General features: G+C 71.7%; 45 protein-coding genes and 1 pseudogene (1 of these 46 cut by a window edge). 38 read left to right on the top strand and 8 right to left on the bottom strand.

Annotated features, from left to right (window positions below; all coding sequences use genetic code 11):
* Positions 1-194, top strand: the 3' portion of a protein-coding gene (locus KUM44_RS36915) for an EF-hand domain-containing protein (RefSeq protein ID WP_107902603.1). The gene continues 25 nt to the left of window position 1, outside the view; 194 of the gene's 219 nt are visible here — the last part of the coding sequence; its start codon lies off the left edge, out of view; it ends in the stop codon at positions 192-194.
* Positions 195-349: 155 nt separating this feature from the next.
* Here KUM44_RS36915 and KUM44_RS36910 read toward each other — a convergent pair whose 3' ends face one another.
* On the bottom strand, positions 350-907 hold the full coding sequence (locus KUM44_RS36910) for a glycoside hydrolase family 25 protein (RefSeq protein ID WP_217214134.1): 558 nt from the start codon (positions 905-907) through the stop codon (positions 350-352).
* Between the two features lie 298 nt (positions 908-1,205).
* On the opposite strand from KUM44_RS36910, the gene KUM44_RS36905 reads away from it, so the two are divergent.
* Together KUM44_RS36905 and KUM44_RS36900 are read left to right on the top strand one after the other, a co-directional pair.
* On the top strand, positions 1,206-1,565 hold the full coding sequence (locus KUM44_RS36905) for a hypothetical protein (RefSeq protein ID WP_217214133.1): 360 nt from the start codon (positions 1,206-1,208) through the stop codon (positions 1,563-1,565).
* Positions 1,547-2,374 carry a hypothetical protein gene (locus KUM44_RS36900; RefSeq protein ID WP_217214132.1) on the top strand — a complete coding sequence of 276 codons (828 nt, stop codon included), beginning with the start codon at positions 1,547-1,549 and terminating at the stop codon, positions 2,372-2,374. Before KUM44_RS36905 ends, KUM44_RS36900 begins: the two co-directional genes overlap by 19 nt.
* Before the next feature lie 44 nt (positions 2,375-2,418).
* Here KUM44_RS36900 and KUM44_RS36895 read toward each other — a convergent pair whose 3' ends face one another.
* Positions 2,419-5,133: a CHAT domain-containing protein gene (locus KUM44_RS36895; RefSeq protein WP_217214131.1), complete on the bottom strand. Its 2,715-nt coding sequence runs from the start codon at positions 5,131-5,133 to the stop codon at positions 2,419-2,421.
* Between the two features lie 650 nt (positions 5,134-5,783).
* Between KUM44_RS36895 and KUM44_RS36890 the strand changes: the two genes are divergently transcribed.
* The 8 genes from KUM44_RS36890 (at position 5,784) to KUM44_RS36855 (ending at position 19,526) form a co-directional block, all read left to right on the top strand.
* Positions 5,784-7,778, top strand: coding sequence for a hypothetical protein (locus KUM44_RS36890; protein WP_217214130.1), 1,995 nt, complete (start codon positions 5,784-5,786; stop codon positions 7,776-7,778).
* Between the two features lie 8 nt (positions 7,779-7,786).
* The gene (locus KUM44_RS36885) at positions 7,787-9,028 is read left to right on the top strand and encodes a hypothetical protein (protein ID WP_217214129.1); all 1,242 of its coding nucleotides are present in this window, start codon (positions 7,787-7,789) and stop codon (positions 9,026-9,028) included.
* Complete coding sequence (locus tag KUM44_RS36880) at positions 9,025-11,664, top strand: hypothetical protein (protein ID WP_217214128.1); 2,640 nt, start codon at positions 9,025-9,027, stop codon at positions 11,662-11,664. The genes KUM44_RS36885 and KUM44_RS36880 overlap by 4 nt, the downstream gene beginning before the upstream one ends.
* Before the next feature lie 14 nt (positions 11,665-11,678).
* Positions 11,679-13,025, top strand: coding sequence for a hypothetical protein (locus tag KUM44_RS36875; protein ID WP_217214127.1), 1,347 nt, complete (start codon positions 11,679-11,681; stop codon positions 13,023-13,025).
* Positions 13,026-13,094: 69 nt separating this feature from the next.
* The gene (locus tag KUM44_RS36870) at positions 13,095-14,846 is read left to right on the top strand and encodes a VWA domain-containing protein (protein ID WP_217214126.1); all 1,752 of its coding nucleotides are present in this window, start codon (positions 13,095-13,097) and stop codon (positions 14,844-14,846) included.
* Positions 14,843-15,544 carry a 4Fe-4S single cluster domain-containing protein gene (locus KUM44_RS36865; protein ID WP_217214125.1) on the top strand — a complete coding sequence of 234 codons (702 nt, stop codon included), beginning with the start codon at positions 14,843-14,845 and terminating at the stop codon, positions 15,542-15,544. Before KUM44_RS36870 ends, KUM44_RS36865 begins: the two co-directional genes overlap by 4 nt.
* Before the next feature lie 2 nt (positions 15,545-15,546).
* Positions 15,547-16,905 carry a hypothetical protein gene (locus tag KUM44_RS36860; protein ID WP_217214124.1) on the top strand — a complete coding sequence of 453 codons (1,359 nt, stop codon included), beginning with the start codon at positions 15,547-15,549 and terminating at the stop codon, positions 16,903-16,905.
* Positions 16,902-19,526 (top strand): AAA family ATPase, encoded by a 2,625-nt coding sequence (locus KUM44_RS36855; RefSeq protein WP_217214123.1) that lies wholly within the window; start codon positions 16,902-16,904, stop codon positions 19,524-19,526. The genes KUM44_RS36860 and KUM44_RS36855 overlap by 4 nt, the downstream gene beginning before the upstream one ends.
* Before the next feature lie 11 nt (positions 19,527-19,537).
* Here KUM44_RS36855 and KUM44_RS36850 read toward each other — a convergent pair whose 3' ends face one another.
* On the bottom strand, positions 19,538-20,491 hold the full coding sequence (locus KUM44_RS36850) for a hypothetical protein (RefSeq protein ID WP_217214122.1): 954 nt from the start codon (positions 20,489-20,491) through the stop codon (positions 19,538-19,540).
* A gap of 229 nt (positions 20,492-20,720) precedes the next feature.
* Here KUM44_RS36850 and KUM44_RS36845 point away from each other — a divergent pair, with 229 nt between their 5' ends.
* Both KUM44_RS36845 and KUM44_RS36840 read left to right on the top strand, forming a co-directional pair.
* Entirely contained in the window at positions 20,721-21,068 is a 348-nt protein-coding gene (locus KUM44_RS36845) for a CU044_2847 family protein (RefSeq protein WP_308402812.1), read from the top strand.
* A gap of 6 nt (positions 21,069-21,074) precedes the next feature.
* A complete protein-coding gene (locus KUM44_RS36840; RefSeq protein ID WP_217214121.1) occupies positions 21,075-25,601 on the top strand; it encodes a tetratricopeptide repeat-containing serine protease family protein in 4,527 nt (1,508 codons plus the stop codon).
* A gap of 477 nt (positions 25,602-26,078) precedes the next feature.
* Here the strand turns inward: KUM44_RS36840 and KUM44_RS36835 are convergent.
* A pseudogene (locus KUM44_RS36835) lies at positions 26,079-26,427 on the bottom strand (transposase); the annotation flags it as partial.
* A 327-nt stretch (positions 26,428-26,754) separates the two neighbouring features.
* On the opposite strand from KUM44_RS36835, the gene KUM44_RS36830 reads away from it, so the two are divergent.
* Entirely contained in the window at positions 26,755-27,204 is a 450-nt protein-coding gene (locus KUM44_RS36830) for a MarR family transcriptional regulator (protein ID WP_308402813.1), read from the top strand.
* Here the strand turns inward: KUM44_RS36830 and KUM44_RS36825 are convergent.
* Genes KUM44_RS36825 through KUM44_RS36815 form a run of 3 tightly spaced genes read right to left on the bottom strand, consistent with a single transcriptional unit; the run spans position 27,188 to position 30,788 of the window.
* Entirely contained in the window at positions 27,188-28,270 is a 1,083-nt protein-coding gene (locus KUM44_RS36825) for a substrate-binding domain-containing protein (protein ID WP_217214120.1), read from the bottom strand. The genes KUM44_RS36830 and KUM44_RS36825 overlap by 17 nt on opposite strands.
* 38 nt (positions 28,271-28,308) lie before the next feature.
* Complete coding sequence (locus tag KUM44_RS36820) at positions 28,309-29,526, bottom strand: MFS transporter (protein WP_217214119.1); 1,218 nt, start codon at positions 29,524-29,526, stop codon at positions 28,309-28,311.
* Positions 29,527-29,549: 23 nt separating this feature from the next.
* Positions 29,550-30,788 (bottom strand): ATP-grasp domain-containing protein, encoded by a 1,239-nt coding sequence (locus tag KUM44_RS36815; protein WP_217214118.1) that lies wholly within the window; start codon positions 30,786-30,788, stop codon positions 29,550-29,552.
* Positions 30,789-30,995: 207 nt separating this feature from the next.
* Here KUM44_RS36815 and KUM44_RS36810 point away from each other — a divergent pair, with 207 nt between their 5' ends.
* From KUM44_RS36810 to KUM44_RS36720, 19 genes are all read left to right on the top strand, one after another.
* Positions 30,996-31,298 carry an urease subunit gamma gene (locus KUM44_RS36810; RefSeq protein ID WP_217214117.1) on the top strand — a complete coding sequence of 101 codons (303 nt, stop codon included), beginning with the start codon at positions 30,996-30,998 and terminating at the stop codon, positions 31,296-31,298.
* Complete coding sequence (locus KUM44_RS36805) at positions 31,295-31,681, top strand: urease subunit beta (protein WP_217214116.1); 387 nt, start codon at positions 31,295-31,297, stop codon at positions 31,679-31,681. The genes KUM44_RS36810 and KUM44_RS36805 overlap by 4 nt, the downstream gene beginning before the upstream one ends.
* Positions 31,674-33,428, top strand: coding sequence for an urease subunit alpha (locus tag KUM44_RS36800; RefSeq protein ID WP_217214115.1), 1,755 nt, complete (start codon positions 31,674-31,676; stop codon positions 33,426-33,428). The genes KUM44_RS36805 and KUM44_RS36800 overlap by 8 nt, the downstream gene beginning before the upstream one ends.
* A gap of 81 nt (positions 33,429-33,509) precedes the next feature.
* Positions 33,510-35,975: a PEP/pyruvate-binding domain-containing protein gene (locus KUM44_RS36795; RefSeq protein WP_217214114.1), complete on the top strand. Its 2,466-nt coding sequence runs from the start codon at positions 33,510-33,512 to the stop codon at positions 35,973-35,975.
* Entirely contained in the window at positions 35,965-37,164 is a 1,200-nt protein-coding gene (locus KUM44_RS36790; RefSeq protein ID WP_217214113.1) for a hypothetical protein, read from the top strand. The genes KUM44_RS36795 and KUM44_RS36790 overlap by 11 nt, the downstream gene beginning before the upstream one ends.
* Positions 37,161-38,843 (top strand): alkaline phosphatase family protein, encoded by a 1,683-nt coding sequence (locus tag KUM44_RS36785; protein ID WP_217214112.1) that lies wholly within the window; start codon positions 37,161-37,163, stop codon positions 38,841-38,843. The genes KUM44_RS36790 and KUM44_RS36785 overlap by 4 nt, the downstream gene beginning before the upstream one ends.
* Positions 38,828-39,871 (top strand): hypothetical protein, encoded by a 1,044-nt coding sequence (locus KUM44_RS36780; RefSeq protein ID WP_217214111.1) that lies wholly within the window; start codon positions 38,828-38,830, stop codon positions 39,869-39,871. Before KUM44_RS36785 ends, KUM44_RS36780 begins: the two co-directional genes overlap by 16 nt.
* The gene (locus tag KUM44_RS36775; RefSeq protein ID WP_217214110.1) at positions 39,868-40,434 is read left to right on the top strand and encodes a hypothetical protein; all 567 of its coding nucleotides are present in this window, start codon (positions 39,868-39,870) and stop codon (positions 40,432-40,434) included. The genes KUM44_RS36780 and KUM44_RS36775 overlap by 4 nt, the downstream gene beginning before the upstream one ends.
* Entirely contained in the window at positions 40,431-40,973 is a 543-nt protein-coding gene (locus KUM44_RS36770; protein ID WP_217214109.1) for a deoxycytidine triphosphate deaminase, read from the top strand. Before KUM44_RS36775 ends, KUM44_RS36770 begins: the two co-directional genes overlap by 4 nt.
* 1 nt (position 40,974) lies before the next feature.
* Positions 40,975-41,976, top strand: coding sequence for a fatty acid desaturase family protein (locus tag KUM44_RS36765; RefSeq protein ID WP_217214108.1), 1,002 nt, complete (start codon positions 40,975-40,977; stop codon positions 41,974-41,976).
* On the top strand, positions 41,960-42,982 hold the full coding sequence (locus tag KUM44_RS36760) for a DUF6001 family protein (protein ID WP_217214107.1): 1,023 nt from the start codon (positions 41,960-41,962) through the stop codon (positions 42,980-42,982). The genes KUM44_RS36765 and KUM44_RS36760 overlap by 17 nt, the downstream gene beginning before the upstream one ends.
* Before the next feature lie 33 nt (positions 42,983-43,015).
* Positions 43,016-43,546, top strand: a complete 531-nt coding sequence (locus KUM44_RS36755) for a DUF6031 family protein (RefSeq protein WP_217214106.1) — start codon at positions 43,016-43,018, stop codon at positions 43,544-43,546.
* 1 nt (position 43,547) lies between these two features.
* The gene (locus KUM44_RS36750; RefSeq protein ID WP_217214105.1) at positions 43,548-44,777 is read left to right on the top strand and encodes an aspartate aminotransferase family protein; all 1,230 of its coding nucleotides are present in this window, start codon (positions 43,548-43,550) and stop codon (positions 44,775-44,777) included.
* A gap of 31 nt (positions 44,778-44,808) precedes the next feature.
* Positions 44,809-45,255, top strand: a complete 447-nt coding sequence (locus tag KUM44_RS36745) for a type II toxin-antitoxin system RatA family toxin (protein WP_217214104.1) — start codon at positions 44,809-44,811, stop codon at positions 45,253-45,255.
* Positions 45,252-46,346, top strand: a complete 1,095-nt coding sequence (locus tag KUM44_RS36740) for an SDR family oxidoreductase (RefSeq protein WP_217214103.1) — start codon at positions 45,252-45,254, stop codon at positions 46,344-46,346. Before KUM44_RS36745 ends, KUM44_RS36740 begins: the two co-directional genes overlap by 4 nt.
* Complete coding sequence (locus tag KUM44_RS46265) at positions 46,343-48,637, top strand: O-acetylhomoserine aminocarboxypropyltransferase/cysteine synthase family protein (protein WP_254390651.1); 2,295 nt, start codon at positions 46,343-46,345, stop codon at positions 48,635-48,637. The genes KUM44_RS36740 and KUM44_RS46265 overlap by 4 nt, the downstream gene beginning before the upstream one ends.
* Positions 48,634-49,404, top strand: a complete 771-nt coding sequence (locus tag KUM44_RS36730; RefSeq protein WP_217214102.1) for a gamma-glutamyl-gamma-aminobutyrate hydrolase family protein — start codon at positions 48,634-48,636, stop codon at positions 49,402-49,404. Before KUM44_RS46265 ends, KUM44_RS36730 begins: the two co-directional genes overlap by 4 nt.
* On the top strand, positions 49,401-50,552 hold the full coding sequence (locus tag KUM44_RS36725; RefSeq protein ID WP_217214101.1) for a homoserine O-acetyltransferase: 1,152 nt from the start codon (positions 49,401-49,403) through the stop codon (positions 50,550-50,552). The genes KUM44_RS36730 and KUM44_RS36725 overlap by 4 nt, the downstream gene beginning before the upstream one ends.
* 145 nt (positions 50,553-50,697) lie before the next feature.
* Positions 50,698-51,816 carry a substrate-binding domain-containing protein gene (locus tag KUM44_RS36720; protein ID WP_217214100.1) on the top strand — a complete coding sequence of 373 codons (1,119 nt, stop codon included), beginning with the start codon at positions 50,698-50,700 and terminating at the stop codon, positions 51,814-51,816.
* On the opposite strand, the gene KUM44_RS36715 is transcribed toward KUM44_RS36720, so the two are convergent.
* Positions 51,773-52,243 (bottom strand): MarR family winged helix-turn-helix transcriptional regulator, encoded by a 471-nt coding sequence (locus KUM44_RS36715; RefSeq protein WP_217214099.1) that lies wholly within the window; start codon positions 52,241-52,243, stop codon positions 51,773-51,775. The two genes, KUM44_RS36720 and KUM44_RS36715, sit on opposite strands and share 44 nt — an antisense overlap.
* Positions 52,244-52,647: 404 nt before the next feature.
* Between KUM44_RS36715 and urtA the strand changes: the two genes are divergently transcribed.
* From urtA to urtE, 5 genes are all read left to right on the top strand, one after another.
* On the top strand, positions 52,648-53,904 hold the full coding sequence (gene urtA / locus KUM44_RS36710) for an urea ABC transporter substrate-binding protein (RefSeq protein ID WP_217214098.1): 1,257 nt from the start codon (positions 52,648-52,650) through the stop codon (positions 53,902-53,904).
* A 99-nt stretch (positions 53,905-54,003) separates the two neighbouring features.
* Positions 54,004-54,891: an urea ABC transporter permease subunit UrtB gene (urtB, locus tag KUM44_RS36705; RefSeq protein ID WP_217214097.1), complete on the top strand. Its 888-nt coding sequence runs from the start codon at positions 54,004-54,006 to the stop codon at positions 54,889-54,891.
* Positions 54,888-56,024 carry an urea ABC transporter permease subunit UrtC gene (urtC, locus tag KUM44_RS36700; protein WP_217214096.1) on the top strand — a complete coding sequence of 379 codons (1,137 nt, stop codon included), beginning with the start codon at positions 54,888-54,890 and terminating at the stop codon, positions 56,022-56,024. The genes urtB and urtC overlap by 4 nt, the downstream gene beginning before the upstream one ends.
* Positions 56,021-56,806, top strand: coding sequence for an urea ABC transporter ATP-binding protein UrtD (urtD, locus tag KUM44_RS36695; RefSeq protein WP_217214095.1), 786 nt, complete (start codon positions 56,021-56,023; stop codon positions 56,804-56,806). The genes urtC and urtD overlap by 4 nt, the downstream gene beginning before the upstream one ends.
* A gap of 5 nt (positions 56,807-56,811) precedes the next feature.
* Positions 56,812-57,504 (top strand): urea ABC transporter ATP-binding subunit UrtE, encoded by a 693-nt coding sequence (gene urtE, locus KUM44_RS36690; RefSeq protein ID WP_217214094.1) that lies wholly within the window; start codon positions 56,812-56,814, stop codon positions 57,502-57,504.
* Positions 57,505-57,671: the final 167 nt, after the last annotated feature.

The following is a 57,671-nucleotide window of genomic DNA, read 5'->3' as shown; positions in this document are numbered from 1 at the left end:
CACGCAAGCAGTTCGAGCGCATCGATGCGGACGGTGACGGCACCATCACCGCCGCCGAGTTCAAGTCCGCCCTCGCGCAGGGCGGCGACTGGAACGTGACCGAGGCGGTCGCCGAGGCGATCATCAGGAGCCGCGACCTGAACGGCGACAAGCTGCTGTCGTTCGACGAGTTCTGGGCCTTCCTGAACAAGTGACGTACGGCAGGGGCGTCCGTCGGCCCGCGTGGCGGACGGGCGCCCCTTCGTCATGTCCGGCGCCGGATCGACACCGTCCAGGACCGCGGTACCGCCCGAGTGCCAGCGGCAGGTCGAAGCACTCGCCGACCCCGTTCGCCGGTGGCACTGGATCGTCAGGCGTTCTCGGCCCACTCCCGCAGCGCGGCCTTGCTCGCGAAGTTCGCCACGTTCTTGTCCAACGGGTCGTCCGTGTACTGGTGGAAGCGCCACTTGGCCTTGATGCGGGGTTTGCCTGCCGTCACGTAGTCGGCGATCCAGAGGCCGTCGCCGGCGTAGGACGTCGTGTCCACGTTCAGCCAATAGTGGCGGTTGGCGTACAGGATCACCGGGTTGTTCGGCCGCTTCTCCTTCACCTTCCGGATGAACAGGTCCTTCTCCGCGTTGCTCGCATGCGTCCCCGAGCTCGTCGTCTCCCAGTCGACGGCGAGGATGTCGCCCGCCCTCTCGGGGGCCTTGCTCACGAAGTAGTCCGCCTGGGCTGAGAGGTTGCCGGGCCAGAGGAAGTGGTAGAAGCCGACGACCAGGCCGGCGTCGCGGGCGCGTTTGGTCTGGGCGGCGAGTTTGGGGTTGACGTAGGAGCGGCCCTCGGTCGCCTTGACGAAGACGAAGGAGATGCCGTCGGTGTCGTAGGACGAGGACTGGTAAGCGCTGACATCGATGCCACGGATCATGGGGGGACTCCCTGAAGTGCTGGTGGGGGGAGAGGAGTTGGATGTGGATGGGGTGTATGCCCCACGGTGGCACGGCTGACGCGTACCTGACGGGGAGTTGTCAACATTCGCTCGTGCGGGGGAGGAAGATCGAAGTCACCCGTCACCGGACCGCCTGACTCAGGCATTCGACTTTCGTGTCAGAGTCGCTCAGCGGCCAGTGCGTCGGATCCTCAACTTCCCTATGCTTCTTGCAGATTGACCGGGAATCGAAGAGGACGGCCGTGACTGCACGGTCGGTACGGGGAGAGAAACACAAGTGGCCGGATCCGACCTCATCGCGTGGTGCTGCACCTATCTGGACGAGCTGCGAGACGTTGCGGAGACGGAGGCCCAGCGGACCGAACTCGAGGCGTGCGTGGCTGCCGCGGCCCGGGGTGAGGACTGTACGGACCGGCTTGGTGCCGTCCTGCGGTCCATGGGCCAGGAGGTGGAGACCTCCCGCGGCGGGGGCTACGTCATGATCCCCGGACTGCGGGGCGGCATGGGCGCGGTCCTCCGGGCCGTCTGTCCGAACGGGATCTGCTCGCGCGACGCAGACGCGGACGCGCCTGAGGAGCAACGGCGCTGCTCGATCCAGGGGGCTGTGATGCCCGAGAAGTGGACATCGCCGTCGTGACGGGGTTCCTCGCCGGGCTCGGCGGCAAAGTCGTCGAGCGCTGGCTCTCCCTGCTCACCCTCCCCGGCTGCCTGTTCGTCACCACCGCTTGGGTGGCCTCCGCTCTGGGCCAGAGCCATGCCACGGACCGGAATCACCTGGCCGACACCGTCTCCGGCTGGTACGAGGGCGCGCAGGACACCCGCCCCGGCACCCTGGGGGCGATCGCGGCCGGGCTGATCGTGCTGGCGGCACTGGCCGGACTGACGGCGAGGATGACCGGACGGGTGGTGATGCTCCTGTGGTTCGCCCGGTGGCCGGGGTCCCTGGGACGGCACATGCGGGACGTCGAGCAGCGGGTGTCGGGCTACTACCAGATCGACCTGGAGATGCTCTGGCCCCGGCTCTGGCTCGTCCTGGCTCCGCACGTGCGGAAGGAACTGCGGGCCGTGATCACCGCGGTCGAGTCCGCCACCATCGTGGGTGCCTGGGGGCTGGGCTACCTGGTGCTGGGCTACTGGTGGTGGCCGGCCGCGGTGATCGGTGCGGTCGTGCTGTGCACCGGATGGGTGCTCGCCCGGCAGCACACGGTGGAGCTGGCCGCACTGGTGGAGAGCGCCGTCGACGTCGGCCTGCGTCCCGTGGCGCGCTCGCTGGGTGTCACGCCTCCGTCGGCCGCCTCCCCTGCCGAGGTGGGGCTTCAGCTGGCCCCCGTGCTCCACAAGCGGCTCGCCGCCACTGCCCCTCCCGCTCCTCGCGCGCCGCAGCGCTGGCGGGCTCCGTCCGGTCCGCCGGTCCGCCGGCGTGGCACCGCATCCGGTGGCCCGTGACACGGCGCCCCTGATGTCGCACGGGGGCAACGGCCCGTGACAGTTCAGCCCACATGGACGAAAGGTGCCCAGGCTCGCGGGGACGGCTGCTGCGCGCGGACCTGCTGCGCCGCCCTGTGCACGGCGGTGGCCACCCTGTCGTCCACGGTCTCCGGTGGGCCGTCGTACGGCAGTGCGCCGAGAGTGGCGTAGAAGGCCTCGGTGAACTCCGCCGCGGACCGGTCGCCGGTCTCCCACAGGGTGCCCACCACATGGCGGGCCCCCGCGGCACGGAAGGCGGAGGTCAGGTGGAGGACCTCGTCGGGCAGTTGTTCACCGGCGTGTGCCGTGCTACAGGCCGAGAGAACGGCCAGCTCAAGGCCGTCCAGTCGCTCCGTCATCAGGTCGGCGACGGTGAGGGTCTCGTCCCGCAGGACCAGCTGGCTGCGTGACGGGTGCTGCGCGTTGCTCTGCCCGTGACAGGCGAAGTGGACGCTGCGGGCACCCCGCAGACCGGCCCGCACGGCAAGCGCCGACACCGCCTCCTCCGGCAGCGGCAGAGCCCCTGGGACGGTGGAGACCACGTGCGCCGCCTCCCTCCCGGCTCCTTCCAACGGCCGGTGCGGCATGAGCGAGGAGTGGGGCACCGGAACGACCAGGTGCCCCGCACGGCGACTCGTCCCCGCGGCCGGGGAAGCAGCGTCGCCGAGCAGCCTCAGAGTCGGCGTGTACGACGAGACGACACGGTCCGCCACGCACGCGCCGGGTACGTCGGGCAGCCCGGCAGCGTGCAGGGGAAGCAGCGTCAGCGGGCCGGTCGCCGACCAGCGCAGGCGGGACGGGGGATGGCCGTCCCGCGGAGCGGACGTGATGCCCAGCGCGCGGAGCACGGGTTCCGTGACCGACTCCCAGAGCCACGCGAGAACCTCCCGCACCACCTGCTGGTGCTTCTTCGCCGCGGCGGGCCCCGGCGCGGGCCACCGGGTCAGCTCGGCCGTCGCGGTGGTGAACCGCCGGACGTTCTCTGTCACGTCGTGCAGGGCGAGATCGGGCAGCGCGACGGCACCGGTCTCCTCGCCGGCCCGCAGCACGAGCGCGTCGCACCGGTATTCGCTCACGTTGAGGGTGACCACCGGGACTGTCCCTGCCCGCCGGCGCAGCATGTCCGTGCCGGGTGCGCGGAGGTAGTCCTCCAGACCGGGAACGGCACGGATCTGCCGTGTCACCTCGTGGAGGGCGTTGGTCAGCCGGTGACGGCGGTCGGCGGCCGGGCCGTAGGGTGCGTCCTCCACCCGCGCCAGGTCCGCCCGGATGTCCCGCATGCGCTCCGCCAGGTGCGGAGCGAGCTCACGAACCGGATCGAGGTCGGCATCACTGCGACGGGTGAGAGCCTGGCCGACCAGCGTCGCCCGGGCCGTCTCCAGGACGTGCAGCGCCTGGTCCGCCGAACCGCCCGTCCGGAGTACGAGGGCGCAGGCGTCACGGGCCAGACTGGTGGCCATCTTGGCCAGACCCTTCTCGCGGTCCTCCACGCTCAACGCCTCCGAGGCGGCGTGCGGAAGGATCTCCACCGCGCGCAGGGTCAGCCGGACGGCGGTCCTCCAGTCGCCGGCCCGGGCAGCGAGGCCCGCGCCGAGCTGTCCGGCCATGACCGCGTCGAGCCGGTGGGATCCGTCGAAGGTCGTGGAGAGCGCATGGATCGCCGCGGGGTCGTCCTGGTCCCGCATGCTGCGCAGGAGCCCCACCACCGGGGTGAGGGTCTCCGCGTCCCGGGCCGTGGGGCTGGCGGCGGCTGCCCGCCTTCCCTTCTCGGCCGCGTCGATCGCCTCGTCCAGCAGGGAGAGATCTCCGGTCTCCTTCGAGAGGCCCCCCAGGGCCATGGCCAGATTGGAGGCGAACGTGGGGTAGTCCGGCACCGTCGGGTCGGTCTCGCGCAGCGCGGCCCGCATCATGTGGACGGCCACGGTGAGTTCGCTGCGTGCGGCGTCTCCCGGACCGCTCAGCCTGGAGTGCGCGTGCATGGCGCCTCCGAGCTGGTTGAGCAGGCCGGGCAGGAAGGAATGACCGGGCGGCAGCTGTGTGACGGCCTTCTGGAGCAGGTCCACCCCCTTCTTGAGTACCGGAGGATTCCTGGTGTCGTGTCCCTTCTGGACGTAGAGCTGTCCGGCCCACAGCAGACGCCATGAGTAGTCGTCGTCGTCCGTGCGGGTGTCGAGCGCCAGGGCCCGCTCGGCAAGGCCGATGGCTTCGTCCAGGGCGGAGAAATCCCGTGTGGCGAGGTAACGCAGATTCAACTGGCCCGCGAGGTTGAGCATGTTGACCGCGTGGTTGTGCGGATTGGGGTCGCCGGCCTCCACCGCCTCCCTCAGCACGTCGATGGGAACCGCGTCCGAACCCGGCCGCAACGAGTGGATGAGCGCCTGTTGGGCCCGGAGCCGATGGTGGGAGCGATGGCCGGGGCCGGTGAGGGTGCAGGCCTTGTCGATCGCCACGGTCGCCCGGCGCAGATCCTCGTCCGCCCCGGTGCGGCGGTACCGGTGATGCCAGGCCACGGACTCGAGTCCGAGCAGATCGGCCTGCCACCTGTCGTCCTGGGGAATCCGGGCACGGCAGGCGGCCAGAAGGTCCACGGTCGGCTGCGTGATGCTCAGCGGAGCTCCGGCGTCCATGGCGTGGTTGCAGGCCTCGGCCACGGCCGCACAGTCCTCCGGCGAACCCTCGTCCCTCAACTTCCGTGCCGCCGCGACAAGTCCATCGACGTCGTCCTTCGATATGGCCATTCCCTCGTCTCCCCGTACCGTCGTTCGGCCAAGACAATCCGCACAACACGCACTGCCCGAAGACGGTCTCACGACTTCACCCGGTGGCGACGAGGCCTGCGGCAGGGTGATGGAGAGCCGGCCACCGTGGTGGTCGGCCACGACGGCGACGGTGTGCGGGGCGGTGGACGGGGGCCACGGTGCAGCGGGGCGGCTGTCGGGCTCATCGCCGGTCTCGCACGGGAGGTCAGCGGGTCGTGCGACACGGCGCGAGGGGGCTCATCGCGTAAGAGGGCGCGCACCAATGCGCCCCCAAGTGCGCTCACGAGATGCCTGTAGGCAGAGGAACGGTTGCGGCGTGGGAACGCTCTCGCGACAATGGGCCGTCCGGTGGAGGGAACCGAAGAAGTCAGGCTGGACGTACGGGAGTTGATCACAGAGCCCGGTGTGGCTGGACAGCTCTGCGGGATCATCTCGGACCGGGCTTCCGGCTTCGCGTCGGCACCGCTCTGTGCCACTGCGAGGGGAAGCCGCGGCGAAGCGGGGGCAAGGGGGCAGATGTGACATCCATCAAGGATGGTGCCGGGTGCGGATATTGTTCCAGGCCGCTCTGAGAGGGCGCCTCGAACGTGCTGCTCTCTTCCGGAGCTGACGAGAAGCGGTCTGGCCCGGTGGTGCCCTGTCCGGTCTGCCTCCACCCGGGGCGGGGCGAACCACGGTGCCGGGCCTGCGGATTTCTGCTCAACGGGGATCCGGTCCTGGGGGCCGCGACCGAGGAGGACCACCGGTCCGCGGCGGCCGAGCTGGCCGCCGCCGCGCACGCCTGGGACGTCGACGCGGCCCGGCGCACGCTGAGCGATCCGGCCGAGCGGGGTGAGATCACCGGGCTGCTTCGCCCGGCGCCCTCCGGCATCCCGCACCCCGCCGACCGCCCCGGCCCCGTGCCGCCCCCCGCCCCCGAGGCGGCCGCCGAACCGTATGCTCCGGCCGACCTGTTGCACCGGCTCACCACCGGTGAGGTGCCCGAGGTGCTGTTCGTCGAGTTCGGCACCCACGGGGCATCGGTGGTACGGGCGGGCGCCGACGCCGCCGGCCTGCCGCACACGCGCTCGCACGCCGAGGCGGCCTGGACCGACGTCGTCCCCGGGCTTGCCCCCGCGGGCGCCCTGCGCCGCTTCCAGCTCGGCGGAGGCGTGGGCACCGTCGAGCCGGTGGACCGCCTGCGCTTCGACCAGGCCGTGCGCGACTGGCTGCACACTGTCGTGCCCCCTGCCCGCGCGGGGTCGGGCCCCCGTCCCCCCGCGGTGGTGCTGCTGCGCGGCGAACCCGGCTGGACCCTCCTCGACCGGGCTGCCGCCGTGCTGCGCGAGTCCTGCGCGGTGAGCGCCGAAAGCACCCCGCAGGCCGCACCCGGTTCGGGCACGGCGTCCGCAACCACGGCCCGGGTCCGCCGACTGCTGCGCGGCGCGCCACTGCGCCAACCGCACACCCTGCTCCTGGCGCGGGCGGGAATCCGCGTGGACAACCACGTTCAGGTGGAACTCCACCACCACGTCCTGTTCGAGGCCGGTCTCCGGCTCGCGCCCGGTGAGACCCGGACGGCCTCGGTCACCGTGTACGGCGGCCCGCCGGTGCTGCCCCGGCGGGCCATGGCGGGCGGCCCCGCCGCGCCGTCCGGGACCCTGCCGGTCGTACTGCCGCTGCTCGCCGGTCACTACCGCCCGGAAGACCGCCGCCCCCCGCTCATCCGCATGCCCGGCGCCGAACTGCCCGTACTCGGCTCCGCCCGCCTCACCTTCGTCCTGCACGGGCCGGGCGAGATCGAGGTACGCACAGAAGACGGCCGCGTCCTGGCCGAGGCGCCGGACGGGCACCCGCCGAGCCCGCACGCCGTGATCCACCGCGTGCCGCAGCGCCTTTGGCTGCCCGGACCGCTGGAGCTCATCTGCGCGGTCGAGATGTCCGGCACCGACCGGGCCGAGGTCGCCGAGCGCGTCGGCTTCACGGGGGACCTGATCCACGCCGCGGAGCGTTATGCCGGCGCGGGCGGTGGCCTACGGGTCGCCGTGATCGGCTACTACGACCACGACCCCCGCAACAAGGACCAGCCCGACCGGAAGTTCATCCGGTCCGTGCAGCCCGGGCCACCCGGCCGGGCGCTGCGGCAACTGCGGGAGCTGCCCCTGGAGTTACTGCCCCGGGACACCCTCACCTCCTCGCTGGAGGACGCGCTCAGGGCCGCCGCCAGAATGACCGACGGGCAGCCCCCCACGTCGGTCGACCGGGCGCTCCTGGTGATCGGGGGACGGCCGCCGGCGCTGCCCAAGCAGGTCGGCCTGGTCCCCGGCTGCCCGGGCGCCGTGGACTGGCAGGAGCAGCTGTGGACCCTGCGCCACCGGGGCGTGCGCGTGGGCGTCCGCGCCGAGCCTTTCGCCGCGCCCACCACTCCCGGCGTACCCAGCGGGGGCCGGCTGCGCCACTACCTCTCCCGGGCCTGGCAGGAGCTGGCGGTCACGGACGGCCTCCACTTCCGGCCCGGCAGCGACTCACCGGAGCAGGTGGCGCTTTCCCTCGCCGCCGAGCAGACCCGCGACACCGACGGCAGCCCGCTCGCGTTCGCCGCACCGCTCCTCCCCCCATGGCCATCCGACCCAGCTAGGAGCTGACCCAGTCCATGACGACACCGCAGTACCGACCTGGCCCGGACTCCGAGGACGACGGGGACGAGGCAGGCTCCCCGGATCGGGGGCACTCCCGCAACGGGCACGCCAACACGGAACGCGACTGGCAGTCGCTCGCCCTCAACGGCAGGCCCGACGCCCCCGCGGCGGCCTCCGTCCCGCCCCCTCGCCCAGAACACCAGCCGCACCAGCCCGCCGCCCTCGACAGCCATACCGTGGCCGACCGGATCCAGCCACCGCAGGCCATACCCCAGCTGCACGGACCCGCTCCCGTCGGTGTCAGGATCGGCGTGTGGGGAGCCTCCGGTTCCGGGAAGACGACGTTCCTGGGCGCCGTACCCATCGCCGCGATGCAGCACCGTCGGCGGGGGGTGAACTGGGTGGTCTCGGGGATGGACCCCTCCTCCACGGAGTTCCTGCACGACAGTGTGGATCAGCTCGTGTCGGAGCAGCGGTTCCCCCAGGCGACCCGGGCGCAGCGCGACCTCAGATGGTCCTTCAACGGCGAGACACTGGGTGCCCGGGGCCGTGGCACCCGCCGGCAGATGTCGTTCGCGCTGGAGGTGCTCGACCTCCCCGGCGAGGCGTTCAACCCCAGGTCCAACCAGGTCGCCGAGGATCTGCACGAGCAGGCCGTGACCCATCTGACGAGCTGCGGCGGCCTTGTCTACCTGTTCGACCCCCTCCTGGACGCCAACCAGCAGACCGCGAGCATCAACTACTTCTACGGGATGGCCAGTCAGATGGCGGCCCGGGTGCGCGACGAGGGCCGCCTCCTCGGCAACGGCCGGCTGCCGCACCACATCGCGGTGTGCATCACCAAGTTCGACCACCCGGACGTCTTCGAGCCCGCACTGCGGGCCCGCTGGGTCACCCAGGAGCAGGTCGGCGCCATCCCGCGGGTCCCCGACGACCAGGCGCAGGGCTTCTTCGACTGGGTCTGCAACAGCTTCCGCGGCGGCAGCGCCCGCCTGGTCCGGGACGCCCTCGGCAACTTCTTCCACCCCGACCGGATGTCCTACCACGCCAGCTCCGCCATCGGCTTCCGGCTGAACGCCAACAACCAGTTCGACTACCGCAGTTACGTCAACGTGGAGCCGGACGGCCAGCGGATCTGCGGTTCTCCGCCGACGCCGATCAACGTCATCGAGCCGCTGATGACCCTTGAGGGAGGTATGCGGGGCACGGCCGAACGGCAGCCACGCGATGGCAAGCAGTGGTGGAGGCGGAAGTGACCGAACCGCCGGCCGGGGCCTCGGTGCAGGCCGCCTGGTCCCTCCAGGGCAAGGCACCGGGGCAGGTGGCCTACGACGTGCAGGCGGGCAGTGTGGAACCCCGCATCGCCCAGAAGTACTTCTGGGCCGCGTCCACGGAGACGCCGCGCGCCGACCGCGCCCATGCCTCCGAAGCGCTGCCCTGGGTGGCGTTCCTCGGCGGCACCGAGGCCGGCCGGCCCGTGACCGGCCTGGTGGAGACCACCTGGTCGGGCGGGCGGGACGCCACCGGCCGGAACAGCTACTCGGCCCGGCTGCTAATGGTCGACTGGCATCCGACCAGCGACGCCGGGCTGACCTGGTCCTCGCTCTACGCCGCCGCCCTGGACACCGAGTGGCCGACCACGGACCCGGGCACCCCGCACCCGCCGTACATCGTCCTCGCCACGGCACCCACCACGGTCGCGAAGCTGGCCCGGTACATCGAGCACGACATCGGGTTCGAGTGGGCCGCGCGGTCCGCCGCGCTGCTCCTCGAAGGGCGGCACGTGGTCATCACGCTGTCCCCGGAGCACGCCGGTCTGAACGCCGTCACCCGGGTCGCCGTGCTCGACGGGATCTGTGCCCTGCTGCCGTACGGCAGCCGTGCCTGGTTGTCCGCCGCAACCTGGGCCGGTCACGGCGCCGACCACGAGCTGCGGCTGACCTTCGCACTGCGGCCGAGGGGAAGCCAGTGCCATGCCGTACTGGCCGGACAGCCGCCGCAGGAGCCCGGCACGGGTCACGGCCGCGCCTATCTGGCGGAGCTGCTGCGGCTGCGGCAGAAGAAGGGCATCGAGGCGGTGCTGTCCCACCTGCTGTCCCATCGGGCCCCGCTCACCCCGCACGACGCCGAACAGGCGCTGCACCATCTGCGGGACCTCGACCTCCAGGCGATGGTGGTGGGCGACATCGACCAGGGCACGAGCCAGTTGCGCAACGTGGCCAGGCTGCTGAGCCAGTCCCCGCTGGAGAGCCTGATCGAGCCGGAGGGCGCGAAGATCGCGCGTCATCTGGCGTGCCGCACCCTGCCCGGCGCCCGCTCCGAGGCAGAGCGCGAGCAGGCCCGGAGCCTGCTCCTGGAGCACTGGTCCCCCCGGGTCGGTGCGGCCCTCGCGGACGAGCTCAACTCGTGGCCCGCCGAGAGCCAGACCCCGCAGCGGGTGCGTGGCATCCTCGACCTGGCGGCCGCCGCGGAGTCATGGGACCGGCAGGCCCACACCGTGGTCCTGACCGGCTATCTCGACGGGGGCGGGGCGGGCGGAACGCCGGACGGTCTGCGGTCGCGGAGCACGCTGCTGCAAGCCATCCAGCAGGACCTGGACGCGAACAGCGCCGCCGCCGTGCACGCCGTCCTCGTCCGCCGCCCGGAACTGGCGCTGGCCTGGCTCGACGTCAACGCCGAGCGGGGCACCCTGGACGACCGGTTGGTCCTGGGACTGCTGCGCCGGCCCGCCGCGGTGAGCGAGCCGAACGCGCCGCACTGGCTGCGCGGCGTCGCCCTGATCCACCGCGAACTGCCGGCCGCCCCGCGCGACGAGGAGAGCATCGAGGCGTTCGCCGCAGTCTCCGCGACCGCCTGGCGCACCGGCCTGCACCTCGCCTGTCACGCCCACAATCCGGACGTGCTCGCATGGCTGGAACCAGAGCTGTACGACGTCGCGGCGGGGCAGAGCGGCACCGACGAGGACCGGGGCTTCCTGCTCCACCGGATCGACATGCTCGTACCGAGGCATCCCGGCCTTGCGGGGAAGCACGCCGCCTGGGCCGATCTGATCCAGCTCCCCCTGCTCGGGTGGGACTTGCCACGTTCCCGACTCCTCGCGGACGACGGCAAGTCGGCTGCCGAGTACGCCGGCGTCCTCAGGCGTCTGCTGCGGCGACTGGGGCTGCCGGGCCAAGGGCAGGAGACGGTGGCCGCGGCGCTGGTCGGCAACCGGCTCGACCAGGTCCCGTATCCGGTCCTGTGGGAGCTGACCCACCCTCAGGACGATCCGGTCGCAGGCGGTCTGGACAGCCTCGAAGGTCCCCTGCTCAACCGTATCGCCGAGCTGCTGACACACGCCGGGGACTGGATCACCCACGGCATGCCCGCGCCGTGGGAGCACCGCCTGAGGGGTCGCCCCGACCTCCAGTGGCTGGCCTACACCGCCGAGATCCGCCGGCTCGTCGCCACCCGTACGGCAGCCCCCGAGCAGCTGGGCGACGCCATCGTGCGGGCGAGCCCCCACTCCCGGTACGCCAGGCGCGCGCAGACGATCGAGTACCCCTTTGCCGTGCTCGAGGCGATCAAACCCTGGCTCCAGGATCACGCCGGACGGGGTGACGCGGTCCATCGACTGGCCGGGCACCTCAACCGGAGCTCCGGCCAGCAGGCGCTCGGCGACCTGCTCTACTACTCCATCTCCCAGCTGCGGTTCGGTGACCTGGTCCGGCATCGGGCACTGGAGTGCCACGAGGAGCTGAAGGCCGGCGTCGAGCGCGCGATCAAACTCATGCGCCAGAAGCCGAAGTCCTCGGCAGGCCTGCCGTACGACGCACCGAGGGGCCCGGTACCCGGCACCGACACCGATCCCGACCGGGGCAGCAAGTCCTGGCTCCCGTGGCGGAAGGGCTGAGGTGACGACCGCCCATGAACCCACCGCACACCCTCGCCCTCGACATCGGCACCCGGTACGCCCGGCTCGCCACCGCGCGGCGCGGCGCCGGGCCGCCGCTTCCGGTACCGCTGCCCGGTGACGTGCCGGGCGAGGGACTGCCGCTCTCCGCAGCCGTACGTGACCGGCCCGCCGCCGAACGCGACCGGCTCGTCGCCGCGCTGCGCGAGGCGTACGGCGTCTACCTCGCCCGATACGGTCCGCCCGCCGGGGCTGTGGTCGTCCTGCCCCGCCGCTTCGCGCGTGCGCTGTCAGGCCCCGCGACGGACGCCCTCGCCGAGGTGGGCTGCCCACGGGTGCGGGCGATCGGCACCGCGCACGCCCTGCTCGCCCTGGTCCGGCACACCACGGGCGAGGCGGCCGACACGGGGGAGTACCTCGTGTGCGACGTCGGGGCCCGCTTCGTCGACGCCGCACGCTGCACACTGAGCGGCCCTTCGGTCCTTCTTCGCGCCACCGCCGAGGAGACGGGCCCAAGTGGCCTTCTGGGAAGGGAACTTGACGCGGTACTCCTCGCCGCCGCCGGCCTGCCCGACGACGAGGAAGGGCATCGCCTGCTCGCCGCCGTGCGCAACGGCGACCCCGACGGCCGCCGACTGGGGCTCGCCGTCGGCCGGGCCATGAGCCGCCCCGTCCCCTTCGACGACACCCTGGTCTACCGCCTGGGCGAGAGGGACATCACCGCGGGGACCGTACGGACGTCCCTCCCGCCGCTGATCGACGCCGTACGGCGGGCCTTGGCCGAGGTCGCCGCGCCGCCCGGCGCCACGGAACAACCGCCCCTGCTGCTCGCCGGAGGCCTGGCCCGGCTGGAGCCGCTCACCCGGCGGTTGGGCGAGAGCCACCGGCTGGTTTCGCTGCCCGCGGACGTGGACGCCGGGTACGCCGCGGCAGCCGGCGGCGCCCTGGTGGCGGCGGGCCTCGCCGACCCCTGCGACCGCTACCCGTACGCCGTCCGCGTCAGTACCCACACCCGCAGGGCCGGCCGACTGCACACCGAGGTGCTCGAACTGGCCGCCCCCGGGGTCCTGGAGCCGGGCGGCGCCACCGTGTTCGCCGCGCGGGACGGCCGGCCGGCCGAGGTGCTGCCCGAGGCGGCGGCCCGGCGTCCGCTGCGGATCGAGGCCGTCGGCCCCGGCGGCCGCCCGGTCCCACTGCCGGACGTCGCGCTGCCCACCGGCACACCGGACGGGCTCTGCCGGGTCGGTGTCCGCGTCGGCGCGGACGGGGCGGCGGACCTTGTGCTGCGCCCGGTCGCGCAGGGCCCGGACGCCGAGACCCGCCTTCCGCTCGGCCCGCTGCCCGTCCCGCCCGAAAACTGATCCGTCCCACCTCCCCGTCCCCACCGCCCCCGTCCGCACCGCCCGCCGTGTCCGAGGAGCTCTCATCCGATGAACAAGCCGTCGCCACGCCCGAGGCCGGGAGGAACGCGCGCCCGTGCCGTCCACCGTGCCGTCGCCGGGCTCGCCGCCCTGGTGCTCACGGCCCTGGCCGCCGCGGCGTCCGGGACGACTCCCGCCGTAGCCGGTCCGGCAGCCGATCCGACCCGGGCCGGATCGGCGCCCAGCCGCTCCGAGATCTACTCCGAGCTCGGCCTTGACCAGGTCCCCGCCGACTACGTCGTCCTGGTGGATGTCTCGGGTTCGATGCTGAACAAGGGACGGTACTCGTCGGTCCGGTCGGCGCTGCTGCCGTTCCTGACGGGTCTCTCGCCGCAGGACTACGTCGCGCTGTTCACCTTCGGAGACAAGGCCGAGACGGTCTATCTGGGCCACCCGTCCGACCCGAAGGGCATCATCGGCAGGCTGCCCGCCCAAGCCGGTCCCTCGGGTGTGCGGACCGACATCGGAGCGGCCCTGGACCGCGGTCTGACCGAACTGGAGCGGCCCGACGCCGCCGAGGTCGGCTCCGTGGTGATGTTCACGGACGGCAAGCACGAGCCGCCGAAGGGCTCCAAGTACCCCAAACCCGACGGGCCGGCCTGGAACGCGCTGCGGGACCGGGCCGACAAGCTGGCCGACGGGCACGAACTGGCCGCCTACTCCCTGCCGCTCGCCACCGACGAGTCCGGCACCGCGCAGCTGGCCGGCATCGTCCCGAACACCAGTGAGCTGCGGCCGGATTCGGTCCAGAGCCTCTCCGAGTACCTCGGACGGGCCGCCGAACGGGCCCGGGCGCGCAAGGCCGCGCGGCTGATCGCGCAGGACGCGGGCAAGGGCGTGACGGCCACGTTGTCGCCCGCCGAGGCCCTCGACCTGGACGGCGGCGGTGCGGCGGCCACGCTGACGCTGACCGCCACGACCCAACGGCTGCCGCTGACCGTGACCGGCCTCAGGGCGACCGTGAACGGACAGCCGCTCACCGTCACCGGCCTGCCGGACCAGGTGTCCCTGAAACCGGGCGCGGCACGGCAGTTCGACGTCCAGGTGCGCGGCGAGCCCGACTCCGGCTGGCCGCCGGTCCGGCGGACCTGGGAGGACGAGGTCGGCCTCACCGTGCACGGCAAGGTCGCGACGCCCTGGGCGGCCACGCTCGACGACGTGAAGTTCGAGGTGCCGGCGGCGGTGGACGGACCGGCGAAGGGGCTGCGGCTACGGGCCGAGGTCGGCTCGCAGCTGACCCTGCCCCTGCTGATCGGCGTTCCGGCGGCGGCCCTCTTCGCGGCCCTGCTGCTGTGGCTGCGGCGCAACCGGGCGGTCCTGAGCGGCGTACTGGTCCTGTCGCCCCCGCATGGCGACGGCCCGCAGGACCACATCGTCCTGCGCGGGCGGCAGTTGGCGCTCGTGCCGCCGCAGATCGGCGGCCGCGGCCGTGTGTACGGCCGACGCTTCCGGGCGGCCGACGGCCGGCGCGGGGTCGCGTTGCACCTGCGCTACAGCCCGGACGGCACTGCGGCACGCAGCGCGGACGCCGTCTGCCGACCGGGCGAGGAAGTCATGATCAACGGCATCGGCTTCGCCTACCGGCAGGACCTCGACGGGCAGCAGTCGCCGGCACTGGGAGTCGCCGGGGTGCCCGCCCCCCTGCCGATCCCGCGGCCCGGTTCGCTCCCTGCCGACCAGGACGGGCCCTGGCGCAGCGCCCCGCCACCACCGACGGCGCGGTCGGACCGACCCGCCCCCTCGGAACGGGACCTGCCGTGACCGGCCTCACCCTCAACGTCGCCGCCACCCGGGTCGGCACCCATGCCCTGGGGCCGGGACGCCGGTCGGTGGTGTGGGTGCAGGGCTGCCCGTTCCACTGTGCGGGCTGTCTGGCACCGGAGTGGATCCCGGACCGCCCCGCCCGCCACGTGGATCCTGCCGAGCTGGCCGAGGAGTTGCTCGCCGATCCCGGTGTGACGGGCCTGACGCTCTCCGGCGGCGAGCCGATGGCCCAGGCCGCCGGGCTCGCCGCGCTGGTCCGCGCGGCCCGCGTACGGCGCGACCTCTCGGTGATCTGTTTCACCGGCCACCGCCTGGACCGGCTGCGCTCGCACCCGCCCGAGCCCGGGGTCACCGAGCTGCTCGGCCTCCTGGATGTGCTGATCGACGGCCGGTACGTCGCCGGCCTGGACGACGGCAAGGGGCTGCGGGGCAGCAGCAACCAGCGCGTCCACCACCTCACGCCCCGGCTCGCGGGATGTGGATACGACTTCACGGGCCGGCCTCGTACCGCCGAGATCACCGTCGACGGGACCACCGCCCTGCTGGTCGGAGTCCCCCCTCCGGGACTGCTCGCCGCCTTCGACTCCGCGGTGGAGGAGGCCCGTTCGCGACTGCCCCTTCCCGAGACCCCCGACGCGACGCCCCGGCATCCCCGGGCCCGGATCGCGGCCAACCGACCAGGTAAGGACGACTGAGCATGAGCGGCAAGAAGCGCATCCTGGTGGACGAGACCGAGTGGTACCGGGCCCAGCGGGCGGCCCAGAACCTCAAGCAGGTCCGGCGCGACGTTCCCAGACTGCTGGAGGAGGTCCGGCGGCAGACCGAGGCCGACCAGGCCCGCACGCGCGCCCAGTTGGAGGAGCGGGCCCGCCGGACCGAGCAGGCGCTCTCCGGCCTCGCGGCCCACACCCAGCGGCTGGAGCGGGACACCGGACGCAGGCTGCGCGAGCAGTCCGAGCGCCTACAGCAGGAGCTGCGCGGCACCGCGGACCGTCTCGAACGCGACACCCGCTCCATGCTCGCGGAACAGCGCGCGGCCCTGGAACGCGAGCTCGCCGCCGAACGCGACCAGCGTCGCCGCGACATCGCCGACCTGACCGGACGCGTCGACGAGATCGCCGGGAACCGCGAACGTGCCGCGGCCGCAGCCCGGGAATGGCTCGCCGACGGCGCCACCATGGCCGAACTCATCGCCACCACCCTGCCGCACGAACGGCACGCCCCGGGCAGGCTCGACCGACTCCGCCTGGACCTCGACACGGCGCGGCGCAACAGCGACGCCGGCCAGTACGAGGCCGCACTCGCCCTGTCGCAGAGCGCCTACCTCGACCTCAGCGAACTGCGTCTCGACGTCGAGCACCGGGAGCTGGAGCGGCGGCTCGCCCAGGACACCGCCACCGACGCCCTGGTCCTGGTCGAGACCCTGATCACGCAGAACGAGGTCAGGCCGGTCATGGGCCCCGACGGCCGGCCGCTGCCCGGGGTGGAACTCGACGTGGACCGCTGGTCGGAGGGCGAGCTCGAAGAGCTGCGGGGGCAGGTGGCCGAGCGGCTCTCCCGGGCCAGGGACGATGCCAGGACCGCCGCTGAACAGCGCGAACTGCTCGCCGAGGCGGCGGACCTGGAGGAGCGGCTCGGCGAGGTCGTGGACCGGGCCGGCATGCAGCTGCTCGCCTCACAGCTCCGCGTGAATCTCGTCGACTCGGTGGCCGGGACGCTTTCCCGGATCGGCGGCTACGAGCTGGTGGACGGCGAGTACCAGGATGAGGACGAGCGCCGCTCGTACCACGCCGTCCTCGAGCACATGACCGGCAACAAGATCGTGGTGCAGGTCCTGCCCGCCGCGGACGGTGAGACCGGGCAGATCCTGCGCGTCCTCTCCTACGACTACGACACGACCGCGGAACACGAACTCCGGGGCCGGGTCGAGGCGGTACGGCAGGCACTCGGGGAGGAGGGGCACCCGACCGGGGCGCTGGAGAGCGAGCCCGGCGTTCCGGAGCCGCGTGAAACCGACCTGAACCGGTTCCGGAAGAGGGCCGGCGGCGCCTCATGACCGGCCGGCTCGGCTCCCGCTTCGCCGACCTGCGGCTGAGCGTCGGCGAACCGTTCACCGTGGTGTTCGGGCCCGGCGTGGACGACACCTTCGTCGGCACCGACTACCGGGAACGGAACCTGGACGCGGCGCTGTGGCACCTGCTGCGGGCCCACTCCTGCGCGTACGTGGCCTACAGCTCCCAGCGCCGGCCCCTGTACTTCCTGGACCCGGACTCCGAGGCACGGTCCCGGCCCTCCGGCCGCGCCCAGGCCGACGCGCCGCCGCGGACGCCGACGGAATCGGCGGGCTCCGCAGGGCCGGAGCTCATGCGCCATCCCAGACTGCGCGGACCACTCGGCCGGCTGGTGGTCCGCCCGCCCGCGGAGGAACGGAACGCCGGGCCCGCCGAGACACGGAACGTCTCCTTGGCCGCGGACCGGACCGGCTCGCCCGCCGAGCCCGGGCCGCCGCGGGCCTTCTCCGACCCGTTCACCGTCATGACCCTCGCCGGATACCTGGCGAATCCTCCGGACCGTTCGGCCGTGGTGTTCACCGAGGCGGAGAGCACCCTGCGGCACACCGAGGCCACCCGCCCGCTCAACACCTTCTTCAGCGACTGGGCCCGGCACGGCGACTACGACCAACCGGTCGTCCTGGTCTTCGCCCGTCCGACGTTCGACGCCTGTGTGGAGTACGTCGAATCGCTGCACGGTTACCCCGGCCTGACCGACCGGCTGCGTCGGCGGTCCACGCCCTCCGTCCGCGTCGGCTATCCCGACGAGGCCGAACTGCACCGCCTCGTCCAGCGGTTGCGACTCCGCCACGGCCTGCGCATCGGCGACTGGCGCGAACTGGACACCGTGGTCCGAGCGATGGCGGCCCAACCGCTCACCGTGAAGAACTGGCGCAGTCACCTGCTGTCCCTCGGCGACACTCCGCTCAGCGGCAAGGAGCTGGCCGCGCGCGGCTGGCTGCCCCGCTCCGGCAGTCCAGGGGCGGGGGCGCCCGGCGGCCGGCACGCGCGCCCGGCCCACGAGCAGTTGGCCGACCTGAAGGGTCTGGAAGAGGTGAAGACCCATCTGGAACGGTTGCGCAAGCGGATCAACGCCGAACGGCTGCTGCGTAATGACGGGCGCGGCACGGACGCCGAAACGGCCTCACCCCACCTGCTGTTCGCCGGTTCGCCCGGAACCGGGAAGACCACGGTGGCCCGGCTCGTCGGCGAGATGTACCGGGAACTGGGTGTGCTGAGCCGTGGCCATGTGGTGGAGACCAAGCTCGAGGACCTGACCGCCGGCTATGTCGGACAGACCGCCGGACACGCCAACTCAGTGGTGGATCAGGCCTTGGACGGGGTGCTGTTCCTCGACGAGGTGCACGGCCTGAGCGGCGAGGGCGCCAGCTTCCTCCCGGAGGTCATCCGGGCCCTGCTGACCCGAATGGAGAACGACCGCCACCGGCTCGTGGTGATTGCGGCCGGATACCCGGACAGGATCGACGAGTTCCTGGCCACCGACCCCGGCCTCGTCCGCCGGTTCGGCGAGCGCATCCCCTTTCACGACTACCCGCCGGACGTGCTGCACGCCATCCTGCTGAAGTCCTTGGCGAAACGCGGCCTGCGCTGGGACGAGCCGTTGGCCGATCAGCTGCTAAAGGTCGCCACCGAGCTGTACGTCACACGCCGCCCCGACTTCGGCAACGCCGGCACCATGCGCGACCTCGGCTCGAAGATCTTCGCCGAGTGGGCCAACCGGATCGACGGCGACACCGAGCAACCACTCACCGTCGATGACCTGCCGGACAAATACCGCGCCCTCCTGTCCCCGCCCGCCCCCGAGAACGACACCCTGCTGTCCGAGCTGGACGACATGGTCGGCCTCGACTCGGTGCGTGAGACGCTCACCGACCTTGCCGAGGTCATCCGGCTCCGCCAAGCCCGCGGCCAGAGTCTGCCCGATCCCCCGAATCTCCTGTTCATCGGGCCGCCCGGTACCGGCAAGACCACCGTGGCGCGGGCCACCGGCAGGATGCTCCGCGCCCTCGGACTACTGCGCACGGGCCATCTCGTCGAGACCACACGTGCCGACCTGGTCGCCGAGTACGTCGGCCAGACCGCGCCCCGGGTCCGCGAAGCCGTGTACAAGGCCCTTGACGGGGTGCTCTTCATCGACGAGGCATACAGCCTGACGGCCGGTGCCGGCATCCAGGGCGCCGACTTCGGCAAGGAGGCCGTGGACACCCTGGTCAGCGAGATGGAGAACCGGAACGACCGGCTCTCCGTGATCGCCGCGGGTTATCCCCGCGAAATGGACGCTTTCCTGGACAGCAACAGCGGTCTGGCCTCCCGCTTCACGCACCGCGTGGAGTTTCGGCCGTACACCACCGAGGAGCTCGTCGAGATTCTGCGCCGAAGGGCTGCGGCCCAGGACTACGTCCTCACACCTCAGGCCGCCGAGCGGGCCGGGCCGTGGTTCGACGAGCGACGTCGCGCCAACCCCCACGGGTTCGGCAACGCCCGCGAGGTACGCCGCCTCCTCCCCGCCATGGAGGCTCGACTCGCCCGCCGTCTCCGAACCGACCCCAACGCCACCGACCACTCCACGTTCACCGCCGACGACGTCCCGCCCCCTGGCCGCTGACCGCCGGAAGATCAGGCCGCTCCGGCGTTCGCGTCTGCGTCCCTCTCCTCCAGCGCCTCCCGAAGCACCCGATCGATCCCGGCGAGGCGTTGCTCCACATCGGCGGCGACGCGGCGCGCCCGTTCAAGTGCCGTCCTGCGCTTGGCGAGCCGGTCCTCGCGACGTTCGCCGATGTCGCCGCCGTCGACGCCTTCCCACGCGGACAACGCCTCCGCCAACTCCCGGTTCGCCCGCGCGTATCGCTCCCACTGCGGAATCCGCTCCCCGAGCTCGGCACGGACCGCTTCGAGGTTCCGGTGCGACTCGTCCAGCTCAGCGGTGACCCGGGCCAGCTCCCGCTTCTTCGCGGTGAGCCGCTCGTCGCTCTCCTCGGCCAGGCGCACCGCCTCGCGGGTCTGCGGTCCGAGCGCGTCCAGCTGGTCCTTGCTGAGCCGCACCAGCGCCCCGCAGTCCGCGGCCAGAACCTGCTCGGCGGAGGTGTCCCGGGAGCGCAGCACCTCCAGGCGCTCGTCCACCACCTGCTGTTGTCCGCTCAGCGCGTCCAGCGTGTCCACCAGGCGTTCGAGGCGGCGAAGGTCCTCGATGCGCTCCCGCAACTCCGCGTGCTCAGCGAGGCGTTGGCACAGCTCGTCCTCGGTGTCGGCAAGCCGTTTCAGTGCCGTTCGGTCGTCCCGAACCTGTCCGTGGAGCGCGGCGAGCTCGGCGAGCTTCTTGTCCAACTCCTCCGCCAGCCGCTCTCCGGGCCGGGCGGCGGCCACGAGACGAGGAACCCCGGCGGCCAGCGCAGGGACCTCCTCCAGCACGTCGAACAGACCGAACAGCCCGTCGAGTGCGGCAACGCCGTCGTCATCCCGTATCCCCGCGAGCGCCTGCGCCGCACGACGCAGCGAGGCTCCGAGCGCCGAAAGTGCGGCTTGAGCACCGGAACCGTCCCCGAGTGCACCGGGGTCGTCCGTAGCCGGCATCCACGCCCCCCGCTTCCCTGTTCACACCGCTGTCCGAAGCAGCGTAGCGCCGAAGTTCCAGCCGGTGGGCGTACTTGCCCGCCCCTGTCCCGTACCCCCTTTCGATGACGCGAATGCCCCCCCTGCTCGCATCCGAATTCTCCTGTGGAGCAGGCCGGTTCGGATCTAGACTGCGCACCCAGTGTCCGGGCCTCGTCGTGCGGACGAGGCCGAGGGTGGAGGGGGACCCGTGAGCGAGCTGGTGCGCTTCGAGGGGCCGGAGGGCTCCGAACTCGTGGTGGAAGTCGCCGACGACACCCCGGGCCTTGAGCTGATCTCACGCCGTGAGGACGGCATCGTCGAGGCCCGGCGACGGCTTCGGGAGTCGCTGGAGTCCACACTGCCCACCCTGCGGTCGGTCGTGGACACCGCGCTCGCCCTCGCCCCGCAGGAGATGGAGATCGACTTCGGCATGAAGTTCACCGCGGAGGCCGGTGCCGTCGTCGCGAAGACCGCGGCGGAAGGGCACTTGGCCGTACGGCTGCGCTGGACGCGGCCCGAGAGTGCGCCGGCTCAGCCGACGAGCCCGGGGAACTGACGAGTCGTGGCCGTCAGCCGGGAACAGCCGCCCTGGCTGGTCAGCATTCGGCGCGAGTCCCCCGACGGCCCGGCGCACGGAGTCGGCGTCATGTGCGGACCACGCCACGTCCTTACCTGCGCCCATGTGATCGGGCGGGGCGCGGAAGCGCCCGTCGGCCCGGTGTACGTCCGGTTCCAGCACGTGCGGCAGGTCGAGGAACTCAGGGCGACCGTGCTGCCGGACGGCTGGCATCCGGTCACCGAGGCCCGCACGGGGGACGTGGCCGTCCTGGAACTCGCGGGTGACCCACCGCCCGGCGCCGAGCCGGCCCCCCTGTGCACCACGGAGGCCGGGATCTGGCATCACCGGTTCCGTGCCTATGGCTACCCGAAGAAGCACGCGCGCGCCGGTATCGGGGTGCGCGGCGAGATCGTCGACCACGCGGGCGACGAATGGCTGCTGCTCGAACCGCGGGCGGGGTGGGCGCCGGAACCCGGCTTCTCCGGGGCACCCGTGTGGGACGAGGACGGCGACGCGGTGATCGGCATCCTCAACGCCCGGGAACGCGGCGGCGACTCCGGCACGAGCAGCACCACGTACGCGATCAAGACCGAGGCACTGCTCCGCTACTGGCCCCCACTGGCCGAACAGGTGCGGGAGCAGGCCGCGGACAAGCTGCGGGCCCGCATCGAGGCACGGCTCGCGTTGCCGCTCACGGCATCGGGGGAGCTGCCGCGCGTCGGCGAGGTGGATCCGTACCACATCGGAGTGACCCCCTCCACGTACAGCGGGCGCCGGACCGAAGGCGACCGCACCGACACGTATGTCGCGCGCCGCAGGCCGGACGCGCTCCTGGAGGAGGCGCTGGACAGCGCCCTCTCGGCCGAACCGGACGGCACACGGCTGCTGCTGCTCGTCGGCCCGTCGAAGTCCGGCAAGTCCCGGACACTGTTCGAGCTGCTGCGCCGCCGGATTCCGCGGGCTCGGCTCCTGGTGCCCGCCGCCGACCGGACCGCGCCGGAGGATCTGTCCCGGCTGCGGCTGCCGGCCGGCGGCGACCCGGTCGTCCTCTGGCTGGACGAGCTGGATCACTATCTGCGCCCCGGCGGACTCAACGTCCAGGTCCTGGAACGGTTCGCGCAGGAGGAGCCGCCGGTCGTCGTGGTCGCTTCCATGACCTCGTTACAGCGGCAGGCACTCTTCGACCGCGCGGACGACCAGGGTCGGCTCGCGCGCAGTGTGCTGCGCCGGGCCCGCGAGGTGGAGCTGCCGCAGCGGCTCACCGACGAGGAGCTGGCGGAGGCCGCCCTCCACTACCCGGACGAGGACTTCGCGGCGCGGGGCATCGGGCAGATCCTGGTGGCCGCGCCCGAACTGGAACGGCGCCTGACGCACGGCTTCGACAGCTGCCCGGAGGGGTGGGCGGTGACCCGGGCGGCGGCGGACCGCTGGCGGATGGGCCTGCGCGGCGCGGTGTCCGAGGCCGCCCTGTTCCGGCTGTTCCGCGGGTACATGAGCGACGCGCACCCGGCACGGGACGCGGACGAGGGCGCGTTCCGTGCCGGGCTCGCCTGGGCGCGCGAGACTGTCGCCGGCCAGATCGCCCTGCTCCATCCGGCCCGGCCCGCGACCCCCGCGGTCACCGAGGACAGCACGCCGGGCGACGGACCCGCACAGCGGTGGTACGCCATCTTCCCGTACGTACCCGACTATCTGGACACCCGGACCGACGACTCGGGCATGACGGTCCCGGGCTTCGCCTGGCAGCTCGCCCTGAACGGCGGCGCAACCGTCGGCACCGAAGGCCTCGGCGCCACGGCAGCCCTGAGCACCGACCTGCTCACGGTCGCCGTCACCGCGGTCGTACGCGACGAGCTGGACGTTGCCGTGGCCGCGCTGCGCCGGGTCCGGGAGGTCGGCGCGGACTCGGACGAGGCCGCCTGGGCAGCCGTGATGCTCGGACAACTGGAGCTTGCCCGCAGCGAGTTCGAACGGGGCCGGGAGTGTCTGGAGGCGGCCCTCGAGTCCGGGGTCCCGGACGTGGTGCCGCTGGCTCAGGTCGAGCTGGGCGGGGTGCTGGTGGCCAGCGACCGGGAACGGGCCGGCGAGCTCCTACAGGCGGCGATGGGCTGCCGCAACCGGCAACTCGCGCTGCTCGCCCAGGTGTACTTCTCGGGACTGCTGATCCTTCAGGGGGCGCACGAACGGGCCTTGTCGCTCCTGGACGACGTGCTGGCCGCGGGGGACGACGAGGTGGCCGGCCTGGCACAGACCCGACTCGGCGGGATGCTCGCCGACGAGGGGGCTCCCGCCGCCCTGGGCGGTACCCGGAAGCAGGACCCGGCGGGCAGTGGAACCGAACTGCTGCGGCCCCGAGCGGCCCGCACCGGCGAGGTACCGGTCCCGGACAACAGCTCCTGGACGCTCTCCCGCACCATGAACGCCTCGGTGACCGCGCCGATCACGGAGTTCGCCCGGACGAACATGAGCTGGATCCTGGCCAATCAGGGGAAACTCGACAAGGCGGAGGAGCTGCTCCGGGAGGTGATGGCCGGCGGCCACCCGCTGGCCGCACCGCTGGCCTGCGCCAGCCTCGGTGACCTCTTGGTGGAGTGCAACCGGCCGAGCGAGGCAGGCCCGTTGCTCGAGAGCGTGCTGGACGCCCCGGCACCGCTGGCGTGGCCGCTGGCCCAGGTCGCACTCGGGCGACTCCTGGTCAGCGGGGACGAGGACCAGGAGCAGGGCGCCGAGCTGCTGCGTGAGGTGTTCCGGTCCGGTCACCCGGCCCATGCGCCGCGCGCCGCCCATGTCCTGGGCTGCTGGCACGTCGCGCACGGGCGAGCGGAGCACGCGGAGTACCGGCTCGGCCAGGCCATCGCGTCCGGCCATCCGGACTGGGCGCCGCTCGCCGAACTCGCCCTGGCCTCACTCGCTGCCGGGCAGGGCGCCACGGACCGGGCGGAACAACTGCTCGCCGCGGTCGCCGCCAGGCCGTGGACGAACGCCCCGTACGCCTTGGATCAACTGGGCGATCTGCTGGCCGAGGAGGAGCGGTACGAGGAGGCCGAGGCCGCCTACCGACAGGCCATCGCCTCCGGCCATGAGCACTGGTCCCAGCTCGCTCGCGTAGACCTCGCGCTCATGCTGGCGAGGACGGCCGACCCGGCCGACCCGGACGACGTCGCCGCGTTCCTGGAGCTGCTCGCACAGGCCGCGGCCTCCGGACACCCCGCACAGGGTCCACGCGCCGCGGAGTTGCGTGGCGAACTGTTCGCCCTGTTGGACCGGTACGAGGAGGCCGAGGCCGCCTACCGGCAGGCCATCGACGCCCATCATGACGAGTGGTCCCACCTCGCCCGGATCCACCTGGCGCTCATGCTGTCGGACTTCGTCGACCCGGACCAGCCGCACGGTTACGCACCGGTGGCGGAACTGCTCATCGAGGCCATGGACGGACCCCGTACGGCGCTCGCCACGTGGGCGCAGTCGCTGCTCGGCCAGGTCCGCATCGCCGAGGGCGACCGCCCGGAAGGACTCCGGCTGCTCAGGTCCGCCGTGGAGGCCGACGTTCCGGTGTCGTCCGACGCGGCCCGGCTCTTCCTGGCCATGGACTTTCTGGATGACGGGCAGGACCGTGACGACGGTGGGGAGGCGGCCGAGGCGCAGGCCGCGGAACTCCTTGAGCAAGTTCTCCGCGGGGAGCCGTCGGAGGTCACCGAAGTGGCGCGGACGGTCCTCGGCACACTGCGCCTTCGCCAGGGCGATCACACGGCCGCACGGCAACTCCTGGCCGACGGCGCGGGATCCGGCGCCTCGGAGGCCGCCGCCGACAGCTTCCTCGACCGGGGTGAGTACCTCCTTGAGGTCGGGGAGATCGAAATGGCCGCCGAACTCCTACAGGCGGCGCTGGACATCGGCCACCCGGACAGCGCACCCCGGGTCGGTCTGCTGCTCGGGGTGACCTATCTGGCCCAGCGCAGACTGGAGGCAGCCCGGGACCGGCTCGCCGAAGCGGTGGAGTCGGGCGACCCTGACGTGGAGCCCCAGGCACGGCGGTATCTCGGAAGCACACTGGCCCAGCTCGGCCGGTCGCAGGAGGCGGAAGAGATCCTGCTCCCGCTGGCCGCGGCCGAGGAGCGCCCGGAGCGCCCGCAGGCCTTGCTGTTGCTCGCCCAGCTCGCCGTGGTCAGCGGGCGGCTCGCCGAGGCGGCCGACCGATTCGAGCAGGTGCTCGCCGCCGCCGACCCGGAGGCGGCGGCCGAGGGCCGGATGGCGTACGCCCAACTGCTGCGGGAAACCGGCCGCTGGGACCGCCTCGCGGAGATCCTTTCCGTGCCCGCGGACACTCGCCCCGCCCCGGAGACCGCCCCTGCCCCGCACCCCGCGGAACCCGTCCTGACCTCACTGGTGTTGGTCCTGCTCGGCGATGTCGCCTCGGCCGAACAGAAGTGGCTCGAGGCTCGCCACTGGTACCGCCGCGCCCTCGCCGCGCCCGACAGCGACCAGGCACAGCACCGCGCTCGCGCGGCCCTCGGAAACCTCCCCGATTAGGCCGTTCGCCCTGGAGGGCCCGTTCGAGGACGTGCTCGACCATGGTGGCGTCACGCGTCTGTGTGCGCAGTCTCCGGGGCGTCCCGTCAGCACTCGATGATGTTGACCGCGAGCCCGCCCCGCGCCGTCTCCTTGTACTTCACCGACCTGTCGGCGACTGTTGATCACGGGCTTGACCTGCGAATTTGAGAAGAGCAGGCTCGCCTTGAGTCACCTCAGGGACTTCTTGCCGAGGGCTGCCTACAAGGTGTCCGAGGTGCGTAGCATGCCTGCGGGAGTCGGGGCGTTGTGTTCGTGCAGGCATCGACCCCTTTGCCGGACCCCGCCCTCGTAATGCGTAGGTCTCGGGTTCGAATCCCGGAGGCGGCTCCGAGGTGAACCGTAGGTTAGGTCGCTGACCTGCGGTTTCTTCGTTTTCTTGACCTTGGAATGTGCGTGCCGAGGGCGTCTTGTGACTGTGTATGGAATGCGTAGGTCGGAGGCGAGGGGGGCGGCGGTGAGGAAGCCGGTACCGTCGCCGACAGTGACCAGCATGGTGGCGGCGGTCCTGACCGCGACCCCTGGAATCGAGGTCAGGACCTTGGGAAGAGGGTGCGCCTCCGGCAGGGCCTCGATCTGGGACTCCAGGGCCCGGCGCTGTTCATGGACGGCGGCGAGCGAGTGAGCGGGCCAGGGACGGGATCACGATGTCGAGGGTGCCGGTGTCCGGGAGCACGATGGTCTGTTCGTCGAGCGCGTCGAAGGCGTCGTCGATCAGCCGCCGGGCCATGCGCGGGGCGTTGGGTCGGATCAGCTCAACGAGCCCGCGACGGTCGGCCTTTCGCAGCGGACCGTGCTGGTCGGCTTCGACCAGGACCTCGCGGCTGAGGTCACCCGCATCTCCAACCGGACAGGCGGCCTGGTCACCCACGACAGGTGTCGGATCTGTGCTTCTCGTCCCGCATCCCGGTCGGTGTTGTCCCGGCACACTACTTCACCTGTGAAGAGCCGGACTGAAAAGAAAGCATCCTGATTTCGGAAGGATTCCCAGGGCTACCGTGGGTACCGGCGGGAGGGAACGGTGACCGGATCATTCCATTGGAAAGTACTGTGCGGGGCGGTAGTGTCGGTGCTGTGAGTGTGCGTCAGCGGCCCCGCGGAGGAGAGGTTGACCGTGTCGCCGGAGTTGCCCCGCGATCTTCCGCAACTGCTCAGCAGCGCGGAGCGGTTGATGACCCGCCGGCTGGCCGCCGCGCTGGAGGCCGAGGACTGTTCCGTCGAGGAGTGGCGGGTGCTGTCGCTGCTCTCGGACGGGCGCGGGCACGCCATGTCCGATGTCGCCGAGTACGCGCTGATGCCCGCGCCGAGTCTCACCAAGCTGGTCGACCGGCTGGTCTCGGCGGCGTTGGCCTACCGTCGCAAGGACCCGGGGGACGGGCGCCGTGTTCTGCTCTATCTCTCCTCGCGCGGCAGGACGCGGCACCGGGCCGTCGCCGCGCTGGCACAGCAGGCGCAGGCGCAGGTGCTGGACGGGCTGGCCGGTGTGCGGGAGCTGGCGGACGGGCTGTCACGGCTGGAGTTTCTGCTGGGGCGTGCTCCGGAGCAGGTCAGAGCTGAGCGATGATGTCGAAGTCCAGGGCGTCGGCCCGGGCGAGGTAGAGCCGTTGTTCGAGGTGGTTGCCGCGCAGTCGCAGCGCGCCGCGCGGACCCTCGTAGGAGATGTCCTCCTCCGGCCCCGGCGAGTTCGGCACGGTTAACGACCCTCGGTGGGCGGCGAGCGCACCGAGCAGCAGGATGCCCTCGAAGCAGGACTCGCCCAGGCTTCCGGCGACCGGGGCCTCGTATCCGAACCTCCGGGCGTAACGGTGGCTGAAGGACAGGCTCTCCGAGGTCATCAGCGAGTCGAAGTAGCCGGCCGTCGCCCACAGTCCCTCGGCCGCCTCCGCACCGGTGGCGAGCAGCAGGTTCTCGTCCATGTGGGTGCTCAGCCGGACGCAGCGCTGGTGCAGGCCCGCCGCGGTGAACGCCCGGTTGAAGCGCACCGCGTCGTCCCCGAGCAGCAGCATCAGCACCGCGTCCGCCCCGCCGGCCTCGATCCGGCGCATCACGGGGCCGTACTCCTCGGTGTCCAGCGGGATGAACAGTTCGTCCACGACGCTGCCCCGGCACTCGCGAGCGAACCGGCGGGCGGTGTGTGCGGTGACCCGGGGCCAGACGTAGTCGCTGCCCACGGTGCACCAGCGGCGGACGCCCGTGGCCTGGGCGAGCAGCCGCATCGCCGGCGCCAGTTGCTGGATGTCGGTCTCCCCGGTGAGGAATACGCCGGGGGTGTCCTCACCGCCCTCGTACTGGGCGGTGTAGATGTAGGGCACCCGGTGCGCGATCCGCGGTGCCAGGGCCTGGCGTACCGCGGAGGTGTGCCAGCCGACGACCGCGTCGACCGCACCGAGCGCGACCAGGCCCGCCACCTCGTCCGCGACCCGCCGCGGTTCGGCACCGCTGTCCACGACGACCAGCCGGACCTCCCGGTCCAGGATGCCGCCCGCGGCGTTGAGTTCCTCCACGGCGAGCTGCGCCGAGAGTTCGCAGGCGGGGCCGAAGATCCCGGCCGGGCCGCGCAGGGGAATCACGAGCGCTACGAGCAGCAGGTCCCGTCGGTCCGGACACAGTTGTGCTGCCGTCGAGTGCACGGGGCACCTCCGGGGGGTCTCCACAGGTGACGTCGAGTTCAACCCCGGCGCCGTTGCAGAGGATCTCCTGCCTCCGCGGAGCCTAGACCGGTGTACGGGACTTCACAATCATCGGAGGTCTGACCGGCCCGCCCGGCCCGGGGAAGCAAGTAGTACAGGGCGGGCGCACTGGCCACCATCAGCACGGCGCACAGCAGCCAGGGAAGCGTCTGGTGCTGTCCGTAGGCGTACACGCCCGCGGCCGGTCCGACCGCGTACCCGACGGTCTGGCACATGCTCAGGAAGGACAGGTAGACGGGTTCCTGGGAGGGCGGGGCCGCCTCGGTGGCGAAGGCGGCGGCGACCGGAGTCATGAGGACCTCTCCCAGGGTCCAGCTCAGCACTCCGACGACCAGGACGGGCAGCGAGATCCCGACGAGGTTGACCGCGTACCCCGCGCAGACGCAGACGGTGCCGAGGATCAGGGGGGTGCGGCGCTGCCAGCGTGCGGTGTACCGGGAGAGCGGCACCTCGACCAGGATCACCACCACCGCGTTGAGGGTCAGCAGCCAGCCGTAGACATCGGTGGTGTAGCCCGCCTCACGGACCGCCAGGGCCAGTACTCCGGTCTGCTGGGCGTAGACCAGGGAGGCCACGCTCAGCACCACGGCGGCGGCCGCGAACTCAGGGCTCACTCTCGCCCGGACCCCCACGTGTTTCGGGCCCGGTTCCGTACGGGGAGCAGTCCGCGGCAGGGGCAGGACGAGGAGGGTCGCCGCCGTGGCGGCGAGACCGTTGCCGATCAGTACGGCCGCGGGGGACCAGGACAGCAGCAGAGCGCCGAACACCGGTCCCGCGGCGGCCCCCACGTTGAGGCACAGCCGGTAGACCGCGAACATGGCCACCCGGCGCTCGGCGGTGGCCTCGGTGCCCACCACGGTCTGCGCCAGCGGGGAGTAGGCCTGCACGCCGGCGGAGACGACGGCGGCCAGGGCGACGGTGGGCCCGAAGCCCTGGAGGGCGGCGCAGGCGAACGCGCTGACCGCGGTCGCCGTTCCGGCCAGCAGCAGCGCCGTACGCACCCCGAGGCGGGCGGCCACTGGCCCGGCGGCCGCGGCACCGAGCACGCCCGCCGTCGCGACCACGATCAGCGCGACGGTGATCTGCCGTGTCCCGTAACCCCGTTCCGCCAGCACCAGGGTGAGGAACAGGACGAAGAAGCCGCCCAGCCGGCTCACGAAGATACCGAGGCAGACCAGCGCGATCGGCCTGGTCATCCCGTCGGTGTACTGGGCAGGCCTCACTCCGACTCCAGCTTGACCAGGATCGTCTCGGCCGCGGTCGTGGCGGCCGCCAGCGCGGTGGTGCTGTCGGGGCCGGTGGCGGTGACGTAGCCCAGACGGTCGTTGTTGTTGGTCGGCGGTGCCAGGACGTCGCCCGGGCCGACGTACAGGGCGACCTCCTCCACCCCCGGCACGGCCCGGGCCCGCTCGACGCCCTCGACGGCGACCACCCGGCCGCCGGGGCTGGGGAGGAAGACGATGGCCGCTCCCCGGGCCGGCTCCGGGATCCGGTCGGGCGGGGTGCCGAGGTACATCTCGACCAGCAGCTCGGTCGGGTCGACGTCGAGGGCGCGGTTGAGGAGATGGGTGATGCGGTCGCCCGCGGGACGGCAGTTCACCTCGATCAGCTTGGGTCCGTCGGCGGTGAGCATCAGCTCGATGTGTCCGGCTCCGAAGACGTACCCGATGGCCTCCAGGGCCGCGGTGGCGATCCGGCGGCACTCCTGTTCGAGACCTGGTTCGAGTACGGCGGGCAGGGCGTGCCCGGTCTCGTAGAACGAGGGCGGCGGCACCGTCTGCTTCTGCGTGATCGCGAGGAAACGGGTGACGCCGTCGAAGGTGAGGGTCTCCAGGCTGATCTCGGGGCCCTCCAGGTACTCCTCGACCAGGATCTCCTCGGACATCCGCTGGTCCCGCTGGTTGTGCGTGACCTGGTGCAGCGCGGCGACGTGGGAGGCCACCTCGTCGGGGCCGTTGCACAGCCGCACCCCGTAACTGCCGCCGTAGTCGACCGGCTTGACGATGCAGGGGAAGCCCTGGGCGACGGCGGCAGCGGCGGCTGCCTCCGGGGTCAGGGCCACGGCGAAGGCCGGCACCGGGACGCCCGCGCGCGAACAGGCCTCGCGCTGTAGGGACTTGATCCGGGCGGCCCGCACCGAGTCGGGCGCCTGACCCGGCAGGCCCAGGCGGTACGCCGACTCCGCGCCGCTGATCATGTGCCACTCGCCGACCGAGATGAGCGCGTCCAGCCCCGGGAGCAGCGGGCGCAGCGCGCCGACCACCTGGTCCGGATCGTTGGTCTCGGTGCCGACCACGTCGTCGATCAGGCCGGTGTCCAGCTGGAGTTGGCCCGGCAGGAGGTAAGCGTCGATGTCGCGGGTGACGAACGTGACGCGGTGCCCGGCCCGCTTGGCGGCGGCGATCGCCTCGTAGCCGCTTCCGGTGGTGTTGGTCTCCAGGAACGCGATGTGCGCCATGTGTGCCTCTCGGTTGCCCCTGGGCTTGAGGGGATGCGAGGAGATGTTTCCTGGATGAACTATTTTCTCGATGGGGAGTGACTGTCAACAAGCTCAAGTTTCCAGCAAGTTACGTTTGCTGAGAGGTTCATTGAATCGTTGACATCAATTCCTGCGCCCAAATACTTTCTGGGAGAAGTACTTCTGAACGGGAATGGTTGTGCATCCATGCGACTGACCGCACGAGAGCAGGAACGTCTCCTCGTCCACGTCGCCGCCGAGGTGGCGCTGCGGCGCAAGGAGCGCGGTGTGGCGCTCAACCACCCGGAAGCGATCGCCGTCCTGACCGCGCACATCCTCGAGGGTGCGCGGGACGGGCGGACGGTGGCGGAGCTGATGAAGTCCGGACGTGCGGTGCTGACCAGGGGAGATGTGATGGAGGGCATCGCGGAGATGATCCACGACGTCCAGGTGGAGGCGACCTTCCCGGACGGCACGAAGCTGGTCACCGTGCACGGGCCGATCGCGTGAGCGCGGGGGAGGGGCCGGACCGCGCGCCCCAGGTGCCCGGCGAGGTCCTGCTGGGTGAGGGTGACGTCGAACTGAACCGGGGCCGTGCGGTGACGGTGGTGGCGGTGGTCAACGCGGCGGACCGGCCGGTGCAGGTCGGGTCGCACTACCACTTCGCGGAAGCGAATCCGGGCCTGTCCTTCGACCGGGCGGCGGCCCACGGGAAGCGGCTGAACATTCCGGCCGGCACGGCCGCGCGGTTCGAGCCCGGCGTGCCCGCAGAGGTGGAACTGGTCCCGCTGGGCGGGCGCCGTGAGGTGTTCGGCCTGCGTGCTGAGACGAAGGGGAGCCTCGACACAGGCTCTGAGCGTCAGGCCGTCACGAAGGGAAGCCTTGATGACTGACCGTCAGAATACCGGAAACAGAGCCGCGTTGACGGTGCCGCGCACGCGCTACGCCGACCTGTTCGGGCCCACCGCCGGAGACCGGATCCGGCTCGCGGACACGGATCTCCTGATCGAGATCGAGCGGGACCTGAGCGCGGGCGGCGACGAGGCGGTCTTCGGCGGTGGCAAGGTGATCCGCGAGTCGATGGGACAGTCCCGGGTCTCGCGGGCGCAGGGCGCGCCGGACACGGTCATCACCGGTGCGGTCGTACTTGACCACTGGGGCGTGATCAAGGCCGACATCGGCATCCGCGACGGCCGGATCACCGCACTGGGCAAGGCGGGCAACCCGGAGACCATGGACGGGGTGCACCCCGACCTGGTGATCGGCCCGGAAACCGAGATCATCGCGGGCAACGGGCGGATCCTGACCGCCGGCACCGTCGACGCGCACGTCCACTTCGTGTGTCCGCAGAGCGCGACCGAGGCACTGGCGGCAGGGACCACCACCATCATCGGCGGCGGGACCGGCCCTGCCGAGGGCAGCAAGGCGACCACCGTCACGCCCGGCAGCTGGCACCTCGCCCGGATGTTCGCGGCGCTGGACGACTTCCCGGTCAACATCGGGCTCCTCGGCAAGGGCAACACCACGTCCGCCGTCTCGATGCGGGACCAACTGCGCGCGGGCGCGGTGAGTTTCAAGATCCATGAGGACTGGGGGGCGACCCCGGCCGTGATCGACGCCTGTCTGGAGGTGTGCGAGGAGTCGGGCGCGCAGCTGGCGATCCACACCGACACGCTCAATGAAGCGGGTTTCGTGCAGGACACGCTGGCCGCGATCGCCGGACGGGGCGTGCACGCCTACCACACAGAAGGGGCGGGCGGCGGGCACGCCCCGGACATCATCACCGTGGTCTCGCAGCCGAACGTCCTGCCCAGTTCCACCAATCCGACCCGGCCGCACACCGTCAACACCCTCGACGAGCACCTGGACATGCTGATGGTGTGCCACCACCTCAGCCCGCGTGTTCCGGAGGACCTGGCGTTCGCCGAGTCGCGGATCCGGCCTTCGACCATCGCCGCGGAGGACGTGCTGCACGACCTGGGCGCGATCTCGATCATCAGCTCGGACGCCCAGGCGATGGGCCGGATCGGTGAGGTGGTGCTGCGCACCTGGCAGACCGCCCACGTGATGAAGCGCCGCCGCGGCTCCCTGCCCGGAGACGGGCGCGCGGACAATCTGCGCGCACGCCGCTACGTCGCCAAGTACACCATCAACCCGGCCGTGGCCCAGGGCCTGGACGGCGAGATCGGCTCGGTCGAGCGGGGCAAGCTCGCCGATCTGGTGCTGTGGAACCCGGCGTTCTTCGGGGTCAAACCGGAACTGGTGATCAAGGGCGGCCAGATCGCGTATGCGCAGATGGGCGATGCCAACGCCTCCATCCCCACTCCGCAACCCGTCCTGCCCCGCCCGATGTTCGGCGCCCACGGCCGCGCCCCCGCCGCCGGCTCGCTGAACTTCGTCACCGAGGCGGCCCTGGGTGACGGGCTGCCCGAGCGGCTGGCCGGGCAGCTGGGCATCGGCAAGCAGTTCACCGCGATCCGCTCCACCCGCGGCGTCACCAAGGACCACCTGCACGAGAACACCGCCAGGCCCGAGGTCACCGTCGACCCCGACACCTTCACCGTCCGCATCGACGGCGAGGTGACCGAAGCCCACCCGGCCACCGAACTCCCCATGACCCAGCGCTACTTCCTCTTCTGACTCTTTTGACTCTTCTGGTCCGGCCGCTCCGAGTCCCGATCCGGCCCTCGCCGAGCCCCCCACCTCCTGCAAGGAGTGCTGATGATCCTTACTGGAAGCGAGATCGCGCGGGAACGCACGAACCAACGCATCACCATCGAGCCGTTCACCCCTGAGCAGGTCAATCCGAACAGCTACAACTTCCGGCTCGGCAGCCGGCTCAGGGTCTACTCGGAGATGCCGCTCGACCCGCGCCGGGAGAACGCCTGCGTCGACATCGAGATGACCACCGACGGCTACGTCCTGGAGCCGGGCCGGCTCTACCTCGCCCACACCCAGGAGGTGCTGGGCAGCCGCCACTACGCGCCGACCTTCGCCGCGCGCTCCTCCGTGGCCCGGCTCGGGCTGTTCATCAACCTCTCCGCCAGCCTGGGGGACATCGGCTACGAGGGGCAGTGGACCCTTCAGCTCTACACGGTGAACCGGGTGCGGGTGTACCCGGGCATGACCATCGGCCAGATGATGTGGTGGCGCCCGCAGGGCGAGATCGAGCTGTACGACGGCAAGTACCAGGGCGCTGTCGGCCCTCGCTCCAGTGACATCCACAAGGACTTCGACCGGCAGCTGTCCCGGCAACGGCTGCCCGGGCTCGGCACCGACGCGGACCCGGCGGACGTCGGCCACAAGTTCGCCTCGCTCGCCAGGGCTTCCCGGACGTTCCGGGTACCGACCGCCTTCGCCGTCCCCGCCGGGGAGTTCGTCCAGGCGATCGGCCCCGCGGCCCGCGGCACGCTCGGCGCCCTGTTCGAGGAGATGCGGGCCACGGTCGGCGCGTTCTTCACCGAGGTCACGGCCGGGATCGAGGCGGCGGTGGCGGACCTGGACATGCCCCAGGACCTGCGCGACCTGCTCACCGCCCGGCTGGCCGACGTGTTCGGTGATCCGCAGGCGTCCGAGTTCGCGGTCCGCTCCTCCGGACTCGCCGAGGACGGCACCAGCAGCAGCCTGGCCGGGATCCATCGCAGCGTGCTGGGCGCGCGTGGGGCCGACGGGGTGATCGCGGCCGTGGAGGAGTGCTGGCGTTCCCACTACGCGGGCTCGGCGGTCGCGGCCCGGGTACGGGCCGGGGACTTCGACCCGGAACCCCGGCTCGCGGTGATCGTTCAGCGGCTGGTGCGTCCGAGGCTGGCCGGTGTGGCCTTCACCGGGCTCGACAGTGCCTCGGACGCCGTGGAGATCGAGTACACCGAGGGGCTGGCCGAGGAACTGGTCGCGGGAGTGGCGGTGCCCATGCGGGCCTCGGCCGTCCCCGGCGACGTGCTCGACGAGCCGGTCCTGGAGGAAGTGGCCGACGCCTGCCGGGAGTTGCGGGACCTGCGCGGCTGCGAGGTGGACGTGGAGTGGGCCGCCGACGCCGAAGGCCTGCACATAGTCCAGGTACGACCGGTGACCGCCCGCCGGTCGGTCGGTCAGGGTGGTGCACCGGCCGGAATCTGGTCCACCAGGCTCTACTTCGAGGACCCGCCCGCCGGCACGCACCTCGGTGACGTCGCCGAGGTGTACGCCGGGTACACCGCAAAGCGCGGTCCAGCGCACCGGCTGGCTCAGGAGCTCGGCCTCGCGGTCGGCGCGGGCTGGCTGATCGGCTTCACCGCACGGAACCTGTCCACCCCCGAGGCCCGGGAGCGGATCCGGCACGTGCTGGCGACCGGCGCCGGCACCGAGTGCGTCCTGGACTTCGGCGCCACGCTGCGGCAGATCGTGCTCCCCAAGGACCAGGTGCCGGACCGGCTCGACGAGATCACCCGCGGCGCGGCGGCCGCGGACCAGCCGCAGGCGGTGGTGGTACGGGACTTCATCCGCGGCGAACTCGGCCTGATCACCCGCCGGTCCGGGACCGACCTGCTGGTCGAGTACACCCCCGACGGACTGCTCGCCCTCAACCGCGGTACGGCGGGCGCCCGTTCGTTCGTCTGGAGCCCCGAGGGCGGAGAAGGCGACGTACCGGCCGATCTGGTCCCGCATCTGGAACGGATGGCGGCCTTCACCGGCCGTATGCACGACCGGTACGGCGACGCCACGGTGGAGTGGGTGTTCGCCGACGGTGTGCCGTACTTCGTCGACTACTCGCTGCTCGCCGGCGACATGCTGTCCGGTGAGCGCGGCACGCTGGTCTCCGCGGGGTCGGCGCGCGGACCGCTGCTCTCGCTGGCCGACGACGAACTGCTCGGCCGGCTCTCGGTCGGTCCCGCGGTGAGCGTGGACCGCAGCAAGGACGTCACCGAGCACAACGAGATCACCCGTCTGCTGGAGAAGATCCAGGCCATGCCCGCCCCGCCGGTGGTGCGGGTGGGCCGCCCCTACGCGGTGCTCTCGGTCCTGATCGGGGCGGTGGCGGGCTTCGTCTTCGAGGAGGGCTCGGTCCTCTGCCATCTCGCCATCCTGCTGCGCGAGGCCAAGGTCCCGGCGCTGGTCGCGGACCTCGGCGCGCTGCCGGACGGCGGCGAGGCGGTCATCAGCGACGGCGCGATCACCGTTGCCGGAAGGAGCATCGAGGATGAGCACTGACCAACCAGGCGCCTGGGTCGTACTCGGCGGAGTCCACCTGATCAACGGCACCAGGCAGCGGACCGACGACGACCCGGTGGTCCTGGTGCGGGTGGCCCCGCTGGAGGAGGTCCGGCCGAGCACGACCGTGGTCGTCCGCTGGGAGGAACTCGGCACCTGCGAGGCGGTGGCCCTCACCAGCGACGGCCGTCCGCTGGGCAGGGCCCTCACGCAGGGCGAGGAACTGTTCCGGGACGGTATCGCAGGTCCCGGCCTGCGGCCCCTGGTGGGCTCGGCGGGATCCGCTCTGGTACCCCTGTGCTACCTGTCCGAACACCCCGGCGGCGGCTACCACGCGTATGCGCAGATCCGCGCCCACGCCGAGGATGCCTGCTTCGTCCGCAGTACGGCGGAACCGGTCGGCCGCGGACCGGTGGACGAACTCGACTGGCTGGAAGATGTCCTGACGGCACATCAGCGATTTGTGCTGCCGCTCGGCAACCATCACCTCTACTTCCGCAACCACTTCAAGGGCACCGAGCTGGAGTACAAGTACACCCTCGACCCGGCCCCGGACATCTGGGAGGCCGGAATGGAGGTGCTGCGGGCGCTGCGGGACGGCGAACTGCCCGGCTGCCGGCCGGAGTACCGCGAGGACTTCCAGATCTGGTACTACGACAACCACCTCTTCGACGTCCTCGGCCCCGAGTCCGAGCGCGGCTACGCCTCCTTCATCCCCTCCTACGACGGCAAGAACATCCTCAAGCGCAAGTGGTTCGCCGAGGACTCGTTCGCTCGCAGGGAGGAACTCACCCATGGCGTGGACGTCGCCCCCGAGGGCTTCGCCGGCCATCTCGCGGAGGAACTCGGCCTGACCGTCCGGGCCATGCCGCCGTTCCGGCGGGTCCGCTACGACGTCCAGTGCGAGTCGATGCGGACCGGACACATCTACGGCATCTTCTTCGACCACTGCCGTCTGCTCGACGCGCCCGACGTGGTGCTGTCCCAGTGCGAGGTGGAGTACCTCCGTTCCCGCAACGTCCTCGACCACGAGGAGGGCGAGGTGGTGGCGGAGATGGACCGCGTCGACGCGTGGGTGCGCGGATTCCTCGCCGACCGCGGCTGGGCCAAGGAGCGCTCCTTCTACTCCAAGCGCAGCTTCCTGCGTGACGTGGTGGCCGCCAGGCCGGAGCCGGAGCCCCGCCGGTGACGGTGTACTGGCTGGTCTGGGACGCGGCGGCCCACTGGATCGTGGAGCGGCTGACCGCGCAGGGCGCACTGCCCCACACGGCCCGGCTGCGGGCCGCCGGGATCAGCGCGGCGGCGCGTCCGCCGGCCCCCAACTGCCAGACCCCGCCTTCGCTGGCCACGCTGTTCACCGGCACCTGGCCGGAGCGGCACGGTGTCACCGGCTTCCGGATCCCCGGCACCGGCGGCGCGATCGAGGAGTCGTCGGCCGCCTTCGCGCCGGGCCGCTGCGCCGCGCCGACCGTGTGGCGGACGGCCGCCGAAGCCGGGCTGCGCACCGCGGCCGTGCACGTCCCCTGGACGATCGGCGCCGACGGACAAGCCGAGCCGGGCGTCGACGTGGCGGTGGAGGCGTACAGCGACCGGATCGACCGGCAGGCCGCGCTGCCGCTCACCGGCGCCCTCCAGCACTTCACGGTCGGCCCCCACCCGCTCGACGTGGCGCCCGAGGGCGACCGGATCCGGGTCGGCTGCGGGGACCGCTCCGTGACGCTGGGCGAGCGGGACACACAGTGGCGGCCACTGCGACTGGGCACGGACAGCGGAGTCTGGCTGCGCATGGTCGCGGCCGGCGGACAACGGGTACTGCTGCGGACCGGCGCCTGGCGGCCTCGCGTGGTGGGCCACGACCGCCCGCTGACCGACGCGCTCACCCAGGGGCTGCCCGTCTTCGCCGGCGAGGGAATCGGCCCCACCTACCGGGCGGGGCTGCTCGGACCGCGGCTCGTGGACGGCGGCGACGGCTCGGCGGAGGACCTGTTCCTCTCCTCGGTGGCTTGCGTGCACCGCTCCTTCGAGGCCCCGGCGCGCACGGTGCTGACGCGGCACACCGCCGCCCTGGTCGTGATCTATCTGCCCACCACCGACGACCTGGGCCACGAACTGATCGGCTGGTGCGATCCGAAGAGCGCCGCGCACCGCCCGGACGTGGCGGAGCAGATCTGGCGCCACGTCAGAACCTGCTACGAATGGGCGGACCGGCTGCTCGGAGCAGTACTCGACCGCGCCGGCGAACAGGACACCGTGCTGCTCGGCGCGGACCACGGGATCGCCGGTACGGCCTGGACAGTGCACCCCAACGAGGCACTGATCGCGGCCGGACTCGCGGCCCGGACCCCCGACGGAGCCCTCGACCCCAGGCGGTCCTCGGTGCTCTACCACCCCGCGGACAACGGCTCCCTCTGGGTCAACCACCAGGATCTGCCCGGGGGACTGGTCCCGCGCTCCGCCGCCCGCGCGCTGCTGGACCGGGCCGAGTCGGTGCTGCGTGCCGTAACCGAGCCGGGCGGCGGCCGACCCGCGACCGCCGGATTCGCCCCCTCGCCGGGCGGCGACCCGGCGGTGGTCCGCCATGTGCTGTTCGACCCCGACTTCCTGCCCACGGCCGCGCTCCGGCCCGACCGCGCGCTGGTGGCCTCCGCCCACAAGCCCGGCGCGCACATCACCAACAACGGCGACCCCCGACTGCACGCGGTGTTCGCCGCACGAGGCCCCGGGCTGTCGCCCGGCGTCGACCTCGGAACCGTCGACAACACCGTCCCGGCCCAAGTAGCCCTGCGCCAACTCGGACTGAGCCCGGACGGCCGTTCCCGTCAGCCACTCTCCGACCCCACTGCGAGGCGTGTGTGCACCGCTACCTGAACTTCCTTGACACCACTGTGCACTTCGACATCCACGGCGAGGCGGAGAAGGCCTTCGAGCCGGTGGCCCGCTTCTTCCGCCACACTCTGGCCGACCGGCCGACGAACGAGCCCGCCTTCCACATCACCTTCGTCCCCTACGACCCCGCCACCCGCCCCCCGTCCGGCCGTCCCGTGGTGATCCGGCAGAGTACGGCCCCGGAGTTCACCTTCCACGCGCTGCTGTCCCGGTACGGCGACCGCCTCGTCTACGCCAATGAGCACACCCGGCTGGACGTTCCCGTGGACGCCTCGGCGGACCAGCGGTTCGAGGCCGGCATCACCGACGGATCCGTGTGCCAGCTGATGGACTTCATCCGGGACCTGGTCATCCGCACCGAGGAGACCCGCGGCACCGTCGTCCTGCACGCCTCCGGGGTCCGTCGTGACGGGCGTGCCTACGCGATCGCCGGTCCCAAGGGCGCGGGCAAGACCACCACCCTGGTCTCGGTGCTGAGCCGGCCCGGCTGGCAGTACTTCACCGGCGACAAGCTGTTCTGCCGGATCGAGGACGGCGGCATCACCGCCACCCCCTGGCGCGACTACCCCTACGTGGGCGCCGGGACGCTGCGCGAACACCCGGCGCTGGTCGACTGGGTGCGCACCCACACGGGCCTCGACCCCGCCGAACTGCCGGACCGCAGGAAGCTGTTGCTGGACGCGGACGCCTTCGAGGCCTGGCTGGGATCGGAGTTCACCCCCGAGCCGCACCGGCTGGCCGGAATCCTGCTCCCCGAGGTCCGCCCCGGCGAGCCGTTCGCGGCCGAGCGCGTCGAGGAGGAACCCGCGCGCTGGATGGAGCTGAACCGGATCGTGGACCGCGCCGTCGACACCACGTTCTTCGGCTGGCAGCACTACCTGGTACCGGACTACGCGGCCTTCTACGCGACCTTGTCGGCGATGCGCCCCTACCTGGCCGACCTGTCGATGGTTCGCCTGACCGGCACCCTGGATGTGGACTTCGACGCGGTGCTGGCGGAGGCGTCATGAGCGCACCTCAGCTGCGGATCGCGGTGATCGGGCACTCCGGCAGCGGCAAGTCCACCTGCGCGGCGGTGCTGCGGGAGTACGCCGCCGACCAGGGTCTCGGCTTCGCCCGGATCGCGCTGGCCCGGCCGCTGTACGAACTGCAGGACCGCGTCTACGCCACCGCGGGAGCCCCACTCCGGGCGGGCGCCCAGGACCAGGTGCTGATGGAGGACCTGGCGGGCCATCTGCGCCGGCTCAACCCGCGTGCCCTGGTCGACGACTTCGCGGCCCGGCTCGCCGTCTGCCCGGCCGACCTCGTGGTCAACGACGACCTGCGCGATCCCCTGGTCGACGCCCCGGCCTTACGGGCGCTGGGCTTCCGGATCCTGCGGATCACCAGCGCGGAGCAACTGCGGCTCGGCCGGCTGGCCGCCCGGGCCGACCTCACCCGCGCCGACGGCTCGACCCGGAACCTCGACCTGATCGAGCCGGACGTCGTGATCGACAACAGCGCGGACCTGGCCGCCTATCGGTCGGCGATCCATGCCACCGTCCGTTCGCTGTACGGGAGTTGTGCACTGTGATCCTCACCGGTCCGGAGATCGCCCGTGCGGTGGCCGACGGCGAGATCCACATCGACGACTTCGACCCCGCCCGGCTCGAACCCAACTCCTACGGATTCCGCCTTGCCCCCGAACTCCTGGTGTACGACCGGGAGATGCTGGACAGCCGACGCGCGCCGGGCTGCAACACCGTCACCATGGACGCCGCCGGAGTGGTGCTGGAGCCCGGCCGGTTCTACCTCGGCAGCACCATGGAGGTCATGGGCAGCCCGCACTACGCGGCCACCCTCTACGCCTGCCGCTCGGTCTCCACCCTCGGCGTGTGGATCCAGTTCTCCGCCCCGCTCGGGCACAGCGGCGCGCTCTTCCCCTGGACGCTGGAGATCACCGTCGCCAACCCGGTCCGGCTCTACCCGGGGATGTGCGTCGGCAAGCTCGCCTTCTGGGCCATGCAGGGCGAACCGCTCCTCTACGACGGCAAGTACACGGGCTCGACAGCGGCCGTCGCCTCCCGGCTGAGCGAGGACCTCGCCGCCGTTCCCGTGACGGAGGGCAGCTGACATGGCATCAGGAACGGGCGCCCCCGAGCGGCTGCTCGGCATCGCCGAACTGCGTGAGCTGTCCCGGCGCAGGCCCGGGCGGGCCGCACTCGCCATCGCCCGGCAGTGGGCGGTGATCCTCGCGACCGCGGCGGGAGCGGTGTACTGGGACCGCTGGTACGGATATCCGCTCGCCATCGTGGTCATCGCGACCCGCCAGCACGCGCTCGCGGTGCTGATGCACGACGGCGCGCACCGGCTGCTGTTTGCCGACCGCAAGGTGAACGACCTGGTCAGCGATCTGCTGCTGGCCTTCCCCCTGTTCATCAGTACCACCCTGTACCGACGGCACCACCTGGAACACCACCGCTACCTCAACACGGACCGCGACCCCGACTACGACCCGACCGCGATCGACAACACCACCCGCGACTGGATCCGGCTGTTCGCGGCGGACGCGGTCGCGCTGAACATCGTCAAGACCGTCGGCACCCTGGACCAGTTCTCGCTGCTCCCGGTCCTGCGCGGGGACCGCACGGTGGCGCAGGCGATGGGCCGTGCCCGGTGCGCCCTGTTCCTCGGCGGGCTCGGCGCACTGGCGGTGGTTCTGGTGGCGACCGGGTGGTGGCTGCCGTATCTCCTGCTGTGGATCGTGCCGATGATCACCGCGCTGAGCATGATCCTTCGGCTGCGCGACATGGCCGAGCACGTCGGATGCGAGGAGGACTCCGGGATCGGCGGTACCCGGTCGGTGCTCGCCGGAGCCCTGGAACGTGCCCTGTTCTCCCCGTGCAGGATCAACTATCACCTGGCGCACCACCTCTATCCCAGCGTCCCCTGCTACAACCTGGCCGACCTGCACCGCCGGCTGATGGAGCACCAGGTCGTCCGCGGCCAGGCCCGGATCTCGCACTCCTACCTCTTCGGCCCGTCCAGCGTGCTGCGACACGTCGCCGAGGCCCGCGCGCTGCGGTACGCCACCCCCACCTCACGGATCGAGGAGCCCGATGGCCATCACGCCTGAGACGCGGCTGCGCCATGTCGACACCTTCCTGGCCTCGCGCGGACTGACCCCCGGCGGACTGGAGAGCCTGCTGACCGGCAGGACCGGCCCGGCCCGCCACTTCCTGCTCACCAGCTCCCCGGTGCACGGGCTCGCCAACGCCACCAGCGACGTGGACTTCATCCGGATCCAGTGCGAACCGATGGCGGGGGCGCGGATGGCGACCCAGCTCTTCGAGGGCCCCAACCACCTCGAAGCCATCTCCTTCGCCGAGGAGGAGGCCGCCGCGGCGCTCGCCGACCTGCGCGCGCTGGCGGACGCCGATCCGCGTCGGTCAGTGCTCGCGTATCGCGGCTGGGACAAACAGCACGAGCTGCGCCGCAAGTACCTGGAGCGGATGGTCAACGGCGTGGCCCTGGACCGGACCCTGCCGTATCTGGACCACCTGCCCGAGCTGGCCCGGCTGTGGAAGTGGTCCTCCCTGCACACCGCCACCGAGCAGGTGCTGTTCCTGTCACTGGCCGAGGCCGCCGGTGAACGCCGCGGGCGGGTGGGTTACGCGGTCAACGCGCTGCTCCATCTGATGGACGCCGTGCTCTCGCACCACCTCGACGTCTACTCCAACCGCAAGTGGTTCCTGCTGCGCTGGACCCGCTTTCGCGAGCAGCACGGGACGGAGCCGGTCGTGGCCGCCGTGGACGCGCTGCGCGCACCCGTTTCCGAGGCGCTCGCGGGCAAGGACGGCGGCCCGCTGGCTCCTGCCCTGACCGCCCTGCTCACCGAGGTCTACGCCGCCGCCGGTGAGGGACACCCGCCGACGCTCGCCGTGGAACCCGTCGGCGAGCCGGTCCGGCAGCGTTTCCTGCCCGGCGCCGACATGCTGCTGGGCGCGAGTACCACCTTCCTCGGCCAGGACCCGCTGCCCACCGGCGCGATCCCCTTCGCCGATCTGCCGGAAGGTGTCGGAGCCCCCGCCGACCTGCTGCGCGCCGCCCGAGCCGGCGCGGTGACGCTGCTTCCGGTCTGACCGTCCGTCGCATTCACCTGCTGAAGGAGCCTGATGGAACTCGCCCTCTTCCCCGGCGTGCGGGCCGGCCGGGGCCTGCCCCCCGAGGCCGCGGTCCGGGCCTGGGCCACCGTGGCCTGGCTGATGTCCGTCGACGGCCGTGCCTACGTCGAGGACCTCGAAGGCGGCGTGGAACAGCCGCAGTTGCGCCAGGCCGTCAAACTCCGGCTGCTGGAGCTGCTGTCCGAGATGGACACCCGGCTGACCGGAGCCGAACCCGCCGGGGAAGGGCACCAGCTCGCCCTGGCTCTGGAGTACGGCCTGCACGAGGTCTGCCAGGCCACCGGCCCGGAGCTGGCCCAACTCTTCGCGCTGGAGCAGGAGTTCGGTGGCAGCGACGCCGACGACACCGGAGTGCGTGAGCTCTGGGACGGGCTGTGCGAGGCCTTCCCCGGGCAGATCCCCGACCCGCTGGTGGCCAGCGGACAGAGCGAGGTGCTGCGGGCCCTGCGGAACTGGTCCAAGCTGTGCACCGCGGCCGGCACCGACGCCGCGTTCCTCGAACCGTTCCTCAAGGACGCGTGAGATGGGGTTCGTCGAGCGCTACGGGGCCGCCTTCGGCCGTTCCAAGGCCCTGCTGCTGCGCATGTCGGGGCTGCTGGCCGCCGAGCAGGAGGCCCAGGGCGCCTGGATCGGCGACACCGACGGGCGCCGCTGGCTGGACTTCGGGTCCTTCGGCGTCCATCTGATCGGCCACCGGCACCCGGAGATCGTGGCGGCGGCACGGGACCAGCTGGAGCACATGGGGCTGTCGGGGAAGGTCCTCGGCAACGCCGAAGCGACCCGGTGCGCCGAGGCACTGATCGACGTCGCACCCGCCGGCCTCGACCAGGTCGCCCTCGCCAACAGTGGTGCCGAGGCGGTCGAGATGGCGATGAAGATGGCCGCCCTGTCCACCGGCCGCACCGAGTTCGCCGCGCTGCGCGGCTCGTACCACGGCAAGACCGCGGGCGCTCTGCACCTGTCCGACACCTACGCGGTGCGCTCACCGGTGCCCCTGGCGGCGAAGGCGCACTTTCTGGAGCCGGGGGACATCGGCCAGGCACGCCGGGTGCTCGCCCGGGGAACGGTCGCGGCGGTCTTCGCCGAACCGGTCCGGGGCGAGGGCGGGGTGCTGCCGGTCGCCCCGGACTACCTCGCCGCCCTGCGCGACCTGTGCCACGAGACCGGCACCCTGCTCGCACTGGACGAGATCCAGACCGGCCTCGGCCGCTGCGGCCGGATCTGGCGCTCGGCCGACGACTGCCCGCCGGACCTGCTGCTGGTCGGCAAGGCTCTGGGCGGCGGCCTGGTCCCGACGGCCGCGGTCGTGTACTCCGGCGCCCGGATCGGCGGCGCGGGCGGCGACCCCGTGGTGCTGGCCTCCTCCTTCGCCGGCGGCGCACTGGCCGGGCGGGTCGGCGCCGCGGTGGTCGAACTCGTCCGCCAGGACGGCTTCCTGGACGACGTACGCCGGCTCGGCGAGTCGGCACGCAAGGGGCTCGGCGAGCTGCTGGGCACCGACCCGAGGATCCGCGAGATACGCGGAGAGGGACTGATGATCGGGCTCGACACGGCCTCACCCGGCATCGCCGGCCAGATCCTCCTGGAGGCCGCCAAACGCGGTGTCCTGCTCAGCTTCTGCCTCAGCGCCCCGCAGGTCCTGCGGGTCTATCCCCCCGCGGTGATCGGCCAGGACGACCTCGACCGGGGGCTCGAAACCATCGCCGCCGCGGTCGCCGCCGTATCCGACATGCCCGCAGCCCAGCACAACTGACCTGCCGTCACCTTTCGAGAGGGGCCGCACCGTGCCCGTAGTCCGTACCGAGGTCGAGATCGACGACGCCCCACTGGAGCATGTGTGGACCGTACTGTGCGATTTTGAGGCACACGCGGGCTACATGGCCGACGTCCTCGGCATCCGTTTCCTGGAGCGCGGGGAGGGCACCGCACTCAGCTCCTGGCGGGTCCTGCTCAACGGCAGCGAGGTGACCTGGGACGAGCGCGACGTCTTCACCCCCATGCGCCGGATCGACTTCGACCAGACCGACGGGGACCTGGAGGTCTTCCGCGGTTTCTGGGAACTGCAAGAGACCCCGACCGGTGTGCGGGTAGTCCTGGAGATCGAGTTCGACATCGGCATCCCCTCGCTCGCCGCGGTCCTGGACCCCATCGGCATCCAGGCCATCGAGTCCAACTCCCGCAGCATGCTGGCCGCCATCCGCGACCGCCGGCCCGCGCCGGTGTCGCCGTGACCGCCGTACGGCTGCTGATCACCGGTATCGGCGGCGCGGTCGGCACCGGACTCGCCGTCGCCCTGGCAGCGGACGCTCCCTGGGCCGAGGTGGTCGGCGTCTTCAGCAACGAACGCTCCCGGGACGCCTTCCTGTCCAGGTCCTCCGATGCGGTACGGGCCCGTGTCCAGCCGGTCGTCCGCGACCTCACCGACGGCCCGTCGACACTCGCGCTCGCCCGTGAACTCGCCCCGGCGCGGCGCACCGTGGTCGTCCATGCGGCGGCCGATGTGAGCTGGACCGCGTCCCTGGAGGCGGCCCGGCGCGGCAATGTGGCGGTCACCCGCAACGTCGCCGAACTGGCCCGGGTGCTCGGCGGCGACACCCGGTTCGTCTACGTCTCCTCCGCGTACACCGCGGTCGAGGGGTGGGAGTACCGCAACACCTACGAGGCCACCAAGGCCGAGGCGGAGCGCCTGCTGCGGTCCGACTACGCCGACCTGCGCCCGGTCGTGTTCTCGTGCAGCCTCGTCGTCGGACACAGCCGTACCGGTGCCATCGGCCGGTTCCACGGCATCTATCCGCTGCTCGGGCTGATCGACCGACACGAGCCGCCGCTGCTGCCGGGCGGACGTGACCGAAGGATCGACATCGTCCCCGTCGACTGGGTCGCCTCGGAGCTCGCCGCGGTGGCGCACCGCACGGCGGGGGGCGGTCCGGTGGCGGATGTCGTGGCGTCGTCGGGGACGGCCGCGCCCAGGCTGGAGGAACTGGTCGCCGGGGCCGTGGCAGCGCTCAACCGGGCGCGGGCGCAGGCGGAACGCGCCCCCGTGCGGGAGCTGACCCTGGTGCCGTTCCGCCGCTGGGAGTTCCTGCGCCGCTCGCTCGACGCCTGGCAGGTGCACGGGATACCGATGCCTCCCCGGGCGTTCCTCGACCGGCTGATCGGCGTGTACCGGCCGTACTTCGAGGACGACCGGGTGCTGCCGCCGACGGGAACCGTCGGGCCCTGCCCGCATTGGACGGAGTTCCTGGACCCGGCTGTCGGCTACTGGTTCGCACAGCAGCCCGTTCGGTCCAAGGCACTGCTGCGCACGGGCGGCGCGGGATGAACCCCGCCGCCGTGCCGGGCCTCGCCGCCGTGGGCCTGCTCATCGCCGTCGAGGCGCGGGAGGCGCGTACACAGGTGGCCGCCGTCGCCTCGCTGGGACGCGGTACGGCGACACAGGCGGCCGCGTTACCGGTCCTGTCGCTCGCGGCCCTGGCGGGCGGGGCGGCGGCCGTCCTCGTCGTACTGCCCCGGGACTGGGTGGAAGCAGCCGGCGCGGTCGTGGTTCTGGTGGCCGGACTCCAGTGGCTTGTGTGGGCCGCGCGCCGGGAACTGGGGGCGGTGCCGGTGCGGGACGAGACGGCGGTGTTCCACCAGGTCCGGCGGCGAACGGCCGTGGGTGGCACGGTCGTCGGCGGCGCGTCCAAGGGCGCCATGTCCGTTCGCGCCACGATGGCCGGAGCGTTGCTGAGGGCGGGCGCGGAGGTGCTGGTGGTGGCGACGGCGGTCGCGGCGGCGGCCGTACCCCGCCCGTGGCTCCCGCCGCTGGCCCTGCTCCTCGTCGTCGCGGTCGTCGCTCCCGGCCTCATCGGGCGCCGGCCGGTGGCCGGACCGCCGGAACGTCCCGCCAAGGCCGCGATCGCGGTGCTGCTGATGGCTGCGGGGGCAACGGCCGTCACCGCAGGCGCAGTGGGCGTCATGACCGCGCTCCTCCTGCCCGCGGCCGGGCTGCTCGTCCTCACCGGGTACCGCTGTGCGGCTCGCGGCCGGGAGGCTCCTCCCGCACCAGCTCCGGGCGCCCCCGTCCCTCGTCTGCGGACCCTGCGGGATTTCGTCCTGGGCGACGACCTGGCCGTGTGGTGGGCGGCCGCCGCGCTGGTCCTGGCCACCCGACTGCCCTGGCCCGCGTTCCGACAGGGCCCGGCCGCCGTCCTGTTGCTCACCGTCCTGCTGACCGCCGTGATCGGCGGCACGGCACGGCGTACCCGCGTACCGACCCCCCGGAGGAGACCGCTGATGTCGGACCATGACACTCCCGTCCGTACCGACCGGAAGGCGTTCCGCACCCCGAGGTCCGCGACCATCCACGGCGGCTACGAATGGCGCCTCGGTATCACCCCGCCGGTCGTCACGCCGATCTTCCAGACCGCGGCCTTCGAACTCCCCAGCACAGCCGCCGCAGCCGGCATATTCGACCTCCAGGAGGACGGCCACGCCTACACGCGCCTCAACAACCCGACCTGCGACGTGCTGGAAGAGCGTATGGCCGCGGTGGACGGCGCCGCGGCCGGCCTCGCCGTCGCGTCCGGGCAGGCCGCCATCGCCCTGGCCCTGCTGAACCTCTGCCAGGCGGGCGACAACATCGTCAGTTCCGACGAGCTGTACGGCGGTACCTGGAACCTGCTCGCGAACACCTTCGCCCGGTTCGGCATCGAGGTGCGGACCGTCAGCCCCGGCGACCCCAAGAACTTCGTCGAGGCGAGCGACGAGCGGACCCGCTGCTTCTTCGGCGAGACCATGCCCAACCCGCGGCTGCGGATCTTCCCGATCGAGGAGGTGGCCGAGCTCGCCGAGGACCTCGGCGTGCCGCTCGTCCTCGACAACACGATGCTGCCGTACGTCTGCCGGCCGATGGAGCACGGTGCCCACATCGTCGTCTATTCGGCGACGAAGTACATCGGCGGACACGGATCGACCCTCGGCGGCCTGATCCTGGACTCGGGCCGGTTCGACTGGCAGGCGCACGCCGACCGTCACCCCCTGCTCACCACACCGGACCCGGCGCACGGGGGAGTCGTCTGGACGGAGACCGGCCTGGACCTCGACAGCCCGCTCGGCCGAAGCCCGTTTCTCCTCAAGGCCCGTGAGACGCTGCTGCGCGACCTCGGCCCGTGCCTCAGCCCGTTCAACGCGTGGCTGCTGCTCCAGGGTCTGGAGACGCTGCCGCTGCGGATGCGGGCCCACGGGGAGAACGCCCGACGGGTCGCGGCTTACCTCCAGGAGTACCCGGGGGTCGCCTCGGTCCGCTACCCGGGGCTAGCCACCGGCGACGAGGCGCGACTGACCGAGCGCTACCTCGGGGACAACGGCGGGCCGTTGGTGCAGTTCGAACTCACCGGCGGCCGGGAGGCCGGCTGCCGTTTCATCGAGGCACTCCGCCTGGTCTCCCACGTGACCAACATCGGCGACGTCAGATCACTCGCCACCCACCCGGCCTCCACCACGCACGCCCAGCTCCCCGAGGCCGACCAACTGGCCGCCGGGGTCACCCAGGGCTCGATCCGCCTGGCCGTGGGCGTCGAGGACATCGACGACCTGCTCGCCGATCTCGAAAGGGCACTGGGGGCATCATGAACCGACCGCTCGTCGCACTCGCCTGCGCCACCGAGACCTGGGACGGCGTACCGCACGCCGCCGTCCGCCGCGCGTACATCGCCGCCCTGGAACAGGTCGCCGACTGCTCGGTGGTGCTGCTCCCGGGCCCCGGCAGCCTGCCGGACGAGACGCTGCGGCGCTTCGACGGCCTCGTCCTCGGCGGGCACGAGAGCAATGTCGCCCCGGACCACTACGCCGGGGCACCCTGCCGGGGCCCCTTCGACGCCGACCGCGACGCGCTCGCCCTCTCGACGGTGCCGTCGGCCGTGGCCGCCGGGCTGCCTCTGCTCGGGATCTGCCGGGGCCTCCAGGAGATCAACGTGGCCTGCGGGGGCACCCTGCGCGACCTCGGCACGGCGGCTCACCGGGAGGACCCCACCCTTCCCAGGGACCAGCAGTACCTGCCCGCCCACGAGGTGCGGATCAGCCACGGCGGAACCCTGCACCGGCTGCTCGGGCGCACCGCCCCGGTCCGCGTCAACTCGCTGCACGGGCAGGCGGTCGACCGCCTAGCACCGGGGCTGCGAGCCGAGGCCGTCGCCGATGACGGCGTGGTGGAAGCCCTGTCCGTGGCGCGGGCCGGGGCCTTCGCGCTCGGCGTGCAGTGGCACCCCGAGTGGTACGCGAGCACCGACCCCCTCTCCCGCCGGATCTTCGAGGGCTTCGGCGCCGCGGCGGCACAGCATGCCGCACGCGCGCGTGCCGTACGGCGGGAAGCCGTGACGGCCGGGGGAGGACGGCGATGAGCACATTCCCCGCCTCGGTCAGCCGCCATCTGCGGACCGCTGTGCTGTTCCCTGCGGAGCAGCCGCTGCGGCTGGAGGCGGGTGGCACCCTCTCCCGCATCCGGGTCGCCTACGAGGAGTACGGCCGCCCCGACCCGGAACGTCCGAACACCGTGTTCGTGTGCCACGCCCTCACCGGCACCTCCCATGTCGCCCGGCACAGCCCCGACGACCTCCCTGGCTGGTGGGAGGAGATGGTCGGCCCCGGGCGCCCGATCGACACGAACCACCTGCACGTCGTCTGCGCCAACGTCCTGGGAGGCTGCGCGGGCACCACCGGGCCCTGTAGCCCGGGGCCCACGGGCCGTGCCCTTGCCGCGGACTTCCCCGACATCGCGGTGGGCGACATGGTGACCGTCCACCGGCGTCTGCTGAGCCATCTGGGCAGCACCGGGCTGCGCGCCGTGGTGGGCGGATCACTCGGCGGCATGCAGGCCCTGGAGTGGCTGCTGCGCCACCCCGGTGACGCGCGGCAGTTCCTGCTCATCGCCACCGGGGCCCGGCTGTCCGCGGACGGACTCGCCGCCCACGCCGCGGGACGTGCGGCCATCCGTGCCGACCCGCACTTCGCCGACGGCCGCTACACCGAGGAGCCAGGTGCCCGCGGTCCCCTGGAGGGCCTCGGCGTTGCCAGGATGATCGCTCATCTGACCTACATGTCCTCCGACTCGCTGGACACCAAGTTCGGACGCCGACGCCAGCCTGCCGCGACCGCGGGAAGCCCGGCCCACGGCCCCTACGCCGTGGAGCGCTACCTCGAACACCAGGCTCGCACCTTCGTGGCCCGGTTCGACGCCAACAGCTATCTGCGGCTCACGGCGGCCATGGACCGCTACGACGCCTTCGACCGCCCCGCGGCTGTCCGGGCGGCAGGCCGTGCCCCCACGGTCCAGTTGTTCAGCTTCGAGTCGGACCGGCTCTTCGGGGCGGCGGACACCGAGTACCTGGCGGCGCGTCTGTCGGAGCTCGGTGTGCCGCTGACCCACCACCGTGACGGGACGTCGGAAGCAGGACACGACGCCTTCCTGTTACGGGTTCCGGGTTACCTGCAGGCTGTCGCGGACTCGCTCGGCGTCCGTGAGAGCCCGCATCTCGTCTCCCAGCCCTGACCTCCGGGCGTCGGCCGCACCTTCTCCATGGCTGCTGTTCCCCTGGGCACCCTGGGCCTGTGCGGCGACCTCGCCCATCTCTACAAAACGGTCTCGATCCGGGCCGCCGCTTGGGCACCGGGGGTGGTGAGGCAATCATGAGGCCATGCACCGCCCGCAGCTGCGTCTCCACACCCCCGAGTGGGTCACGGCCGACGATTCGACTCTGAACGTCGCGCTCGTGTACCCCATGCAGGGGCCTGCCGGAATCTTCGGTCCCACCTGCGAGGCGTGCGCGCGACTGGCCGCCGAGGAGATCAACAAGGCGGGCGGCGTGCTCGGCAAGGAACTGCGGCTGCTGGAAGTCGACGGCGGCGCGGACCCGCAGCGCGTCGCGCGGGACGTCGAGGCCCTGGTGACGACGGGTGTCGTACAGGGTGTCACCGGCTGGCACATCTCGTCGGTCCGGCAGGCGGTGGCGCCGCGGATCGCCCACCGGGTGCCGTACGTCTACACGGCCTTGTACGAGGGCGGCGAAAACACCGAGGGTGTCTTCATGACCAGCGAGACCCCCGCCTGGCAACTGCTGCCCGCGATGCGGCTCCTCACCGAGGCGAGGGGCGTCCGTCGCTGGTTCGTCGTCGGCAACAACTATGTGTGGCCCCGGCGGACCGCCCGAGCCGCCCGCCGCTACGCGCGCGAAAGCCGGGGCCGGGTCTGCGGCGAGGAGTACCTCCCGCTGGGCGTCGAGGACTTCCATGACGTACTGCGGAAGATCGAGCACGCGGACGCGGACGGCGTGCTCATGCTGTTGGTCGGCAGCGACGCGGTCCGCTTCAACCGGGCCTTCGCCGCCTCCGGGCTCGACCAGCGGTGTCTGCGGCTGAGCACGCTGATGGACGAGAACATGCTGATGGCCAGCGGACCCGCGGCGACCGGCGACCTGTTCAGCACGGCCGGGTTCTTCGCGTCACTGGCCAACCAGGACACCCTGGACTTCCAGGGCCGGTACGGCGCCCGGTTCGGGATCGAGGCCCCCGCCCCGGGCAGTCTCGGTGAATCCTGTTACGAAGGTGTCCTCCTGCTGGCCGCGCTCATCGAACGGGCCCGCACCCTGGACGTCTCCGCGATCGGCGCCGCCGCCGACGCGGTCTGGTACGAAGGGCCGCGCGGGCTGCTCCGCCTCCACGACCGGCATGTGCGCCAGCGCATCTACCTGGCAGAGGCGGACGGGCTCGACTTCAACGTGCTCGCCCAACTGCGCGCTCCCCATGACCTGTTGTAGCCCTGCCTTCCAAGGCCCCGGCCAGCCGGTCCAGCAGCGCGTGCAGTCGCTCCGCGCCGTCCTCCGCGAGGAGAGGCCCCAACTCTGCCCAATCGGCTCGCACTTCGCGGACCAGCCGCTGCCAGCGCTGCATGCCCCGCGGGGTGAGGTGGGCCAGGATGCGTCGCCGGTCGGCGGGATCGATGCGGCGATAGACCAGGTTCTGGTCGACGAGTTGGTCGATCAGCTTGGTCAGGCTCGGCGCCGGCAGGAAAGCGTGGTCGGCGAGGGCCGTCATGTTGTGTCCCTGCCCGTCCGAGAGGAGGTCCAGTACCCGCCATGCCTCCACCGAGCAGTCGAACTCGTCCAGTACGGACTGGACTCGGCGTACGGAGAGGCGCTCGGCCCGGGTCAGCAGGTGGAGCAGTTCCTGGGGCCGCCTCGCCATCGCACTCCTCAGCTCGAATCCTCGGCTCCCCGTGACGGGGATGCCCGGAGCCTACCGTCGACCACCGCAGGCTTGACAAGAGTGGCCAGGAAATAGATCCTTCCGTCAGGAAGCATTAATTGCCGTCGCTGAGATGCCCTGAAGTGCGCATCTTCCAGCGACGGCTTCTCTTATTTTCCTGCCTTTTTATTTCCGCTGGAAACTATCTCTCAATTGCGCCGAAACGCCGTGGAAACAGTTTCCTCGCAGGCTGTGGACGCACTTCAGCAACCAGCCCGGACACCATCCCGGAACGGCTGGGGGATTCGTGTGCCAACGCCGCCGCCTCTGAAGCGCCTCCCACCATTCCCTCCCAAGGGTCTTCAGCTCTTTTCGCATCGCCCTTCGGGGCAAGGAGGTTTTGCATGTCTGGGTTCAGCATCAGCAGGCGCGGTCTGTTGGCCGGCATGTCGGCCGTCGGCGCCTCCGCCGCTCTCAGCGCCTGTGGCGCCAAGACCGGAGACAGCACCTCGACCGACGACTCCGGGGCCAAGGCCGACACCTCCGGCAGCACGGTCAAGGTGGGTCTGCTGAACTCGCTGTCGGGCACGATGGCCATCAGCGAGGTGACGGTCCACAACTCGCTGCTGCTGGCCATCAAGGAGATCAACGCCGCCGGCGGTGTGCTGGGCAAGAAGCTCAAGGCCATCAGCCAGGACGGTGCCTCTGACTGGCCGACCTTCGCGGAGAAGGCGGAGGCCCTGATCACGGACGACAAGGTCGCGGCCACCTTCGGCTGCTGGACCTCGGCCAGCCGCAAGGCCGTCAAGCCGGTCTTCGAGCGCTACAAGTCGCCGCTGTTCTACCCCGTTCAGTACGAGGGCCTGGAGCAGTCCCCGTACATCTTCTACATCGGCGCGACCACCAACCAGCAGATCGTGCCCGCGCTGGACTACCTCAAGAAGCAGGGCCTGACCAAGCTCTACCTCGTCGGCAGCGACTACGTCTTCCCGCGCACCGCCAACAAGATCATCAGGGCGTACGCGAAGGCCAACGGCATGCAGGTGATGGGCGAGGACTACGCCCCGCTCGGCTCCACGGAGTTCGGCACCATCGTCAACAAGGTCAAGGACTCCGGCGCGGACGCCGTGTTCAACACCCTCAACGGCGACAGCAACGTGGCCTTCTTCAAGGAGTACAAGTCCTCGGGGCTGACCGCGAAGAGCATGCCGGTGCTGTCGGTCTCCATCGCCGAGGAGGAGGTCAAGAGCATCGGTACCCAGTACCTGCAGGACCAGTTGACCGCGTGGAACTACTACGAGACCACGCCCGGCGCGGCGAACACCAAGTTCGTGGCGGCGTACCAGGCCGCGTACGGCAAGGACAAGCCGACCAGCGACCCGATGGAGGCCGCCTACATCTCCGTCTACCTGTGGAAGGAGATGGTCGAGAAGGCCGGCTCCTTCGACGTCGCCAAGGTCAAGGCCGCCGCGGACGGCATCATCCTGGACGCCCCCGAGGGCAAGGTCACCGTGGACGGCGCGACCCAGCACGTCTACAAGACGGCCCGGATCGGCAAGGTCGGTGCGGACGGACTCATCACCGAGGTCTGGAACTCGGGCAAGCCGATCAAGCCGGACCCGTACCTCAAGGGCTACTCCTGGGCCTCCGGTCTCTCCTGAGCCCGGCCCGACTCCCGGCCCTCCCGGGCGGACCCGGCCTTCTCACAGGGCCGGGTCCCGTCCGTCGCCCGCACCCCGTCCCCGACCCGGAGCCGCTCCATGACGGTCATCCTCAACCAGTCCTTCACCGGCATCAGCATCGGTGCCGTACTCCTGCTCATCGCGCTCGGCCTGACCCTGACCTTCGGTCAGATGGGCGTGATCAACATGGCGCACGGTGAGTTCATCATGACCGGCGCCTACACCACGTACGTCCTGCAGAAGTCCATCAGCGGCGCCGGGATCTCGCTGCTGGTCGCGCTGCCCGTGGCCTTCCTCGTCGCCGGCGCCATGGGGGCGCTGCTGGAATGGCTGCTCATCCGGCGCCTGTACACCCGGCCGCTGGACACCCTGCTGGTCACCTGGGGCGTCTCCCTGATGCTCCAGCAGCTCGCCCGGGACATCTTCGGCGCCCCCAACGTGCAGACCCGCGCCCCGGACCTGCTCACCGGCAACATCTCCGTGGGCGGCGGCATCACCCTCGCCAACAGCCGGCTGTTCATCCTCGGTCTCGCCCTGCTCTGCGTACTCGCCCTCACGCTGATCCTGCGGCTCACGCCGTTCGGCCGGCGCATCCGGGCCGTCGTACAGAACCGGGACCTCGCCGAGGTGTCGGGAATCGCCACCGGCCAGGTCGACCGGCTGACGTTCTTCATCGGCTCGGGCCTCGCGGGCGTGGCCGGTGTCGCGCTCACGCTGGTCGGCCCGATCGGTCCGACGACGGGCACCAACTACATCGTCGACGCCTTCCTGGTCGTCGTCGTGGGCGGCATCGGGCAGTTGAAGGGCAGCGTGATCACCGCCTTCGTGCTCGGGGTGCTCCAGTCCGTGCTGGAGTACTCGACGACGGTCAGCGTCGCGAAGGTGATGGTGCTGGTCGCGATCGTCGCCTTCCTCCAGTGGCGTCCCCAGGGCCTGTACACACTGCGCACCCGGAGCCTGGCATGACGACAACGACCTCCTCCTCTCCGACGACGTCCCCGGCCGTGACGAAGCCGCCGGCATCCCCGCTGGAACGCTTCCGGGTGCCCGGCGGCTTCGCCCTCGGCGCCGTACTCCTCCTCGGCATCGCGCCGCTCGTCCTCTCCGACTTCCGGCTCTCCTTGCTCGCCAAGTACCTGTGCTACGCGATCGTGGCCGTCGGCGTCAGCCTGGCCTGGGGTCGTGGCGGGCTGCTCGTGCTCGGCCAGGGCGTCTTCTTCGGCCTCGGCGGCTACGCCATGGCCATGCACCTCAAGCTCGCCGATGCCGCCGCGGCCCCGGGCGGCGGCCCCGGTTCACTGCCCGACTTCATGCAGTTGTACGGCACGTCGGACGCGCTGCCCTGGTGGTGGAAGCCCTTCGAGAACCCGGGCTTCGCACTCGCCGCGACCGTCCTTCTGCCCATGGCGGTCGCCGCGCTGCTCGGCTTCTTCATCTTCCAACGCAGGGTGAAGGGCGCGTACTTCGCGATCCTCAGCCAGGCACTGGCCGCCGCTCTGGCCATCTGGCTGGTCGGCCAGCAGGCCACCACCGGCGGCACCAACGGACTCACCGACATCCAGGGCTTCTTCGGCTACGACCTCAACGACCCGGTCAACCAGCGGATGGTGTACTTCATCATCGCCGCCGTCCTGCTGCTGTTGATGGCCGTAGCCCGCCAGCTGTTCGTCAGCCGCTATGGCGAACTCCTCATCGCCGTACGGGACTCCGAGGAACGGGTCCGCTTCCTCGGCTACAACCCGGCCAACGCCAAGCTCATCGCCTACGTCGTGGCAGCGGGCATGGCCGGCCTGGCCGGCGCCCTCTTCGTCCCCGCTGTCGGGATCATCTCGCCCGCGCTGATCGGGATCGTGCCGTCCATCGGCTTCGTCATCGGCGCCGCGGTCGGCGGCCGGGCCTCGCTGGTGGGCGCGGTGCTCGGCGCGATCGCCGTGGCCTGGGCACAGAGCACGCTCTCCGACGCCTTCCCCGCGGCGTGGACCTACTTGCAGGGGCTGCTGTTCATCGTGGCGGTCGGCTTCCTGCCCGGTGGCCTGGCATCGCTCCTGTCCGTCATCCGCAACCGCCGTACCCGTACCCGTACAGGAGAGACAGCATGAGCGGCGAGGGACTGACCATCCGCGACCTGCGCGTCACCTTCGACGGCTTCACCGCCGTCGACGGAGTGGATCTGGACATCCGGCCCGGCGATCTGCGATTCCTCATCGGGCCGAACGGCGCCGGGAAGACCACCCTGGTCGACGCGGTCACCGGGCTGGCGAAGGCCACCGGCTCGGTCCGCTTCGGCGGCCAGGAACTCCTCGGCAAGCCGGTGCACCGGATCGCCCGTCTGGGCATCGGCCGGACGTTCCAGACGGCCACGGTCTTCGAGGCGCTGACCGTCCTGCAGAACCTCGACATCGCCGCGGGGGCCGCGCGCGGGCCGCTCACGATGCTCCGCCGCCGCAAGGGCGTACCGGAGGCAGTGATGAAGGCCCTGGAAACAACCGGCCTGACCGAGCTGCACGACCGCCCCGCGGGCGCGCTGGCCCACGGCCAGAAACAGTGGCTGGAGATCGGCATGCTGCTCGTCCAGGACGTACAGCTGCTGCTGCTGGACGAGCCCGTCGCCGGTATGAGCCACGACGAACGCGAGGCCACCGGCGCACTGCTACAGCGGGTGAGCGAGGACCGCACGGTCGTCGTCATCGAACACGACATGGACTTCATGCGTTCCTTCGCCCGCAGCGTCAGCGTCCTGCACGCCGGCAAGGTGCTCAGCGAGGGCACCGTCGCCCAGGTCCAGGCCGACCCCAAGGTCCAGGAGGTCTACCTCGGCCGCTCCTCCGAACCAGAGTCCGCCCCCGCACCCGCACCCGTGCCCGTCGCCGAGGAGGCGTGACGCCCATGCTGGAGATCACCACCGTCCGGGCCGGCTACGACCGCACCACCGTGCTGCACGGAGTGACCGTCTCGGTCCCCGAGGACGGCGTCGCGGCCGTCCTCGGCCACAACGGCGCCGGCAAGAGCACCCTGCTGCGCGCCGCCATGGGCCTGCTCAAGCCGACCAGTGGGAGCGTCCTGCTGGACGGCGAGGACATCACCCGCCTCGCCCCGCACCAGCGGGTGGCCCGCGGCATGGCGTACGTGCCGCAGGGCCAGCAGTCCTTCCCGCACCTCACCACCGCAGAGAACCTCCAACTCGTCGCCGACGGCCGCCCCGACGGCAAGGAGGCCGTCGCCGAAGCCCTGGACCTCTTCCCCGCCCTGCGGGAACTGTCCGGCCGCCGCGCCGGACTCCTCTCCGGCGGCCAGCGCCAGCAACTCGCCATCGCCCGCGCCCTCATCACCCGGCCGAGGCTGCTCCTGCTTGATGAGCCGACTGAGGGCATCCAGCCGTCCGTCGTCGCCGAGATCGAGGAGACGATCCTGGCCCTCGCCCGCCGGGGCGGACTGTCCGTGCTGCTCGTCGAGCAGCACGTGGGCTTCGCCATGCGGGCCGCCCAGCACTACTACGTACTGGAAGCGGGACGCGTCACCTCCTCGGGAGCGGGAGGGGTGGAGGCCGAGCAGACCGTACGGACCGCGCTCAGTGTGTGAGGACAGCGGATTCCCCGGCCCGATCGACGCCGTCATGGTCACCGGAGGGGCTGCTTCGCATCGATCGACACCGAGGGTGAAGGTCGTCGGGGCGTACTGCGCCACCACGGTCGGTGGGTAGGAGATCGTGGGACGCCGTGCACCGCGGGGCTGCGGGGATGTCGTCG

The organism is Streptomyces sp. AC550_RSS872, assembly GCF_019049285.1.
Classification (GTDB): Bacteria; Actinomycetota; Actinomycetes; order Streptomycetales; family Streptomycetaceae; genus Streptomyces.
This window is presented reverse-complemented; position numbering and strand designations above follow the sequence as displayed.

Excerpts from the sequence above, each read along its gene's own strand:
- KUM44_RS36765 (WP_217214108.1), top strand. The coding sequence starts at position 40,975 with ATGGCATCAGGAACGGGCGCCCCCGAGCGGCTGCTCGGCATCGCCGAA.
- KUM44_RS36860 (WP_217214124.1), top strand. The coding sequence starts at position 15,547 with ATGAGCGGCAAGAAGCGCATCCTGGTGGACGAGACCGAGTGGTACCGG.
- KUM44_RS36895 (WP_217214131.1), bottom strand. The coding sequence starts at position 5,133 with ATGGCCATATCGAAGGACGACGTCGATGGACTTGTCGCGGCGGCACGG.
- KUM44_RS46265 (WP_254390651.1), top strand. The coding sequence starts at position 46,343 with ATGAACCCCGCCGCCGTGCCGGGCCTCGCCGCCGTGGGCCTGCTCATC.
- KUM44_RS36755 (WP_217214106.1), top strand. The coding sequence starts at position 43,016 with ATGGAACTCGCCCTCTTCCCCGGCGTGCGGGCCGGCCGGGGCCTGCCC.
- KUM44_RS36795 (WP_217214114.1), top strand. The coding sequence starts at position 33,510 with ATGATCCTTACTGGAAGCGAGATCGCGCGGGAACGCACGAACCAACGC.
- KUM44_RS36775 (WP_217214110.1), top strand. The coding sequence starts at position 39,868 with ATGAGCGCACCTCAGCTGCGGATCGCGGTGATCGGGCACTCCGGCAGC.
- urtC (WP_217214096.1), top strand. The coding sequence starts at position 54,888 with ATGACGACAACGACCTCCTCCTCTCCGACGACGTCCCCGGCCGTGACG.
- KUM44_RS36820 (WP_217214119.1), bottom strand. The coding sequence starts at position 29,526 with ATGACCAGGCCGATCGCGCTGGTCTGCCTCGGTATCTTCGTGAGCCGG.
- KUM44_RS36885 (WP_217214129.1), top strand. The coding sequence starts at position 7,787 with ATGACGACACCGCAGTACCGACCTGGCCCGGACTCCGAGGACGACGGG.
- KUM44_RS36750 (WP_217214105.1), top strand. The coding sequence starts at position 43,548 with ATGGGGTTCGTCGAGCGCTACGGGGCCGCCTTCGGCCGTTCCAAGGCC.
- KUM44_RS36760 (WP_217214107.1), top strand. The coding sequence starts at position 41,960 with ATGGCCATCACGCCTGAGACGCGGCTGCGCCATGTCGACACCTTCCTG.
- KUM44_RS36815 (WP_217214118.1), bottom strand. The coding sequence starts at position 30,788 with ATGGCGCACATCGCGTTCCTGGAGACCAACACCACCGGAAGCGGCTAC.
- urtD (WP_217214095.1), top strand. The coding sequence starts at position 56,021 with ATGAGCGGCGAGGGACTGACCATCCGCGACCTGCGCGTCACCTTCGAC.
- KUM44_RS36875 (WP_217214127.1), top strand. The coding sequence starts at position 11,679 with ATGAACCCACCGCACACCCTCGCCCTCGACATCGGCACCCGGTACGCC.
- KUM44_RS36870 (WP_217214126.1), top strand. The coding sequence starts at position 13,095 with ATGAACAAGCCGTCGCCACGCCCGAGGCCGGGAGGAACGCGCGCCCGT.
- urtA (WP_217214098.1), top strand. The coding sequence starts at position 52,648 with ATGTCTGGGTTCAGCATCAGCAGGCGCGGTCTGTTGGCCGGCATGTCG.
- KUM44_RS36910 (WP_217214134.1), bottom strand. The coding sequence starts at position 907 with ATGATCCGTGGCATCGATGTCAGCGCTTACCAGTCCTCGTCCTACGAC.
- KUM44_RS36715 (WP_217214099.1), bottom strand. The coding sequence starts at position 52,243 with ATGGCGAGGCGGCCCCAGGAACTGCTCCACCTGCTGACCCGGGCCGAG.
- KUM44_RS36810 (WP_217214117.1), top strand. The coding sequence starts at position 30,996 with ATGCGACTGACCGCACGAGAGCAGGAACGTCTCCTCGTCCACGTCGCC.
- KUM44_RS36790 (WP_217214113.1), top strand. The coding sequence starts at position 35,965 with ATGAGCACTGACCAACCAGGCGCCTGGGTCGTACTCGGCGGAGTCCAC.
- urtB (WP_217214097.1), top strand. The coding sequence starts at position 54,004 with ATGACGGTCATCCTCAACCAGTCCTTCACCGGCATCAGCATCGGTGCC.
- KUM44_RS36850 (WP_217214122.1), bottom strand. The coding sequence starts at position 20,491 with ATGCCGGCTACGGACGACCCCGGTGCACTCGGGGACGGTTCCGGTGCT.
- KUM44_RS36725 (WP_217214101.1), top strand. The coding sequence starts at position 49,401 with ATGAGCACATTCCCCGCCTCGGTCAGCCGCCATCTGCGGACCGCTGTG.
- urtE (WP_217214094.1), top strand. The coding sequence starts at position 56,812 with ATGCTGGAGATCACCACCGTCCGGGCCGGCTACGACCGCACCACCGTG.
- KUM44_RS36730 (WP_217214102.1), top strand. The coding sequence starts at position 48,634 with ATGAACCGACCGCTCGTCGCACTCGCCTGCGCCACCGAGACCTGGGAC.
- KUM44_RS36720 (WP_217214100.1), top strand. The coding sequence starts at position 50,698 with ATGCACCGCCCGCAGCTGCGTCTCCACACCCCCGAGTGGGTCACGGCC.
- KUM44_RS36800 (WP_217214115.1), top strand. The coding sequence starts at position 31,674 with ATGACTGACCGTCAGAATACCGGAAACAGAGCCGCGTTGACGGTGCCG.
- KUM44_RS36855 (WP_217214123.1), top strand. The coding sequence starts at position 16,902 with ATGACCGGCCGGCTCGGCTCCCGCTTCGCCGACCTGCGGCTGAGCGTC.